Source organism: Pantoea sp. GbtcB22 (assembly GCF_019091025.1).
Classification (GTDB): Bacteria; Pseudomonadota; Gammaproteobacteria; order Enterobacterales; family Enterobacteriaceae; genus Pantoea; species Pantoea leporis.
Genome location: NZ_JAGXKB010000003.1, coordinates 513356 through 571026, shown reverse-complemented (window position 1 = coordinate 571026; position 57671 = coordinate 513356). Strand labels below are relative to the sequence as shown.

Genomic DNA, 57671 nt, shown 5'->3' with positions numbered 1-57671 from the left:
TTGTTCACATCGCGCTCAAACATCGATTCAGCGTGGTTGTTTGCCGCGGCATCAACCGCTTGTGGCAAGTCGATAATCACCGGTCCGTTGGCATCCTGCAGCACGTTGAATTCCGACAGATCGCCATGAACAATGCCGGCGCACAGCATGCGCACGATATTGCGGATCATGGTATCGAAATCCTTCAGGGCGTTCTCTTCGGTCAGGAACACATCGCTCAGGCGTGGCGCAACCAGACCTTCTGCGTCTGTGACCAGCTCCATCAACAAAACGCCGTCGATGCAAATGTAGGGCTGCGGGACGCGTACGCCAGCATTCGCCAGGCGGAATAACGCATCAACTTCCGCGCTTTGCCAGGTCTCTTCTTGCTGCTTGCGCCCGAATTTCGACCCTTTTTGCATCGCACGTGAATTACGGCTGTTGCGGACTTTGCGCCCTTCCTGATAATGCACAGCCTGCTTGAAACTTCGTTGTGTGGCGTCCTTGTACACTTTCGCACACTGGATTTTGCCGCCCGTTAACACGGTATAAACGTCAGCTTCTTTGCCGCTTCTTAGTCTTTGTAGTACTTCATCTACCAGGCCATCATCGACAAGAGGCTGGAGTCGGTTTGGGATTTTCATGCGAGTCGCCTTGAAAGAGTCCAGATACAAAAAAGCCCGTAAGGCTTGCGCCATACGGGCTCTTAGGACTTCATCGAATGACTCTGGTAATCATCGATGGAGAATTTTGGTGGAGCTGGCGGGAGTTGAACCCGCGTCCGAAATTACTACACCGTCGGCACTACATGCTTAGTCAGTCTTTACATTCGCTGGCCAGCTGCGGACAGACACGCCACTGACAAACTAGCCTGATTAGATTTAGTGCTTCAACCCCAGGCAAGGCATCCACACGATCTCTTTTGGGTTTGACCTCTCTTGATCCCCGTCTTAAGAGCGGAAGCTAGGGAGAGAGGGCTTCAAAGCAGGTTATTAAGCTGCTAAAGCGTAGTTTTCGTCGTTTGCGACTATTTTTTTGCGGCTTTTTACGAGGCAAACCGCCCCTCGGCATGCTCCTAAGGCTTCACAATCCCGTCGAGTCCAGAATCAGCCCCAAGAAATTTCAATACTACAGACAAGTGACGCTAAAATCCAGCGCTTAACGCTTTGAATTCTTCATAATGCGCGCTTTGTCCATCTTCCATTCGCGCTCTTTCACGTCGTCACGCTTGTCGTGCTCTTTCTTACCGCGCGCCACACCGATTTTCAGTTTGGCCCAGGCATTTTTCCAGTACATCGACAGCGCAACCACGGTAAAACCTTCGCGGTTGACGCGACCGTACAGCGAATCGAGTTCGCGTTGTTTCAGCAGCAGCTTGCGGCTTCGCGTGGGATCACACACCACATGCGTCGAAGCAACCGCCAGCGGCTGGAAAGTAGAGCCAAACAGGTAAGCTTCACCATCGCGCAACAGAATGTAGCTATCGCTGATGTTAGCCTTACCGGCACGGAGTGATTTGACTTCCCATCCTTGCAACGACATACCCGCCTCGAACTCTTCTTCAATGAAGTATTCATGACGTGCGCGTTTATTGAGGGCAATAGTGGCTGAACCGGGTTTGTTAACTTTTTTCTTTGTCATAGTGCGGCGTAGTCTACATCACTCAGTTTATGGGCGCATCCCCTGTCCTGCAGGGCGGTAAAAAACACTCCATTTTAGCACAGCAAGCAAAGCCGTGAATTTTTGTTTGGTGACTGAAAATGGTATTATTCAATGGTTTTGTGATGAACAGGAACCATTATGGCTCAGATTAGTCGTTCAGCGCTGGTCCCTTATAGCGCTGAACAGATGTACCGTCTTGTGAATGACGTGGATGCTTATCCTCAGTTTCTGCCGGGTTGCACCGGCAGTCGCGTGCTGGATAACAGCGGAGATCAAATGACCGCGGCCGTTGATGTCTCGAAAGCGGGCATCAGTAAAACTTTCACCACGCGCAACACGCTGATCAGCAACCAAAGCATATTGATGCAGTTGGTTGATGGCCCGTTTCGTAAATTGACCGGCGGCTGGCATTTCACTTCATTAGGTGATGATGCCTGCAAGGTTGAGTTGAACCTCGATTTTGAGTTCACCAATATGCTGGTAGAAATGGCGTTCGGCCGCATCTTTAAAGAGCTGGCAAATAGCATGGTGCAGGCGTTCAGTCAGCGCGCAAAAGAGGTTTATCGTGCCTGATATCAGCGTGGAAGTGGTTTACGCACTGCCAGACAAGCAGTATATGCGTGCCGTAACGCTTGAAGAAGGCGCAACCGTTGAACAAGCGATCAAGGCTTCGGGGTTGCTGTCACTGCGTAAAGATATTGACCTGAACTCGAATAAGGTTGGGATTTATAGCCGCCCGGTAAAATTGGGTGATGCCGTCCAGGATGGTGATCGCATTGAGATCTATCGTCCGCTGATTGCCGACCCGAAAGAGTTACGGCGTCAACGCGCAGAGCGGTCAGCTGAGAAGAAATAGTCGGAATGTAAAAACGAAAAAAGGCGCTTAAGCGCCTTTTTTATTGCCGTTCACTTAGCCTTCTTTGCCTGAGAGCTTCGGCTTATTGTCGATGTTAGTAAGTGTTCCGTTGCTGTCAAAGGTCAGCGTCAGCGTTTGCTGTTTCACACCTTCATGGCCTGGTTCCTGGCGGAACACGTAATACCAAACGTTGCTGCCAAACGGATCGCGCATCATCGGCGTACCGAGCGTGTAGGCAACCTGCTGCTGCGTCATGCCGTTGTGAATTTTCGACACATCGTTGGCGACCAGGTAATTCCCCTGATTGATATCCGGACGATACACAACGCGCTCAAGGGTGGAACATCCAGCGGTCATCATCAACATTACTACTGCCGCGGCAGTCAGCGTTTTACAGCGCATCTATACATTCCTTTTCTGGGGCCAAACGCCTTTCAGCAGGCTATTTTTTTGCCATCAAATTCTGAACTCTGCCTGCGGCAGGCTTTATTACTCAGACGACATAACTGCCGATGATAATAAACCTTTTCGCTATTTGAAACCTCTACAGAGCAAGCATATGACCACCAGCCGGGAAAAAAGTGCGGTATCAGGCGGCTAAAAGTTCTTTAGCGTTGGCCAGCGTGTTGCGCGTCACCTCGCTGCCGCCCAGCAAACGCGCCAACTCTTGCAGACGCGCGCGTTTATCCAGCGGCTGCATATGCGTTTCTGTCATCGCACCATCGGTCTCTTTGCTGACGTAAAAGTGCTGATGACCGCAGCCGGCAACCTGCGGCAGGTGCGTGACACACATAACCTGTGTTGACTCGCCCAGCTGACGCAGCATTTGACCGACAACAGCGGCGGTTGGGCCGCTGATGCCAACATCTACTTCATCGAAGATCATTGCCGGTGTTTCCATTTTCTGTGCGGTAATCACCTGAATCGCCAGAGCGATACGCGACAGCTCACCGCCGGAAGCCACTTTGCCCAGCGGCTGGAGCGGCTGGCCTGGATTCGTCGTAACGCGGAAATCAATGCGCGTTGCGCCATCTGCGGTGAGTTGATCGGCATTGAACTCCAGCACAATGGCAAACTGGCCGTGCGGCATTGCCAGCGTGCGCATGCTTTGCGTTATCAGCTGGCTCAATTCTTGAGCGGAATGCTCACGCAGTTGATGCAGATTTTCAGCGCTGGCTAACGCGGCTTTGTGGTGAGCGACAACTTCAGACTGCAAAGTTTCCTGATCGCTCTCTTGCTGCGAAAGCAGTTCCGCTTCATCCAGCAACTGCTGATAAAGCACCGGCAAGGTTTCAGGTGCGACATGGTGCTTACGTGCCAATGCAATCTGCCGTGACAGACGTTGCTCCAGCTCATGCAGGCGATTGGGATCGAGATCCAGGCGTTCGCAGTAGTGACGCAGTTCATCGCTGGCTTCACTGAGTTGAATTGCGGCTTCCTCCAGCAGATTGAACACGCCGCTGACTTTATTATCCAGCGTCACCAGTTCGCCCAGCATGTGACGAGCGCTATAAAGAAGGCTCTGCAGGTTGGTGTCATCCCCATCGGCGAGAATTTGCAGCGCTTGCTGGCTAGTGGACAGCAACTGGCCGCTGTTCGCCAGGCGTTTATACTCTTCATCAATCTGTTCAAATTCGCCCAACTGCGGGGCAAATTCATTGAGTTCTTTCAACTGATACTGCAGTAGCTCGCGACGGGATTCACGCTCTTGCGAAAGTTGCTGATGTTGTGCCAGCGCGCGGCAACTCTGATGCCAGCGCTGATAGTGCTGGCGCATTTCAGACAGCAAATCATCGTGGGCTGCATACGCATCCAGCAGATGTTTTTGGTGATCGGATTTGAGCAGCAACTGGTGAGCATGCTGGCCGTGAATCTGAATCAGCAACTGGCCCAGTTCACGCAACTGCGACAGCGGCACCGATGTGCCGTTGATAAAGCCACGCGAACGACCATCCGCGCTAATCACACGCCGCAGCAGACACTCATTGCCTTCATCCAGCTGATTCTCCACCAGCCAGCGTTGTGCGGAAGGCGAAGCTTTGAGCTGGAAGCGGGCGCAGATATCAGCGCGGCTGGCACCCTGACGCACCATATCTGCTTCAGCGCGGCCGCCCAGACACAGGCCCAGCGCATCGATGGCGATAGATTTACCTGCGCCGGTTTCACCCGTGATTGCCGTCATACCACGATGAAAGTCGATCTCCAGTTCACGAACGATAGCAAAGTTACTGATGGTCAGTTGTGCCAGCATAGAATCACCTGTATGTAAAAACAGATATGGTTTTACATACAGTATATCATGGTTTTTTATACAGTAAAGTAGTCAGCGCTGATTTTCAGAACAATTTTTTTGACCAGCCCAACTTTGAACTTAAAGTATTAAAATAGTTGTAATTTTTAGGATGGATAAGATTGAGATGATTGGCGCTACGGCGGATCAGGACATCTTCACCTTCCTGAATTGGCAAGGCAATCTGGCTGTCGCAACTGATCTCGAGATCGCTGCGCAGGGAAGAAAAACGCAGGCGGATGGTGCTGCTGCTGTTGATTACCAGCGGACGCGCAGAAAGCGTATGCGGGAACATGGGCACCAGCGTAATCGCATCCAGCGACGGCGTCAGAATAGGGCCGCCCGCCGAAAGCGAATAGGCGGTGGAGCCGGTCGGTGTGGAGATAATCAAACCATCGGAACGCTGTGAAAAGGCAAACACCTCATCAATATAGACTTCGAATTCAATCATATGCGCAACTTTACCGGGATGCAGCACCACTTCATTAATGGCGCTACCAATGCGCGGCGAGCACGCTTCTTTGCACACCTGCGCCTCCAGCAAGAAGCGGCTCTCGACGAAGTAATCGCCCTGCAGCACATCGTCCAGCTGCTGTTGCGCATTGTCCGGATCGAGATCGGTGAGAAAACCGAGGTTGCCACGGTTGATGCCAATCACTTTGATGTCATAGCGCGCCAGCACACGGGCAGCACCAAGCATGTTGCCATCGCCACCAACCACCACAGCTAAATCAGCGCGTTGACCAATATCCGCAAGGCTGCCGGTTTGGGCATTTTTCAAATCCAGTTCGCGCGCAATCTGCTGCTCGACGATCACCTCATAACCCTTTGCCGTTAGCCAGCGCCAGAGCATTTCATGGGTGGTTAACGCAGTAGGATGGCGCGGATGGCCGACAATCCCGATGCAGTTAAAGTGTTTGTTCATTTAGCGCGAGTTCCTTATAAGCCAAAACGGCCAGGCAATGTGATGGGTTTACTTGAAACCGTCAAACTGATCCCCATAATAAGCCAACCAGCGAGATGAATGTGCAAAACGCGGAGAAATTCATGAGTAGTAAAGAACAGAACACCCCAAACGAGCAAGTCTCAGACGAAATTCAACAGGATCAGCAGTACGTGGACGCAGAGACAACCGCTGAGGTGGATCCGCGTGATGAGCGTATCGCGCAACTGGAAGCCGAGTTAGCCGTGTCGCAAACCGGCGTGCGTGATGCACAGCTGCGTGCGCAGGCGGAGATCGAAAATATTCGTCGCCGTACTGAAATGGACGTGGAAAAAGCGCATAAATTTGCGCTGGAGAAATTTGCCAACGAGCTGCTGCCCGTGATCGATAGCCTGGAGCGCGCGCTGGAAGTGGCAGACAAAGAGAACGCTGAACTGGCTTCGATGATCGAAGGTATCGAGCTGACGCTGAAGTCGCTGCTGGGCGCGGTGCGTAAGTTTGGCGTGGAAGTGGTGGGCGAAACCAATGTGCCATTCAATCCAGAGATCCATCAGGCGATGTCGATGATGGAATCAGAAGATATGGCGCCAAATCACGTGCTGATGGTGATGCAGCGCGGTTACACCCTCAATGGTCGCCTGCTGCGTCCGGCGATGGTGGCAGTGACCAAAGCCAAAGGCTAATCTGTCGCTGTAATAACAACGGCCGCTTAATGCGGCCGTTTGTTTATTAAGGCAACACCGGCATCCAGTCAATGGGTGACTGGCCCGATTGGCTCAGCAGCGCATTCGCCTGCGAGAAGTGTTTACTGCCAAAAAAGCCACGATGCGCGGAGAGCGGAGAAGGGTGCGGCGCTTTCAATACATGATGACGCTGCGTATCAATGATGCTGCCTTTCTTCTGCGCATGCGAACCCCACAGCAAGAAAATTACCCCTTCGCGATGCTGATTGATGGCGCTGATGACGTTATCGGTAAAGGTTTCCCAGCCAAAGCGCGCGTGCGAATGCGCCTTACTGGCTTCCACCGTTAACACGGTGTTCAACAGCATCACGCCTTGTGTTGCCCAGCTTTCAAGAAAACCGTGTGTAGGACGCACAAAGCCGGGTACATCCTGCTCCAGCTCTTTGTACATATTTAGTAATGACGGCGGGATCGCCACGCCGGGCAGCACAGAGAATGCCAGACCATGCGCCTGATTCGGGCCGTGGTAGGGATCCTGCCCCAAAATCACCACTTTGATATCGCCCAGTTCGGTCAGCCGAAAGGCATTAAACACATCCTTCTGCGGCGGATACACCGTTACGCCGGCAGCGCGTTCATTGGCCACCGCTTTCAGCGTTTCCACGAAGTAAGGTTTCTCTTTCTCTTCAGCCAGCACGTCGTGCCAGGTCAGCTTCTCAGCCATCGTTGACTCCCTGCAAAATAGTGCGCTTAGCTTAACGTGTCGGACTCAACAGCAGAAGGGTAAAAATAATTTGAATATTTACGTAAAATTTTAATTAGCAAAGTTTTTATGAATCAATTTGTTAGGTTTTAAGCGTGTAATCGTGACTGGACGAAATTGATACAGGTCAAAACGGCGCATTTCCTGCAGTGATATACCACAGCATTCCAAAACCTTATGAACCTCGCTGCCCAGTTGCGACAGCGTAAAGCCCTGGAGACCAACTATGATTACCGGTATTCAAATTACTCAGGCAAATAATCCACAGCTGTTGAACTCATTCTGGCTGCTGGACGATGATAAAGCCGAAGCGCGCTGCCTGTGCGCCAAAGGGGATTTCGCAGAAGATCAGGTTGTTGCTATCAGCGATCTCGGCGAAATCGCTTACCGTGAAATTCCACTTGAGCAGAAACCGCAGGTGCGCATCGAAGGTGGTCAGCACCTGAACGTTAACGTGCTGCGCCGCGAAACGCTGGAAGATGCCGTCAATCATCCGGAAAAATATCCGCAGTTGACCATTCGCGTATCTGGCTATGCCGTGCGCTTTAACGCGCTGACGCCAGAGCAGCAGCGTGACGTGATTACACGTACATTCACCGAAAGCCTGTAATTGCAGCGCTGACGAAAAGACACACAGCAATACAAGCCGCGCCAATGTTGATTGGCGCGGCTTTTTTTATCTGGCGAGTTTAAAAGAACGGTTCTTCAGGGCGGATGATAGCGAGAGCGCGTTTTCGCTACGCTTAAAACAAAAAAATCGCCTCAAAAGAGGCGATTAATTACAGCGAGTGCTGTTTTATTCCGCACCAGACTTTGGTGCATCGCTACCGCTTGGCTTGCGGCGTTTACCCACATTTTTGGTGTCGCGATGACGTTGCTTGACGCGCGGTTTCTCTTGTTCTTTCTCTTTACGCTCTTGACGCTTCGCAAGTGCTTTTTTCGACGGTTTTCCCGTCACTTTAGCACTTGGCGCACGGCTTTCTGGACGCAGCTCATCAATCACACGCGCTTTTAACGGCTCGTTGATGTAACGGGTGATTTTGCCCAGCAGCACGTGATCGTGCGCTTCAACCAGCGAGATCGCGGTACCTTTACGGCCCGCACGCGCGGTGCGGCCGATGCGGTGCAGATAGGTATCTGCGGTGCGCGGCAAATCGTAGTTAATTACGTGCGAGATATCGTCGATGTCGATACCGCGCGCAGCAACGTCGGTGGCAATCATCACCTTCACGCGGCCATCATTCATACGCTTGATGGCTTCGTTACGGTTGACCTGCACCATTTCGCCTTCGAGGTAGCTGGTGCGGATGCCCGCTTCATGAAGCCAGGTAACCAGCTCATGCAGGCGCTCACGTTTGCGCACAAACACAATGACGCGCGTGGCATCTGGCTGTTTCAACAGGTGAATCAGCAGCTTGTTCTTATGCTCTAAATTATCGGCGCGGTAATACCATTGCTGGATTTTTTTGCGTTCGCTTTTGCTTGGGTCGGCCTCAATAAACACAGGCTCGTTGAGCAAACGCTCGGCGAAGTCTTTGATGTGATCACCTTCCAGCGTCGCCGAGAACAGCAGCGTCTGTTTGCGCCAGCGGGTTTCTGCGGCGATGGTTTCGATGTCCTGCGCAAAGCCCATATCGAGCATGCGGTCAGCTTCATCGAGAATCAGCGTTTCTACGGCGCGGCAGTCAAAGTTCTCTTCTTTGATGTACTGCAGCAAACGGCCGGTGGTCGCGACGACGATGTCCTGGTTTTCACTGAACACTTCGGCATGGTTCATATACGCCACGCCCCCGGTGATGGTGGCGATATCCAGATGCGTGTGTTTAGCCAGCTCGCGCGCGTGATCGGCAACCTGCATCGCCAGTTCGCGCGTTGGGGTGATGATCAGAATGCGTGGTGGGCCTGATTTCTTGCGCGGGAAATCGAGCAAATGCTGTAAAGCGGGCAGCAAAAACGCTGCAGTTTTCCCCGTCCCGGTTGGAGCCGAACCCAGAACGTCACGGCCTTCCAGCGCGGCAGGAATGGTCTCGGCCTGAATAACAGTAGGGCGAGTGAAGCCTTTTTCCTGCAAAGCTTGTAGCAGGCTTTCGTCGAGTTCGAGTTCGGAGAATGTGGTTACGGTCATGGTCTACCTCAGTTTGGGGCGCTGATTATAGACAGAACGAATATAATCTTCATCTGTTTGTGTAGGTATTACCGGCGCAGGTGAATTCCCATCGCCACCACGTTACACTTCCGGCAGTAAAAAATTCAATGGTAGTGAAGTATGTCTCAGGACCAGCCGCACGCGCGGCCGACGTTAAGAAAAGACGGTTTTACCTTTAAGCAATTTTTCGTGGCGCACGATCGCTGTGCGATGAAAGTCGGCACCGATGGCGTGTTAATCGGGGCCTGGGCGCCCGTAGCCGGCGCGCGTCGCATCCTCGATATTGGCTGCGGCAGTGGCTTGATTGCGCTGATGCTGGCGCAACGTACGCCCAATTCGGTAGAGATTGATGCCGTCGAACTGGAAGCCAGCGCAGCGCAGCAGGCGCAGGAAAATATGCAGGCTTCGCCGTGGGCGGATCGCATCCACGTCCACCATCAGGATATTGTCACCTGGAGCGAACAGTGTGAAAAACGCTTTTCGCTCATCGTCAGTAATCCGCCTTTTTTTGCGCCCGGTATGGCAACCGGCAGTGTCGCGCGCGATACCGCACGCAGCACCGCCACGCTCGACCATCTGACGCTGCTGCGTTGTGCCGCCCAGTTGATTGAAGAAGAAGGGCTATTTTGCGTGGTGCTGCCGGCTGAAGCTGGCGAAGCATTGATTTCACTGGCGCTGGCGGATGGCTGGCATTTGCGTTATCGCTACGATGTCGCCGCCTATGCGCAGCGCCCGCCCAATCGCGTGGTGTTAGGTTTTTCTCCCTCCGCCGGCGAAACCTTGCTGGAACGTCTCGCCATTCGTGATGAAGATAAAAGCTATTCAGCCGACTGGCTCAGCCTGGTGAAAGACTTTTACCTGTTCCGCTAGCTTCGGGCTGCAGGATGGTCGGTAACGCTTCATCCAGCAGATCGGGATTGTCGAGGGTAAAGTGTAACCCTCGGCTCTCCTTGCGCTCCAGCGCACAGCGCACCATCAGTTCGGCGACCTGCACCAGATTGCGCAGCTCAAGAAGATTGTTAGAGAGGCGGAAGTGCGCGTAGTACTCGTCAATCTCCTGTTGCAGCAAATTAATGCGCCGCAGTGCGCGCTCCAGACGCTTGGTAGTACGCACAATTCCCATGTAATCCCACATGAATAATCGCAGTTCATGCCAGTTATGCTGGATTACTACGCGCTCATCGGCATCATCAACGCGGCTTTCATCCCACGCGGGCAGATGTTCTACCGCCGCGATGTCCGGCAAGCGGGCGATCATATCTTCAGCAGCAGACCAACCGTAAACCAGGCACTCGAGCAGGGAGTTGGACGCCATGCGGTTTGCGCCATGTAAGCCGGTGTAACTCACTTCGCCAATCGCATACAGTCCGTCAACATCTGTACGGCCTTGCTGATCGACCATCACGCCGCCGCAAGTGTAATGCGCGGCTGGCACAATCGGAATCGGCTGTTTAGTGAGATCGAGGCCAAAGGTCAGCAATTTTTCGTAAATCATCGGGAAGTGCGCGCGCACAAAGCTTTCCGGCTGGTGGCTAATGTCGAGATACATGCAATCGACGCCCAGCCGTTTCATCTCATGGTCAATGGCGCGCGCCACAATATCGCGCGGTGCCAGCTCGGCACGCTCATCAAAGTCAGGCATAAAGCGAGTGCCGTCAGGACGCAACAGCCAGGCACCTTCACCGCGCAGCGCTTCAGTCAGCAGGAAGTTTTGCGCTTGTGGGTGGAATAAACAGGTGGGATGGAATTGATTAAATTCGAGGTTCGCTACGCGGCAACCGGCGCGCCACGCCATGGCAATGCCATCGCCAGAGGCCACGTCCGGATTGGTGGTGTACTGATAGACTTTTGCTGCGCCGCCGGTGGCTAACACCACGGCGCGCGCGCGGCAGGTTTCCACCTGTTCACGTTTACGGTTCCAGATCCACGCGCCAACTACGCGGCGCTTGCCGGGCAGGCCAAGCTTATCGGAAAGGATCAAATCCACCGCATTGGTGCGTTCAATAATTCGGATGTTAGGATGGCTCAGCGCCTGGCTTACCAGCGTGGTTTCCACCGCGCGGCCAGTGGCATCGGCGCTATGCAGAATGCGGCGATGGCTGTGCCCACCTTCGCGCGTGAGGTGGTAACGCGCTTCACCCTCAGCCTGCGGCTCTTTATCGAAGGCAACGCCGTTATCAATCAGCCACTGCACGCAGTGACGCGCGTTGCTGGCGATAAAGCTCACCGTATCGCGGTCGCACAAGCCGGCACCCGCAACCAGCGTGTCTTCAACGTGTGATTCGATGCTGTCCGTTTCATCAAACACCGCCGCAATCCCGCCCTGCGCATACAGCGTTGAGCCCTCATTCACCTGCGCTTTACTCAGCACGGTAACCTGATAATGCGGCGCTAAGCGCAGCGCTAACGATAAACCTGCCGCACCGCTGCCGACGATGAGGACATCACACTGATATTCCGGGAGAGAAGTCATGATGTTTAATTTACTAAACAAAAGGTGGCTTGAGCATAAGCCGTGATGGGGGTGCTGTGAAGTATTTTGAACCAACTGCGCGGAAAAATTATTCAGCGGGTAGAGATAGTAGCGTGAATTCAGTGAGTTAACTCTGAAATTGAGCACAATGTGTTTTTTATATCAAACACTCTGAAAATTCAGGGAATAAAGGTGAAAATGACGGCGTCATAAGGTACTCTGCCAGCGATTATCGGTGCCGCAAAAGACACCACCAGCGTGGCAAGTCGCTACACTGAAAGACAATCAACAACAATGATGTCGTGGTTCCGATACGGAAAATTCTGGTCGTAGTGAACTTCGGGCCAAAGGGCCACTCTAAGCGCATGCTTGCTCAGAACAATGAGATGTGCTGGCAGTTCACTTACGCATAAAAAAGTTTTGGGGAGATATTACCTCGGATGAGCGAGCAGTTAACGGATCAGGTTCTCGTTGAGCGGGTTCAGAAGGGAGATCAAAAGTCCTTTAATTTACTGGTGATTCGATACCAGCATAAAGTGGCGAGCCTGGTTTCACGCTATGTTCCGTCAGGCGATGTGCCTGATGTGGTTCAGGAATCTTTTATTAAAGCGTATCGCGCACTGGAATCGTTCCGTGGCGACAGCGCCTTTTATACATGGCTGTACCGCATCGCGGTAAACACAGCGAAAAATTATCTGGTTGCTCAGGGGCGACGTCCGCCATCCAGTGATGTGGATGCTATCGATGCGGAAAATTTCGAAAGTGCGGGTGCACTGAAAGAAATTTCGAACCCTGAGAACTTAATGTTGTCTGAAGAACTGAAACAAATCGTCTTTCGTACCATTGAGGCGCTTCCCGAAGATCTTCGTATGGCCATTACCCTCAGGGAATTGGATGGTCTGAGTTACGAAGAAATTGCCGTCATCATGGATTGTCCGGTCGGTACCGTACGTTCGCGTATCTTCCGTGCACGAGAGGCTATTGATAATAAAGTTCAACCGCTTATCCAACGTCAGTGATAACGGCTACTGGAAGGGTACCAAGGCATGCAGAAAGAAAAACTTTCCGCTTTAATGGATGGTGAAACTTTAGATAACGAGCTGTTGGCATCGTTGTCGAAGGATGCGGATCTTCAGCACAGCTGGGAAAGCTACCATCTCATTCGCGACACCTTACGCGGTGATATCGGAGAAGTGCTGCATTTTGATATCTCCGCACGTGTGGCGGCAGCCATCGAAAACGAGCCGGCACGCAAAGTCACTCCGCTGATCCCTGAAGCGCAGCCTGAACCGTCGCGCTACGAGAAGATGCCGTTCTGGCGTCGTGGTGGCAGTTGGGCGGCACAGCTGACGCAAGTTGGTGTGGCTGCGTGCGTCTCACTGGCGGTGATTGTCGGTGTTCAGCACTACAACAGTTCACCAACCGGCAGCGCGACTGAAGCGTCTGATTCACCGGCATTCAACACCTTGCCGATGATGGGTAAAGCGTCGCCGGTCAGCTTAGGCGTGCCTTCTGAAGCCTTCGACACCAACAGCTCTAATCAGCAGGTGCAGGAACAGCGTCGCCGCGTGAATGCCATGCTGCAGGATTATGAACTGCAACGTCGTCTGCATGCCGATCAGGTTCAGTTTGAGAAAAACGATCCGCAACAGGCTCAGGCTAATGTTCCCGGAAATCAGTCGTTAGGAACTCAGCAGCAGTAATGAAGCAGCTTTGGTGTGCCGTTAGCCTGCTGGCAGGCAGCCTGTTTTGCTCATCTATCGCCTCGGCGCAGACCTCTGCGTCCGGGGCGTTGTTGCAACAGATGGAGCAGGCAAGCCAGAACCTCAACTACGAATTTGCCTACATCAATGTCTCGCGTCTCGGCATTGAATCTCTGCGTTATCGTCACGCGGTTATCGACAATCGTATCTTCGCCCAACTGTTGCAGATGGACGGACCGCGCCGTGAAGTGATTCAGCGCGGAAACGACATCAGCTATTTCGAGCCGGGATTAGATCCCTTCTCGCTGCCGGGCAATCACATCATCGATGCGTTACCTGGTTTGATGTTTGCCGACTTCTCCCGTTTGGGTGAGGCCTACGATTTCATTCCGGTGGGCCGTTCGCGCATGGCTGATCAGATGTGCGAAGTGGTGCGCATCGTGTCACGTGATGGCACGCGTTACAGCTATGTCGTGTGGCTGGATGTGGACACTAAATTGCCGCTGCGTATCGATCTGCTTGATCGGGACGGTGAAACGCTGGAACAGTTCCGCGTCATCAGCTTTGCCGTCGACGAAGGCGTACGCAATCTGATGCAAGGGCTGGAGAAGGCCAACTTGCCGCCATCGCTGTCGTTACCGGCCGGTGACAAAGTGGAACTCAGCTGGCAGCCAAACTGGCTTCCGGCGGGCATGAAACTGATCTCACAAAGTCGCCGCGATATTCCGTCGATGAACAAAACTGTCGAATCGCGCCTGTATAGCGATGGCCTGTTTAGCTTCGCCATCAACGTTACGCCAGCAGATAAAAGCAGCAGCGTGCAGGCATTGCGCACTGGACGTCGCACGGTGCAGACAGAAGTGCGCAATAATAACGAAATCACGGTGGTGGGCGAGTTACCGCCAGCCACTGCCAAACGTATTGCGGACAGCATAGATTCGGGTTCACCAAAATGATGAAAGAATGGGCCACCGTGGTGGCGTGGAAAGAAGGCATTGCCACTCTGCACACGGAAGCGAAAACGTCTTGTAACAGCTGCTCGGCGCGTAAAGGCTGCGGCAGCCATGCGCTTAATCAGCTGGGGCCGAAAAATGCCCACGTGATGACTATCGCCAGTGCGGAGCCGTTACAACCCGGCCAGCGCATTGAGTTAGGCATTCGCGAAAGCAGCCTGCTGGGTTCTGCCTTGCTGGTTTACATGACGCCGCTGTTTGGCCTGTTTTTAGTGGCTGGCATCTTCCAGATGCTGTTCGCCAGCGATCTGGCTGCGGCCTGTGGCGCGCTGTTGGGCGGCATTGGCGGCTTTATCGTGGCGAAAGGGGTATCCAAACTCTTCGGCGATCGCCAGGCTTTCCAGCCGGTGATTCTCAGCGTTGCGTTACCGCCTGATGCGTTGCGCGTGGAAAGCGAAGCTTGATCCCCGTCCAGGCCGCGTTTGATGCGGCCTTTCCCAATCAGCTTAACCGCTGAAATCTGTTGCGATTCCCCACAGTTCCATTCTTTAACGCGCGGCGTTAACAGTGTAATATGCGTCGTCATTAATGAGGCCGACAGGGTTCCGGGTTAAGCTCACTTTCCTGAATGTGTTCGTGCTCAAGTTTCCCACTGATTTTCTACGTGAAGATATTCATATAAATGAAGCACATACGAAATTTCTCCATCATCGCTCACATTGACCACGGCAAATCAACGCTCTCTGACCGTTTGATTCAAATTTGTGGTGGCCTGAGCGATCGTGAGATGGCGGCGCAGGTTCTGGATTCCATGGATCTGGAACGCGAGCGCGGCATTACCATCAAAGCGCAGAGCGTGACGCTCGATTACAAAGCGCAGGACGGTGAAACTTACCAGCTCAATTTTATCGATACTCCTGGTCACGTTGACTTCTCCTATGAAGTTTCCCGCTCGCTGGCGGCGTGTGAAGGAGCATTGCTGGTGGTCGATGCAGGGCAGGGCGTTGAAGCTCAGACGCTGGCAAACTGCTACACCGCAATGGAAATGGATCTGGAAGTGGTACCGGTACTGAACAAAATCGACCTGCCTGCCGCCGATCCAGAACGCGTAGCGGAAGAGATTGAAGATATCGTCGGCATTGACGCCACCGATGCGGTGCGTTGCTCGGCGAAAACCGGCGTCGGCGTGCCCGACGTGCTGGAACGTCTGGTGCGTGACATCCCGCCGCCAGAAGGCGATCCGGAAGGCCCGCTGCAGGCGCTGATCATCGATTCCTGGTTCGATAACTACCTTGGCGTAGTATCGCTGATTCGTATTAAGAACGGCACGCTGCGTAAAGGCGACAAAGTTAAAGTCATGAGCTCCGGTCAAAGCTACAACGCTGACCGTCTCGGCATCTTCACGCCGAAGCGTGTTGATCGCAACGAGCTGAACTGCGGTGAAGTAGGCTGGCTGGTGTGTGCGATTAAAGACATCCTCGGCGCACCGGTGGGCGATACGCTAACCTTGCAGCGCAATCCGGCGGAGAAAGTGTTACCTGGCTTCAAGAAAGTGAAGCCACAGGTTTACGCCGGTCTGTTCCCAATCAGTTCTGACGACTATGAAGCGTTCCGTGATGCGCTGGGCAAATTGAGCCTGAACGATGCGTCACTGTTCTACGAGCCAGAGAGCTCAACGGCGCTGGGCTTCGGTTTCCGCATCGGCTTCCTTGGTCTGCTGCACATGGAGATCATTCAGGAACGTCTGGAGCGTGAATACGATCTGGATCTGATCACCACTGCACCAACCGTAGTGTATGAAGTGGAAACCACCGACGGTGAAACTATCTATGTTGATAGCCCGTCGAAGCTGCCACCGCTGAATAATATTGCCGAGCTGCGTGAGCCGATTGCTGAGTGTCACATGCTGCTGCCGCAGGAGTTCCTCGGCAACGTCATTACGCTGTGTATCGAAAAACGTGGCGTGCAAACCAACATGGTTTACCACGGCAAGCAGGTTGCGCTGACGTATGAGATTCCGATGGCGGAAGTGGTTCTCGACTTCTTCGACCGTCTGAAATCAACCTCGCGCGGTTATGCTTCGCTGGATTACAACTTCAAACGTTTCCAGACCTCTGACATGGTGCGTGTCGACGTGATGATTAACTCAGAACGTGTTGATGCGCTGGCGCTGATTACTCACCGTGATAACTCACAATATCGTGGCCGCGACCTGGTGGAGAAGATGAAAGATCTGATCCCACGTCAGCAGTTCGATATTGCGATTCAGGCGGCAATCGGCAACCACATTATCGCTCGCTCAACGGTAAAACAGCTGCGTAAAAACGTCCTGGCGAAATGCTATGGCGGTGACGTGAGCCGTAAGAAGAAACTGTTGCAGAAGCAGAAAGACGGTAAGAAGCGAATGAAGCAGGTCGGCAACGTTGAGCTGCCGCAGGAAGCATTCCTTGCCATTCTGCATGTCGGTAAAGACAGCAAATAAGGATTTTTAATGGCTAACATGTTCGCCCTGGTTTTAGTGATCGCAACGCTGATCACTGGCGTTATCTGGTGTATCGATCGCTTTAAATGGGCACCGGCGCGTCGTGCGAAGCAGGCTGCCGCGCAAGCGCAGGCCGGCAACGCACTCGACAGTAAAACGCTGGCGAAAGTAGCCGCGCAGCCGGGTTGGGTTGAAACCACCGCATCGGTGTTCCCGGTGCTGGCGGTGGTGTTGATCGTGCGTTCGTTTATTTTTGAGCCGTTCCAGATTCCCTCGGGCTCAATGATGCCAACGCTGCTGATTGGCGACTTCATCCTCGTGGAGAAGTTTGCTTACGGTATTAAAGATCCGATTACCCAAACCACACTGATACCAACTGGCCATCCGCAGCGCGGTGATGTCGCGGTATTCAAATACCCGAAAGATCCCAGCGTGGACTACATCAAGCGCGTGATTGGCTTGCCGGGCGATAAAGTGGTGTTTGATCCTTACAGCAAAACCCTGACCATCAATCCTGGTTGCAGCAGCGGCAGTTGCGACACGGCGCTGCCGGTGACTTACACTAACGTTGAGCCAAGCAACTTCATTCAAACCTTCAGCGGCTTTGATGGCAATGAAACCGGCAACGGCTTCTTCCAGGCGCCGCAGGGCGAAACCATGAAGGGCGGCCTGCGTCTCGGCACCCGCAAAGAGACATTGGGCAACGTAACGCACGATATCTTGCTGGTAAACGAAGCGCAAAGTCAGGCAAGCATGTATTATCAGCAGCCGGGCCAGCCGCAATCGACCTGGATTGTGCCGCAAGGGCAATATTTCATGATGGGTGATAACCGCGATAACAGCGCCGACAGCCGCTACTGGGGCTTTGTGCCCGAGAAGAATCTGGTCGGCAAAGCGGTGGCCATCTGGATGAGCTTCGAGAAACAAGAAGGACAGTGGCCGACCGGCGTGCGCTTTAGCCGCATTGGTGGAATTCACTAATTAGCTTTAAAAAAGGTTGGCCTCTCTTTCGGGAGGCCAGTGCACACGAAACAGAACAGGTTGGAACCTCAGCCCTGTTTCGTATGCAGTGATAGGCGCACAGAACAACTGGAATAGCATGAACCCCATCGTCATTAACAAGCTGCAGCGCAAACTGGGCTACACTTTTACTCATCCGGATTTATTGCAGCAGGCACTGACGCATCGTAGCGCCAGTAGCAAACACAATGAACGTCTTGAATTTCTTGGCGATTCTATTCTCAGCTACGTGATTGCCAATGCGCTCTATCACCGCTTCCCGCGTGTGGATGAAGGCGACATGAGCCGTATGCGTGCCACGCTGGTGCGCGGCAATACGCTGGCAGAGATGGCGCGAGAGTTCGACCTTGGCGAATGTTTACGCCTCGGTCCGGGAGAGCTGAAAAGCGGCGGTTTCCGTCGTGAATCGATCCTCGCGGATACCGTTGAAGCCTTAATTGGCGGCATCTTCCTCGATAGCAGCATTCAAACCGTCGAAAAGTTAATTCTCGACTGGTATCACTCACGACTGGAACAGATCAGTCCGGGCGATAAGCAAAAAGATCCGAAAACGCGCCTGCAGGAGTATTTGCAGGGACGTCATCTGCCGCTGCCGTCGTATTTGGTGGTGCAGGTGCGTGGCGAAGCCCACGATCAGGAATTCACCATTCACTGTCAGGTGAGTGGCATGGCAGAACCGGTGGTGGGCATTGGCTCCAGCCGCCGTAAAGCCGAGCAAGCAGCCGCCGAACAGGCGTTAATAAAGCTTGGCCTCGAATAAATAGTCACATTGCAGCGTCGAAAGCGGCGCTGCCCAAGTCAGGACTCGAATGAGCGAACTCGAAACATACAGCGGCTTTGTCGCGATTGTAGGCCGACCAAACGTCGGTAAATCCACTTTGCTGAACCAGTTGCTGGGGCAGAAAGTGTCGATCACGTCACGCAAGCCGCAAACCACGCGTCACCGTATTATGGGCATCCACACCGAAGGCGCTTATCAGGCGATCTACGTGGATACGCCAGGGCTGCACATGGAAGAGAAACGGGCGATCAACCGCCTGATGAACCGTGCCGCCAGCAGCTCCATTGGTGACGTTGAGCTGGTGATCTTTGTGGTTGAAGGCACGCGCTGGACACCAGACGACGAGATGGTGCTCAACAAGCTGCGTGATAACAAAGTTCCGGTGGTATTGGCGATCAATAAAGTCGACAACATCCAGGATAAGAGCATTCTGTTACCGCATCTGCAGTTCCTTAGCCAGCAGATGAACTTCCTTGAAATCGTCCCTATCTCAGCGGAAAGCGGCAAAAATGTCGACGCGATTGCGGCGATTGCGCGCAAATGCCTGCCAAAATCTGAGCATCATTTCCCGGAAGATTATGTCACCGACCGCTCGCAGCGCTTTATGGCGTCTGAGATCATCCGTGAAAAGTTAATGCGCTTCCTGGGTGCTGAACTGCCTTACTCCGTTACCGTCGAAATTGAGCAGTTTGTTTCGAACGATCGCGGCGGCTACGACATCAATGGCCTGATCCTTGTTGAGCGTGAAGGCCAGAAGAAAATGGTCATCGGCAATAAAGGCGCCAAGATCAAAACCATCGGCATTGAATCGCGTAAAGACATGGAAGAGATGTTTGAAGCGAAAGTGCATCTCGAACTGTGGGTTAAAGTGAAATCGGGCTGGGCGGACGATGAACGTGCGCTGCGCAGCTTAGGTTACTCTGACGAAGGTTAAGTAATGGAAGGCTGGCAACGCGCCTTTGTGCTGCATAGTCGCCCTTACAGCGAAACCAGCCTACTCCTCGATCTGTTCAGCGAAAGCGAAGGGCGCGTCCGCGTCCTTGCCAAAGGCGCCCGCTCGCGCCGCTCCCAACTAAAAGGTGCACTGCAACCCTTTACGCCACTGCTGGTGCGCTGGGGTGGACGCGGTGATGTCAAAACGCTGCGCAATGCCGAAGCCGTTTCGCTGGCATTGCCGCTCAGCGGCATTACGCTCTATTGCGGGCTCTACGTCAACGAGCTGCTGTCGCGCGTGCTGGAGCAGCAAATTCCCTTCTCTGATATGTTCTTTGATTACCTGAATTGCATCCAAACGCTGGCGGCAGGCAACGGCTCGCCTGAACCGGCGCTGCGCCGCTTTGAGCTGGCGCTGCTCGGGCATCTCGGTTACGGCGTGGATTTTCTGCACTGTGCCGGCAGCGGCGAAGAGGTGGCCGATGGCATGACCTACAGCTACCGCGAAGAGAAGGGTTTTATTGCCAGTTTGGTGGTCAATCAACGCAGCTTTACCGGCCGCCAGCTGCGTGCGTTGTGGGAGCGCGAATTTCCCGATGCTGATACTCTGCGCGCCGCTAAACGCTTTACGCGCATGGCGCTGAAGCCCTATCTTGGCGGCAAACCGCTGAAGAGTCAGGAACTGTTTCGCCAGTTTGTGCCAAAAAAGAAACCCGATGTGGCAAACGACTAGCGCTGGTCGTACCGCCTGATATATTCAGCGCGGTACACTGCAAACACACTGAACACATTTAAGGATTGTCATGGCTGAGTTGCTGTTAGGCGTCAACATTGACCACATTGCCACCGTACGTAACGCACGTGGTACAAACTATCCCGATCCGGTGCAGGCCGCGTTTGTTGCTGAGCAGGCCGGCGCTGACGGCATTACCGTGCATCTGCGTGAGGATCGCCGTCACATCACCGATCGCGATGTACGCATTTTGCGTGACACCATCCAGACGCGCATGAATCTGGAGATGGCGGTAACGGACGAGATGATCGACATTGCCTGCGAAATCAAGCCGCACTTCGTTTGTCTGGTGCCGGAAAAGCGTCAGGAAGTGACCACCGAAGGCGGGCTGGATGTGGCGGGTCAGCAGGATAAAATCAATGCTGCGGTGCGCCTGTTAAGCGACGCCGGCATTCTGGTGTCACTGTTTATCGATGCCGATCACCGCCAGATTGAAGCGGCGGTTGCCAGCGGCGCGCCTTATATCGAAATTCACACCGGTGCCTATGCCGAAGCGCCCGAAGGTCTCGCGCGCCAGGCTGAGCTGTCGCGCATCCGCAAAGCCGCGACTTTCGCCGCCAGTCTGGGCCTGAAAGTCAATGCCGGCCACGGTTTGACTTACCACAATGTGCAGCCGATTGCTGAATTGCCGGAAATGCACGAGCTGAATATTGGCCATGCGATTATTGGTCGCGCGCTGTTCAGCGGTTTGGCCGATGCGGTCAGCGAAATGAAGCAGCTGATGCGGGAAGCGCGTCGCTAATGGCGATTCTCGGGCTCGGCAGCGATATCGTAGAGATCGAGCGCATTGCTGGCGTCATTGAGCGCTCCGGCGACCGTCTGGCGCGTCGCGTATTAAGCGAAGCCGAGTGGCAGCAATATCAGGCGCACCAGCAACCGGTGCGCTTTCTGGCTAAGCGTTTTGCGGTGAAAGAGGCGGCAGCGAAAGCGTTTGGCACCGGCATTCGCGGTGGCCTGGCCTTCAATCAGTTCGAAGTGTACAACGATGCGCTGGGCAAACCGGGATTACGTTTCTTTGAGCAGGCCAGGGTGATCGCCAGCCAGCTCGGCGTGAAGCATGTGCATGTGACGTTAGCGGATGAACGCCATTACGCCTGCGCAACGGTGATTATCGAGAACTAAGGATGCAACACCACGAACTTCTCCCACAGCGCCTCGCGGCTTTCCGGGTGCTGTGGATCGGTAATGATGGTGTTATCAATCGGACAGACGCTTTGGCAGGTCGGCACATCATAATGGCCCACGCACTCGGTGCAGCGGTCGACATCAATTTCATAGATCGCGTCGCCTAAGCTGATTGCCTGGTTTGGGCATTCAGGTTCGCACATATCGCAATTGATGCATTTAGTGGTGATGAGCAAGGCCATAGCAGAAGTCCAATAACAGCAGGAAAGGCGCGGGTATTATACGCGCCTGATCTCATCAGACCAGCTTTTTCACCAACGCTTCGCTGTGGCGAATGTGGCTGGAGGCGCGTTCAGGATCGTTTTGTACCAGCGCCATAAACAGCAGATCGGTCAACGCCAGCTGCGCGCTGGTCGACGAGATCGCCGCACTGCGCGTGCTCTGCTCTTCCGCCACGGTGTAGAGGCAAACCGTGGCGCACTGCTGCAGAGCATTCGGCGTAAAGCCGGTAAAGGCCAGCACATCGGCACCGACCTGCGCCGCTTCCTGCGCCGCCAGATTGATTTCGCGACGTTCGCCAGTATAGGAAATCGCCAGCAGCACATCGCCCGGCGCCATCGCTTGCACGCTGGCGAGCAAAGCGTGCATATCCTGCTCCGCCACCGCATTGATGCCGATCTTCATCAGCTTCCACGAAAAATCTTTCGCCACTAAACCGGACGCGCCGATGCCAACCAGCAAAATCCGATTGGCATTTTTCAGCAGCTGCAAGGTTTGCAGCAGCTTCTCTTCGCTGTTGATGTCCAGCGTGGCGCGGATCGCCGAGATCTTTTCGGTCAGCAGCTTTTCGCCGACCACTTTCAGCGGATCGTCGCTGAGAATATGGTTATGCACGGTAATCGCATCGCGATCGGCCATCGATTCGCTCAGCGCCAGCTTCAGCGCTGGAAACCCTTTGTAGCCCAGCTTCTGGGCAAACTTCACCACGCTGGACTGGCTAACGCCCGATTCCTCAGCGAGTTTTTGTGAACTGAGATGCCGTGCACGATCCGGCTGCGACAGCAAAAAATCCGCCAGCCGGCGCTCATTTAGCGCCAGTCGAGGGTAGAGCTGACGAATGCGCAGCAATGAACTCATGGTTCGATCCTTAATTCCTTTATCCGCAAACAGCGCGTAAACGCGAAGAATAAACTATTCAAATGGCATTGTAGTCACTGGAATTAAAAATAGCAGCTTTCGCCCTGAACGCCGAAGCTGGCTACACTGTAGTGCAGAAACCACGAAGGATAGAGAAGGAGTGCTGTTTGACAAAGGGTACACAACGACGCGTGGTATTTTTCGATCTCGATGGCACGCTGCATCAGCAAGACATGTTTGGCACCTTTATGCGCTATCTGCTGCGACGTCAGCCGATCAATCTGCTGCTGGTGGTACCGCTGTTACCGGTGATTGGTCTTGGCATGCTGATCAAAGGGCGCGCCGCACGCTGGCCAATGAGTTTGTTACTGTGGGCGATTACCTTTGGCCACAGCGAAAAACGTCTGCGCCAGCGTGAGGCGGAATTCGCTGAGTGGTTCCGCCAGCGTGTTACTGCGTTTCCGGTGGTGCAGCAGCGACTCACCGACTATCTCAGTAGCAGCGATGCCGATGTCTGGCTGATTACCGGTTCGCCGCAGTCGCTGGTGGAGCAAGTCTATTTCGACTCGGCCTTCCTGCCGCGCGTACAGCTGATTGCCAGCCAGATGAAACCGGGCTGCGGCGGACGTTTGCTGTCGATGCGCTGCCTCGGCCATGAAAAGGTGGCGCAGCTGGAGGAGAAAATCGGCACGCCGCTGCAACTGTATAGCGGCTACAGCGACAGCAAACAGGACAACCCGCTGTTGTTCTTCTGTCAGCACCGCTGGCGCGTCACGCCGCGCGGTGAGCTGCAACAACTGGAATAACGCTTCGATTCCGGCAGCAGCATCGCTATAATGCGCCGCCTTTTACTGCCCGCAGGAGTTGCCCGGTGAACCCACAAACTGATGAATATTGGATGCGTTATGCGCTGGAACTGGCGAAGCGCGCGTGGGAGCAGGGCGAAGTGCCGGTTGGTGCGGTGCTGGTGCAGGGCGAAAAGGTGATTGGCGAGGGCTGGAACCGGCCGATTGGCCAGCACGATCCTACCGCACATGCCGAGATCATGGCGCTGCGTCAGGGCGGCAAAGTACTGGAAAACTATCGTCTGCTGGATACCACGCTGTATGTCACGCTGGAACCCTGCGTGATGTGCGCCGGTGCGATGGTGCACGGCCGCATCACGCGGCTGGTGTACGGCGCTAAAGATGAGAAAACCGGCGCGGCCGGTTCACTGCTGGATGTGATTGGTCATCCCGGCATGAATCATCAAATTCAGATTGATTGCGGTGTGCTGGCGGAAGAGTGTGCCGGGATGCTGAGTGACTTTTTCCGCATGCGTCGCGAACAGAAGAAGGCGCTGCGTCAGGCGCAGCGCACCGGTTAATTCATGGCAATTTTCGGTTCGACCGCCGGGTAACCGGCGCCTAACTCCGCTTCCAGTGCCGACTGCTGAGCTAAACGCTTCTCCTGTTCCTGCAAATATCCCACCAAACTGATCTGATATTTACGGATATTCTCCACGTAGTTATAAGCTTCGTGGCCGCGCGCGTAGCCGTAGGTGGTTTGCGTGTAATAGCGCTTCTGGCTCAACATCGGCAAACGCAGCTTCACATCGGCCCAGCTGTCGGGATTGCCGCCCTGTTTCGCCGTCAGCTTGCGTACGTCCAGCATGTGCGCGTAACCCATGTTATATGCCGCCAGCGCGAACCAGATACGTTCATCTTCAGGAATCGTTTCCGGGACTTTCTCCATCATGCGCTTGAGATATTCGCTGCCGCCGCGAATGCTCTGTTCGGGATCGAGGCGATCGTTAACGTCAAGGCTGTCGGCGGTATTACGCGTCAACATCATCATGCCGCGCACGCCGGTTGGCGATGTGGCCTGCGGATTCCAGTGCGACTCCTGATAAGATATTGCCGCCAGTAAACGCCAATCCATGCTGGCGGAATATTTCTCAAACAGCGGTTTGATATCCGGCAAAGTGTTATCAATGGCGCGCAGGAAGGTGCGGGTATCAACGTAATCGAAGGTGCCAACGTGGCCGAGATACTTCTCTTCCAGCCGCGCCATCGTGCCTTCCTCGCCCATTTGGCTGTAGAAGTCGAGCATCGCCGCACTCAGGCTGTCGTCTTCGTTACGCGGTAAATACCAGGTGACCGGCTCTTCGTCGGTCACATCAAACGCCACCGCCAGCTGCGGATGAATGCGCTGCAGCAGGCCGATGGTAACCGAATCGCCCACCGTGTAATCGAGTTTGCCGTCAGCAACTGCTTCAAGCAGCGCTTTCTGACCCTGATCGGTGGAGATCGCCCAGTCGAGATCGGGATAGCTGTCAGCTTTGGCGGAACGTAAAGTTGACAGATATGCCGAACCGGACTGCACAATCAGGCGGCCTTTGAGATCGCCGAGATTCTTAGGGCGAGGCTTATCAATGCGGTACACCAGCTGCTGCGACACCGAATAGTAGCTCGGGCCACTTTGGTAGTGCGCGAGGCGCTCGCTGTTGTAGATCAAGCCGGCGGCCAGCAAATCCGCTTTACCGTCATCGAGGTCGTCAAACAGATCGCCGAGATTAGGACGCACCTCAACTTCCAGTTTCACGCCAAGGTAATCGGCGAAGCGCTTCGCCAGCTCGTAATCCATACCGGCTGGTGCATTGTTAATGGTGTAGTAAGTCAGCGGAGAGTTAACGGTACTGATGCGCAGCACTCCGCGTGATTTGATCTGTGATAGCGCGTCTGTTCCGCCCCCGTACCACGGGATTGAAGGCCACAATGCTAGCGCAAGTAGCACGGTGATCAGACCGATAAACAGATAGTTTATTTTTAGGCGTTTCAAATAGTTGTCTCGTAATGGCTCACAGGCCTCTGTCTTTTAAAGGCAGTATTTATGTTGTTTTAACTCCCAGAGCGAGGGGCATTTTGCGCAACAAAAAGGGGCAGGGCAACTTTTATAGCAAGAATTGTGCAAAATTCAGCCAAACGCCAGGTGCCAGAATTTATGCGCAAACGGTTTCGTAACCCGAGCTGTTTCTCTATAATACCGCCCGTTTTCCCCTGTTGCGCCCAATGAAGCGTCGCCCGGCACTTCAAAGACGAGAGATCTTTAATGATGGAAATTCTGCGTGGTTCGCCCGCTCTGTCGGCATTTCGTGTAAACAAACTGCTGACCCGCTTTCAGGACGCTCACCTTCCGGTGAGTGATATTTACGCCGAGTACGTCCATTTTGCCGATGTTAGTGCACCGCTCAGCGCGGACGAGCAAGCCCGCCTGCAACGCCTGCTGAAATACGGTCCTTCTCTCGCCGAACATGCGCCACAAGGGCGTCTGTTGCTGGTAACGCCGCGTCCCGGCACCATCTCACCGTGGTCATCGAAAGCCACCGACATCGCCCATAACTGCGATCTGCCACAGGTCTTGCGTCTTGAGCGCGGTATGGCCTTCTATGTGCAGGCACCTGAGCTGACGGAAGCACAGTGGCAGCAGCTGGCGAGCCTGTTGCATGACCGCATGATGGAAACGGTGTTCGCTGATCTCAACGATGCGCAGCAGCTGTTTGCTCACCATCAGCCGCAGCCGCTGAAAAGCGTTGACGTGCTGGGCGCAGGCCGCAGCGCGCTGGAGCAGGCCAACACCACGCTGGGTCTGGCGCTGGCCGATGATGAGATCGACTACCTGCTTGATGCCTTTACTAAGCTGGGCCGCAATCCAAACGACATCGAGCTCTACATGTTTGCGCAGGCAAACTCCGAGCACTGTCGTCACAAGATCTTCAATGCCGACTGGATTATCGACGGCGAAAAGCAGCCGAAGTCGCTATTTAAAATGATCAAGAACACCTTTGAACACAATCCTGAGCACGTGCTGTCTGCCTATAAAGACAACGCTGCGGTAATGGAAGGTTCTGAGGTTGGCCGCTTCTACGCCGATGCGCAGAAGGGCGAATATGAGTTCCATCAGGAAGCCGCACATATCCTGATGAAGGTCGAAACCCATAACCACCCAACCGCCATTTCACCGTGGCCGGGTGCCGCGACCGGTTCTGGTGGCGAAATCCGTGATGAAGGCGCAACCGGACGTGGCGCGAAGCCAAAAGCCGGTCTGGTCGGTTTTTCGGTATCGAACCTGCGTATTCCAGGCTTTGAACAGCCGTGGGAAGAGGATTTCGGTAAGCCGGATCGCATCGTCACTGCGCTGGATATCATGACCGAAGGTCCATTGGGCGGCGCGGCGTTCAACAACGAATTTGGTCGTCCAGCCCTGAACGGCTACTTCCGTACCTACGAAGAGCGCGTCAACAGCCACAATGGCGTGGAGCTGCGCGGCTATCACAAGCCCATCATGCTGGCGGGCGGCATCGGTAACATCCGTGCCGATCACGTGCAGAAAGGCGAGATCGTGGTCGGCGCCAAGCTGATCGTGCTGGGTGGCCCGGCTATGAACATCGGTCTGGGCGGCGGCGCGGCATCGTCAATGGCATCAGGCCAATCGGATGCCGATCTCGACTTTGCGTCAGTACAGCGCGACAACCCAGAGATGGAACGTCGTTGCCAGGAAGTGATCGACCGCTGCTGGCAGCTGGGCGAAGCCAACCCGATTCTGTTCATCCACGACGTCGGCGCGGGCGGTCTTTCGAACGCCATGCCAGAGCTGGTGAGCGACGGTAATCGTGGCGGTAACTTCAACCTGCGCGACATCCTCAGCGATGAGCCAGGCATGAGTCCGCTGGAAGTATGGTGTAACGAGTCGCAGGAACGTTATGTGCTGGCGGTCGCGCCGGAGAAACTGGCGCTGTTTGACGAGCTGTGTCAGCGTGAACGCGCGCCATATGCGGTCATCGGTGAAGCCACCGAAGAGCTGCATCTGAACCTCGCCGACAGCCATTTCGGCAATAAGCCAATCGACATGCCGCTCGACGTGCTGCTGGGCAAAACGCCGAAGATGACGCGTGATGTTGCCAGCCAGCAGGCCAACGGCGAAGCGCTGCAGCGTGACGGGATTAGCGTAGCGGATGCGGTGAATCGCGTGCTGCACCTGCCGACCGTGGCGGAAAAAACCTTCCTGATCACCATTGGTGACCGCAGCGTAACCGGCATGGTGGCGCGCGATCAGATGGTAGGACCGTGGCAGATTCCGGTCGCGAACTGCGCCGTCACCACCGCCAGCCTCGATAGCTATCACGGTGAAGCCTTCTCGCTTGGTGAACGTGCACCCGTCGCATTGCTCGACTTCGCGGCTTCAGGTCGCCTCGCCGTCGGTGAAGCGCTGACCAACATCGCCGCAACCTCCATTGGTTCGCTACAGCGCGTTAAGCTCTCTGCGAACTGGATGGCCGCCGCCGGTCATCCAGGCGAAGACGCGGGCTTGTACGCGGCGGTTAAAGCGGTCGGCGAAGAGTTGTGTCCCGCGCTGGGTATCACCATTCCGGTAGGCAAAGACTCAATGTCGATGAAAACCCGCTGGCAGCAAGGTACTGAGCAGCGCGAAATGACCTCGCCGCTGTCGCTGGTGATCACCGCCTTTGCGCGCGTGGAAGATGTGCGTCGCACCGTGACGCCGCAGTTGCAGGCGGATCAAGACAACCTGCTGCTGCTGGTGGATCTCGGCAACGGCGCGAACACCCTTGGCGCGACTGCGCTGTCGCAGGTTTATCGTCAGCTGGGCGATAAGCCTGCCGACGTGCGTGATGCTACGCAGCTGGCGGGCTTCTTCAACGCCATTCAGGCGCTGGTGGCCGAGCAGAAACTGCTGGCTTACCACGACCGTTCTGACGGCGGCCTGCTGGTCACGCTGGCGGAGATGGCCTTCACCGGTCACTGCGGTATCGAAGCCGATATTGCCGCGTTGGGCAGCGATGCGTTAGCCGCATTGTTCACCGAAGAGCTGGGCGCGGTGCTGCAGATTAACGCAGCGGATCGTGCAGCCGTCGAGAAGGTGTTCGCTGACCACGATCTGAGCGCTAACCTGCACGTGATTGGTAAAGCCCTGCCAGGCGATCGCTTCGTGATCCGCTCTGGCGACAGCGCGGTGTACAGCGAAAGCCGTAGCACGCTGCGTACCTGGTGGGCAGAAACCACCTGGCAGATGCAGCGTCTGCGTGATAACCCAGCCTGTGCCGATCAGGAGCATGAAGCGAAGAAAGACGATAACGACCCAGGTCTGAACGTCCATCTGACCTTCAAGCCAGAAGAAGATGTTGCGGCACCGATGATTGCGACGGGCGCACGTCCGCGTGTGGCAGTGCTGCGTGAGCAGGGCGTTAACTCACACGTAGAGATGGCCGCCGCCTTCCATCGTGCGGGCTTTACTGCAGTTGACGTGCATATGAGCGATCTGCTGGCGGGCCGTCGCGGTCTGGAAGAGTTCCAGGCGCTGGTCGCCTGCGGTGGCTTCTCGTACGGTGACGTGCTGGGCGCGGGTGAAGGCTGGGCGAAATCCATCCTGTTCAACGGTCGCGTGCGTGATGAGTTCGAAAACTTCTTCCATCGTCCACAAACGCTGGCACTTGGCGTGTGTAACGGTTGTCAGATGATGTCGAACCTGCGCGAGCTGATTCCGGGAAGCGAGCTGTGGCCACGCTTTGTGCGCAACCAGTCCGAGCGTTTCGAAGCGCGTTTCAGCCTGGTTGAAGTAGCGGCGAGCCCATCGCTGCTGCTGGATGGCATGGTCGGATCGCATATGCCAATCGCGGTATCGCACGGTGAAGGTTTTGTCGAAGTGCGTGACGGCGCGCATCTGGCACAGCTGGAGAGCAAAGGTTTGGTGGCGCTGCGCTTCGTCGATAACTTCGGCAAAGTGACAGAAAGCTATCCGGCTAACCCGAACGGATCGCCTAACGGCATCACTGCGGTAACCAACGAGAGCGGACGCGTCACCATTATGATGCCGCACCCAGAGCGTGTGTTCCGTACCGTGAGCAACTCCTGGCATCCGGCAGAGTGGGGCGAAGACAGCCCGTGGATGCGTATCTTCCGCAACGCGCGTAAGCAGTTGGGATAAGCAAAACAAAGGCCGCTAAATAGCGGCCTTTTTTATTCTGCGCGTTTTGCAGGTCCACCATTCATGGCGACCTTACTGAAATCCGCATAATCTCTAAACTGTCGGAAAATAACGACAATCCCGCCAATACGTTGTCGTCAAAAGGTGACATTTAACTCATTGATTTATATAGCCAGTAAATTACCACGACAAACACGTTGCTAATCAGCGACACTTTTCACAGACCGTCCGGTCCGCTTTTCTCTGGGAGAGTGCTTCGTCTCTGGCATTCCTCTGATAATAAACGCTATTTATTTATTGGCACGATACTTGCTATACTCCTTGCGTGGCTCATTCACCTGTTTATGATTGCCCCGCTTCAGCGGCTGAGCTCATAAAAACCGAATGACGCACCAAACGGAGCCTGTCGTCCACCTCACCGATAATCGTTTGCTTTGCAACGTTATCAAACATCGGGCGCAACGTTGAGTTAGGCTCCACCTATTTTGCAAGCGATGCTGCGGCGTCGCTCTCACGGCAGGCCAAAAGGCCTGCCGTTTTCATATCTGGCCTTTCTTCCGTTTTGATACTTCGCTAGCATGCCTGCAGCTCACATTTAAGGAAGCGCGGTTGTGATGAAATGGCGTCTGTTTCCCCGATCCCTGCGGCAGTTAGTGTTAATGGCTTTCCTGCTGGTACTGCTACCGTTACTGGTGCTGGCGTGGCAAGCGTGGGAAAGTCTTTCGGCGTTAAGCAACCAGGCGGCGGATACCAACCGCAATACCTTTACCGATGTGCGTCGCAGCGAAGCGATGGCGCGTACCGCGCTGGAGCTGGAGCGCAGCTACCGCCAATATTGCGTGCTCGGCGATGCGTCGCTGGCGAAGCTGTATCAAACGCAGTGGACGCGCTACGGCCAAATGCTCAGCAGTCACGCTGCCAGTTTGCCCGATCTGCCTTCCTTCAAAGTGCTGCAAACCACCTTGCCTTCGCTGCAGCAACTGCAGTGCGATAACGGCAATCCTGAGGCGCAAGCCGCCAGCGCGCTGGAGCGTTTTTCCGATACCAACACGCAAATGGTGCAGGCAACGCGTGAAGTGGTATTTTCGCGCGGCTTACAGCTGCAGCGTGAAATCGCCGATCGCGGTCAGTTTTTTGGCTGGCAGGCGCTGATTCTGTTCCTGATTAGCCTGGTGCTGGTTTTGCTGTTCACGGGGATGATCATCGGTCCGGTGAAGCGGGTTGAACGCATGATCAATCGATTGGGCGAAGGTAAGGCGCTGGGCGATAGCGGCAGTTTCCGTGGTCCGCGTGAGATCCGTTCGTTGGGGCAGCGCATCGTCTGGCTGAGTGAGCGGTTAAGCTGGCTGGAAGAGCAGCGCCACGAATTTTTGCGCCACCTGTCGCATGAGCTGAAAACGCCGCTTGCCAGTCTGCGTGAAGGCACAGAACTGCTGGCCGATCAGGTCGCTGGACCACTGAATGCCGAGCAGCAGGAAGTGGTGGCGATTCTCGATACCAGCAGCCGTCATTTACAGCGGCTGATTGAGCAGTTGCTCGATTACAACCGCAAGCTGGCCGATGGACCGATGGCGCTGAAGCCCGTGGCGCTAAATGAGATCATTGATTCGGTGGTAAAAGTGCACTCGTTGCCAGCCAATGCACGTGAAATGACCACCCACGTTGATCTGCAAGTGCATCATTGTCTGGCTGAAGCGACGCTGCTGCAGCGGGTGATCGATAACCTCTATTCGAACGCCGTGAACTACGGCAGCGAATCCGGTAACATCTGGCTGCAGAGCCAGCAGAAGGGCAACCAGGTATGGATTGAGGTGGCAAACACCGGCACACCGATTCCGGCTGAAGAGCAGGCGATGATTTTTGAGCCCTTTTATCAGGGCAGCCAACAGCGCAAAGGGCCGGTCAAAGGCAGCGGGCTGGGCTTAAGCATCGCCAAAGATTGTCTGCGCAGGATGCACGGCGATCTGCAGTTGGTAACGCGCAAGGATGCGGATGTCTGTTTTCGTATCATTCTGACGACCAGCGCCGGGAATGCCTGATTAATGAAATTAACCCTATTCAAACTTGTGGCCAGTGCAGTGCTGGTTTTCGGCCTCAGCGCCTGCCAGGCACCGTCACAAGATCGTACGCAGCATAATGGCGTTAGCGTCCCTGAACCGGAGGTACGCCTGCCGGATTATCTGGCGACCGATTGCCAAAACGTGTGGCAAATCGAAACGCCAGCCGCCGCAGGCAATCCGCTCTATTGGCAGCGCGCCATGGATTGCGCCGAGCGCTTATCGCCGGCCGAAGCGCGTGCAGAAGCGCGTCGTTGGCCGGTGCAAGGCTGGGCGCGCGCCTTCAAGCAGGGCATCTTGCTCGCGAACGGTAACGTCACGCCAGTTGAGCGCCGTGATTTCGTCACTACCTTAGACGGTTACAGCGCGGCTTATCCGGCATCGGTGCGTCCGCTGCTCCAGCTGTGGCGCAGCAATCAGGCGGCCCAACTGGAGCTGAGCGAAGCGCGCGGACGCTACGCCGCTTTGCAGCAGAGTAATGACGCGGAGATGGATAACCTGCGCCAGCAGCAAACCAAAATGCGTCAGTCGCTGGCCGATACCCAACGCAAGTTAGAGCGTTTAACCGACATTGAACGCCAGCTGTCGTCGCGTAAAGCGCCTGATAGCAGCGACACATCGCACGGCGGCAGCGATGTGCAAAGTGAGGATCAGTAACCATGAAACAAGCCGCACGTTTATTGCTGGTGGATGATGATCCGGGCTTATTGAAACTGCTCGGCATGCGTCTGAGCAGCGAAGGCTATCAGGTGGCGACGGCCGCCAGCGGGCCGGAAGCCCTGCGCCATCTGCAGAAAGAGAAGGTCGATTTGGTGATCAGCGACCTGCGCATGGACGAAATGGATGGTCTGGCGCTGTTCGGCGAAGTGCAAAAACGTCATGCGGGCTTGCCGGTGATCATTCTCACCGCGCACGGTTCGATCCCGGAAGCGGTATCCGCCACGCAACAAGGCGTGTTCAGCTTTCTGACCAAACCGGTCGATCGTGACGCTTTGTATAAAGCGATAGATGAAGCGCTGGCCCAGCGCGCACCGATCAGCGATGACGGCTGGCGCGAAGCGATTGTGACGCGCAATCCGCAAATGCTGCGGTTGCTGGAGCAGTCGCACATGGTGGCGCAATCTGACGTCAGCGTATTGATTAACGGTCAAAGCGGCACCGGTAAAGAGGTGCTGGCGCAGGCGATACACGCCGCCAGCCCGCGCGCCACCAAGCCGTTCATCGCCATCAACTGCGGTGCGCTGCCGGAACAACTTTTAGAATCTGAACTGTTTGGTCATGCTAAAGGCGCCTTTACCGGCGCGGTCAGCGCGCGTGAAGGTCTGTTCCAGGCAGCTGAAGGCGGCACGCTGTTTCTTGATGAGATTGGCGACATGCCACAGGCGCTGCAGGTGAAACTGCTGCGTGTGCTGCAGGAGCGCAAAGTGCGGCCGTTAGGCAGCAACCGCGATCTGGATATCAACGTGCGGATTATTTCCGCGACGCATCGCGATTTGCCCAAAGCGATGGAGAAGAAGAGTTTCCGCGAAGATCTTTACTATCGTCTTAACGTGGTGAATCTGAAAATTCCCGCGCTGCACGAGCGCGCTGAAGATATCCCGCTGCTGGCGAATCATCTGCTGCGCCAATCCGCCGATCGCCATAAACCTTTCGTGCGTAGCTTTTCGGTTGATGCGATGAAGCGGCTGGTCAGCGCCGCCTGGCCGGGCAATGTACGTCAGCTGGTCAACGTGATTGAACAGTGCGTCGCCTTGAGTACCGCGCCGGTCATCGGTGATGCCCTGGTTGAACAGGCGCTGGCGGGGGAAAATACCGCGCTGCCGACTTTCGTCGAAGCACGAAATCAGTTTGAGCTGAACTATCTGCGTAAACTGCTGCAGATGACCAAAGGAAATGTCACTAACGCTGCGCGTCTGGCTGGACGTAACCGCACTGAATTCTATAAGCTGCTGTCGCGCCATGAATTGGACGCCAGCGAATTTAAAGAGTAGCTTGCTGCGGCAGCGTCAGGAACAATTATACTAACGGTATCCGTCCATCATGGAGGGAGTAAAAAAGGATCTGTCATGAAAAAGATCGATGCAATTATCAAACCATTCAAACTCGATGATGTACGTGAAGCCTTAGCGGAAGTGGGCATCACCGGGATGACCGTCAGTGAAGTGAAAGGCTTTGGTCGCCAGAAAGGTCACACTGAGCTGTATCGCGGCGCTGAGTACATGGTCGATTTTCTGCCAAAAGTGAAAATCGAAATGGTGGTAGGTGACGATATCGTCGATACCTGCGTAGAAACCATTATGAAAACCGCGCAGACCGGCAAAATCGGCGACGGCAAAATCTTCGTCTTTGACGTGGCGCGCGTAGTGCGTATCCGTACCGGTGAAGAGGACGAAGAGGCGATTTAAGCTCCTTCGCGCATTGCCTGTAAAAGCCTGCCTTGCGCAGGCTTTTTTGTTTTACAGCACCTTGTGCGGGCCAAATACTTCGTAGTGGATGCGATCGGCATTGATGCCGGCATCGACCAGTTGACGTGCGACAAACTGCATAAACGGCAGCGGACCACAGATCCAGAACTGGCGATCGGACTGGTTCAGCGCGGAGGACACGCTCGCCAGATCCATCAAGCCCTGCGCGTCGTAACGTCCGGCATCGGCACTTTCCGGCTGACGATACCAAACGTGGCTGGTGAAGTTTGGCAGGCGTGCGCCGAAGGATTTCACCTCTTCAGCAAACGCATGCTGCGAACCGGCTTCCGCGGCGTGCAGCCAGTTAACCGCCGCCGGATGTTGCTGCTGCGCCAGAGTAGCCAGCATCGCCAGCATTGGAGTTTGGCCGACGCCAGCAGAGATCAGCGTAATCGGCGTAGCGGCTTCAGCCTGCAGGAAGAAATCACCGGCTGGTGCCGCGCATTGCACGATATCGCCCACCTGCGCACGATCATGCAGCCAGCCCGACACGCTGCCCAGCGCTTCGCGTTTAACCGCGATGCGATAAAATTGCCCATTTGGCTGGTGCGTCAGCGAATACTGGCGATGCTGAATATTTTCACAGCCTGCCGGTTGTAGGCTGATGGCCAGATACTGCCCTGGCAGAAAGGTTGCCACCGGCTTACCGTCGTTTGGCACTAGTTCAAAACTCTTGATCACCGAACTCTCCTGATTGATAGCGCGAATACGAAAATCACGCGCACCGCGCCAGCCGCCGGTTTTCTCTTCGGAGGCCGAATAGATGGCTTCTTCACGCTGGATAAACACATCGGCCAGCACGCCGTACGCTTTGCCCCATGCGGTCAGCACTTCTTCACCCGGATGCAGCAGCTCATCAATCGTCGCCAGCAGGTTTTCACCCACAATCGCATACTGCTCGGGCTGAATGTTCAGGCTGGCATGCTTCTGCGCGATTTTCTCCACCGCCGGCAACAGCACGGCCAAATTTTCCAGGTTGCTGCCGTAAGCCACAATGGCGTTGAACAACGCTTCCCGCTGATTGCCGCTGCGCTGATTGTTCATGTTGAACACGTTTTTCAGTTCAGGATGTTGCGTCAGTAAACGTTGGTAGAAATGGCCGGTCAGCTGCGGTCCAACCTGGGCAATGGCGGGCAAGGTCGATTTGATGGTAGCGATGGTTTGCGCGTCGAGCATGGTGAAATCCTCAGAGTGAATTTAAACATGTATTTTAAATGCATCTTATGAGTAATCGAAGCGCCTGTAAATCCCTTGTTGTGATTAAGGATTAAGCAAGAAAGGTGCGGGCTGACGCGCAAAGCTGAAATTCTTTCGCCATGAAAGTGAGCAAATTTCGTGATTTTCTGGCTTGCAAAAAAGCGTAAAAAACCCGTTCCAGCGCCATGCCAATCGTTTGCGCAAAAAGAGGGGATTGACGCTACCGTCACCTGTCAAAACCGTTTACACTGTTCGCCTTCGCCCCCTAGCCGGGGCCTAAACTGCCGTTAAAAAGTTAGCTGAGTCAGGAGAGTCCGGATGTTAAAGCGTGATATGAACATTGCCGATTATGATGCCGCGTTGTGGCAGGCTATGGAGCAAGAGAAAGTGCGTCAGGAAGAGCACATTGAACTGATTGCTTCTGAAAACTACACCAGCCCACGCGTAATGCAGGCCCAAGGTTCACAGCTCACCAACAAATATGCCGAAGGCTATCCGGGCAAACGCTATTACGGCGGATGTGAATACGTCGATATCGTTGAGCAACTGGCGATCGATCGCGCTAAAGAGCTGTTCGGCGCAGATTTCGCTAACGTACAGCCGCACTCCGGTTCTCAGGCCAACTTCGCGGTTTACACCGCGCTGCTGCAGCCGGGCGATACCATTCTGGGTATGAACCTGGCGCACGGTGGTCACCTGACGCACGGTTCCCCGGTAAACCTGTCGGGTAAGCTGTACAACGTTATCCCTTACGGCATCGATGAAACCGGCAAAATCAACTACGAAGAACTGGCTGAGCTGGCACAAACCCACAAGCCAAAAATGATCGTCGGCGGCTTCTCTGCTTACTCTGGCGTGTGCGATTGGGCCAAAATGCGTGAAATCGCAGACAGCGTTGGCGCCTACCTGTTCGTCGATATGGCACACGTTGCGGGCCTGATCGCCGCAGACGTCTATCCGAACCCAGTTCCTCATGCCCACATCGTGACTTCAACCACCCATAAAACCCTGGCGGGTCCGCGCGGCGGCCTGATCCTGGCGAAAAACGGTGACGAAGAGCTGTATAAAAAACTGAACTCCGCGGTGTTCCCGGGTGGTCAGGGCGGTCCTCTGATGCACGTGATCGCCGGTAAAGCGGTGGCGTTCAAAGAAGCGATGGAGCCAGAGTTCAAGACTTATCAGCAGCAGGTGGCTAAGAACGCGAAAGCGATGGTGGAAGTTCTGCTGGAGCGCGGTTACAACATCGTTTCCGGTGGTACACACAACCACTTGTTCCTGATCGATCTGGTCAGCAAAAACCTGACCGGTAAAGAAGCCGATGCCGCTCTGGGCCGCGCCAACATTACCGTGAACAAAAACAGCGTACCTAACGATCCGAAGAGCCCGTTCGTGACCTCTGGCGTGCGTATCGGTACCCCAGCGGTGACGCGTCGTGGCTTCAAAGAAGCTGATGTTCGCGAGCTGGCTGGCTGGATCGCTGACGTGCTGGATAACATCAACGACGAAGCGACCATCGAACGTACCAAACAGAAAGTGCTGGAAATCTGCAGCCGTCTGCCGGTGTACGCGTAAGCGTTACGCTTCTCGATGCAGTGCAAAAAAGGATGGTGCAAGCCATCCTTTTTTATTGCCGTCGCAGCAGTGCTCTGACAAAGTAGCGCCCACTCGTGCTGCTCAGCAGCATTTTTGCTGGAGGGAATATGGCAATCGGCTCCGCCAAATGGCTCGGTTTGGGCTACTTCACTTACTTCTTCTGTTACGGCATTTACCTTCCTTTCTGGAGCGTGTGGCTCAAAGGCACCGGACTTGATGCAGAAAAAATCGGTCTGCTGCTGGGGTGCGGCATGGTGGCGCGCTTTGTCGGCAGTTTGCTGATTGCCTCGCAGGTAAAAAATCCCTCACAGCTGGTCACTGCGCTGCGCCTGCTGGCGCTGATGACGTGCCTGTTCGCTATCGGTTATTGGCTGGGACAACAGTGGATGTGGCTGCTGTTCGTGATGATCGGCTTCAACCTGTTTTTCTCACCGCTGGTGCCGCTGAGTGATGCGCTGGCCGCCACCTGGACGCAGCAAATTGGTCTGACATATGGCCCGGTTCGTTTGTGGGGCTCGCTGGCGTTTGTCATCAGCTCTGCCTTAACCGGCATGCTTGTCACGGCGTTCTCATCGCAGGCGATTCTGGTGCTGCTGTCACTGGGCGCGATCGGCATGTTAGGTGGGATGATGTTAACGCCAGCGACGAAGCCGCAGGGCAGTGAACGTCAGACGTCAACCGATGGTGGCTGGCAGGCATGGCGTGATTTGCTGCGCGAAAATGCGGTGTGGCGTTTCATGTTATGCGTGACATTGTTGCAGGGCGCGCATGCGGCTTACTACAGCTTCAGCGCGATCTGGTGGCAGGAGAGCGGTTATTCCGCGTCGATTATTGGCTACTTGTGGTCGCTGGGCGTGGTGGCTGAAATCATCATTTTTGCTCTCAGCAGCCGACTGTTCCGCCGCTGGAGTGCGCGCGATCTGCTGCTGTTATCAGGCGTGTGCGCCATTATCCGCTGGACAATGCTGGGATCCAGCACCGCGTTGCCGTTGCTGATCGTGGCGCAAATTCTGCACTGCGGCAGCTTTACCGTCTGCCATTTAGCTGCGATGCGGTTTATTGCCGCGCGCAAAGGCGCGGAAGTGATTCGTCTGCAATCGCTCTATTCGGCGCTGGCCATGGGCGGCGGTATTGCGGTGATGACTATGATTTGCGGCGTGTTGTTTACGCATCTGCAAGGACATCTGTTCTGGGTGATGGCGTTAGTGGCGCTGCCGGCGCTGTTCCTGCGTCCGCGCGCCGCTTAACTCTCCAGCAACTGGAGAATACGCTGCTGCTGATGACGACTCAGCGGCAGCTCCGCCTGGATTAGCGGCGGTGAAAACAGCGGCAATGAAATGGCATACGGCGTGATCACCAGCGCGATATCGCGCGGCGCGCCTTCACGCTGAAAATGCACGACGTCCTGATAGCTGATGTTGATCGGTAGCAGCGTCATTTCCCGCAGCTGCTGCTCCAGCAACTGCTCCAGCGCCGCATCCGCGCCCGTCAGCAATAGCACCTGCTTTTCCTGCAATGCACTCTCCTGCATCAGCCAGGCACCAAATAACACCGCCACCAGACTTATCTCTTCAGCACTAAAGCGCGTGGCAAAGTTACGGCTGAAATGCTCAAGTGCGCGTTCCGTGGTACGCAGCAGACGCGGGTAGAGCCGTGCGACATCCAGCGCCACGCTGTTATCGATGCCGATGGCAAAATGACTGCGATCCAGCGCCTGCGCCAGATGCGTAAAGAGTTGCTGAGTGAGTTCGGCGCGATTTCTGAAGGTGGTTTGTGCCAACTGCTCAAAGCGCGCAATCAGCGCTTCCACGGACTGCATCAGTTTTACCGCCTGCGGATGCTCCAGCTGCGTAGCGGTTGGCGCGTGAATAAGGCTAAATAGCAGCGTCCAGAAGTCGGTCTCGCTTACATCCGGCGCTAAGTGGCAGCGCTTCTGCCAGTGATGGATGACGTCGTCGGCGGCAGCTCGTTCGACTTTTTCCGCCAGCCACGCGCGCTGTCCGTCATTGAACAAGGCGTTTTGGCGCTGGCACAGCGCATACTTCATGAAGATTTGCAGAAACAGGCGGTCGCGCGGGCTGAAGTCGCGCGCCAGACGCAGGCTGCAGTGCTGAATCAGCGCCTGCAGGTTAGTTTCATCCCACAACGCTTTCTCGATTTTCAGGACTTTCAGGCGCTGACGCAGCACCGGGGCAAAATGCTCGCAGACAAAATCCTGCGACAAACGCAGCGCGCGTCGCAGCCAATGGATCAGGCACAGCCGCCTGTCCAGTTCCGTCCCGTGTATGCGAAAGCTGCCATCGACCATCTGGTGTAGCTCCAGTTGATGGTAACGCTGTATCTCCTCTCCCACATCCGCGATATCCTGTCGGGCGACAACAGGCGCCACGCCATTTAACTGGCAGAGCTTTTCAAGCGTCAACGCGGGAGCGGGCAGAAATAGCAGCAGTAACAGATGACAACGACGCTGGGAACGGCTGAAGAGTGGTGCAGAGGAGGGTGCAGAACTCATCAATGGTTTATCCGCAGGTCACTTTTGAGCTAAGAATAGCTAACTCCACGCGGTAACCTTGCACTTTGTCGTGACTTTTGTTCAGAGCTTTAGGGCGGGTCACAATTTTTCTGGGCCACTCTACACTTCACTTTAAAATTGTTACTTTATAACACATGAAAATTGCACTCATTACGTTTACGCTGTTGTTCAGCACCGCAGCCTGGTCACATCCGCATAGCTTTATTGACATGAAAACCGAGTTCATCAGTGACAACCAACATCTTAGCGGCATGAAAATGGTGTGGACCATGGATGAGATAACCTCCGCCGATCTGTTATACGACGCAGGTAAAGCCAAGCCCGGTGATGTGGTGTGGAAAAAGCTGGCGGCGCAGGTGATGGCAAATGTGCTCGGTCAGCACTATTTCACCGAAGTGTGGCAGGACAGAAATCGGGTCAAGTTTCTCAATCTGCCGAAAGAGTACAACTTATCGCGCAACGGCAACAAAGCGGTGCTGGAGTTTATCGTGCCGTTTGGCGAGCCGCAGTTATTGAGCGCGAAGCAGTATCGCATTCAGACTTTTGATCCCAGCTACTTTGTTGATATGTATTACGATAATCCACAGGCATTAACCATGGACGACACCGTTAAATCGCATTGCCAGATCGATCTGCATACGCCGAAACCGGATGACTCGCTGAAGCAATATGCGCTGTCGCTGGATAAAGCCGATGCGCCGCCAGAGGATATGGATCTTGGCCAGCAATTCGCCCAAACGGTGACACTGACATGTCACTGATTTCGCTTCCCTCCCGTTCACGTCGTTTATGGCCGCTGTGGCTGATGGCGGCGTTATTGCTGCTGGCGGGCGTGCTGCTGTGGCAGCACTGGTCGCAGATTTTGCTGCAAAGCGTGCTGTGGCAAAAAATCCTCAATCGCGAAATGACGCAGCTTTTGCAGCAGGTGGCTGAACAACCGCAGCAGGCGGGCGTGACGCTGATGCTGTTCAGCCTCGCTTACGGCGTGCTGCATGCGCTGGGGCCGGGACACGGCAAAGTGGTGATCACTACCTTTCTTGCCACCCATCCGGCAAAGTTGAAAACCAGCATGAAGCTAACGTTGCTGGCTGCTTTGCTGCAGGGCGGCGTGGCGATTGGTTTGGTAACGCTGATGCTGGTGGTACTGCAAACCTCGTCGCGTCAGATGCATCTCGGCAGTTACTGGCTAGAGAAGGGCAGTTATCTGTTAGTCGTCGCGCTGGGTATTTGGGTCGGTTGGCGTGCATTGCGATCGCTGCGTCAGCAATGGCGTCCTCAGCCAAAGTTGCAGATCCACGCTATTCGCCCAGCGCATCAGCACGATGAACACTGCGGCTGCGGACATGCGCATCTGCCCAGCGCTGCGCAGATGGATCAGGCAGTTAGCGCTAAAACGCAGGCGCTGGTGGTGTTTTCCATGGGGCTGCGGCCCTGTTCCGGCGCCATCATGATGCTGCTGTTTGCCAAAGTGATTGGTGTGTATGCGTGGGGCGTCGCCTCTGCCGTGGCGATGGCGTTGGGCACTGCTGTGACGGTTTCGGCGCTCGGCTTGTTAGTGCAGCGCTCCCGTCTGCTGGCTCAGCGCTTAGGGCAGGCCGGCGGTACTCATCCTGCGACCAGGCTGCTGGTGCCGCTGCTCGCCATGTTAGGTAGCGTGCTGTTAATCGTTGCGGGCGTTGCATTATGGCAAAGTGCCTCGCCGGGCATCGGCGGTGGAATTCGTCCTTTCTGACATTAAGGATATTTGGGTAGTGTAAATATTCCACTGTTGCAAGTATTCTCCCCCTCAACAGTTAATTAAATATCTCCGCTTAGCGCGCTGGTGAAAATAGATTTCTCTGTCTAAGCTCAATTACACCAGTCAATATCCTGGTGGATTAGCAATTATAAAATTTCAGCGAAATATTCTGCGAGGAGAAAACGATGCCTGAAACTCGGATTAATAATGGCAGCGTAGATACGGTGCACGACGTGCATGGCGGCCTACCATTAAAACGTATTTCATGGAGCGCAGTATTTGCCGGCGTTATCGCTGCGCTAATCATTCATATTTTATTGGGGATATTGGGTACAGCGATTGGTGCAACAACCATCGATCCACAACAGGAACAAAATCCGCTGCAGCATCTGGGAACCGGCGCGTTAATCTGGACCGGCGTGAGTATGCTGATTGCCATGGGCGTAGGTAGCTACGTTGCGGGGCGTCTGGCGCAGCGCGAAGGGGCGATGCATGGTTTGTTGATGTTTGGTGTTAGCACCATTTTGACATTATGGCTCGCGATTACCCTGGCGACTGGCGTTATTGGCGGTGCGTTTAATATTTTAGGCGCCGGCGTAAATGCCGTGGGTAATGGAATTTCCGCAGCGGCGCCATCACTAACCAATATGGCAAAAGAGAAGCTGCAGGAAAGTAATATCAATTTAGATGATTTAAAAAACGAATTACAAACTACGCTGCGTCAAACCGGCAAGACAGAATTACAACCTGAGAATCTGCAAAAGGATGTAAATAACGAAGCCAATAACGCGCAAAATCAAGCAGAGCAAACGGCACAAAATCCACAGAATGCTGATAATGATCTGGCTAATTGGTTGAAAGGCGTTATGAATCGTCACTCAGATACATTGCAAGCTGCCGATCGTGATGCGCTGAAAAATATTATCAAAGCGCGCACCGGTAAAAGCGATCAAGAGGTTGAGCAGATTGTAACTCAAACCGAGGAGAGCTATAAAAAAGCCGTGCAACAGTATCAGGAGTTGAAACAGCAGGCGGAGCAAAAAGCCCGTGAAGTGGCTGAGCAAGCGGCGGCGGCAACGGCGAAAGCGAGCTGGTTCACCTTCTTTATGCTGGTGATTGAAGCAGTACTGGCAGCATTGCTGGGGCGCGTGGGTCGCAGGACGCAGCCGCGTCAGGTATTAAGCCACGAACGTCGGTAACAAAAAAAAGGCGGCTGATTCAGCCGCCTTCTCGCATTTAGCGCTTCAGCGCTTCACTTAACTCTTCACGCATCGATGCCAGCATTGCTTTCACTACGCGTGGGTTACCCGCAACGATGTTACCTGACATCACGTAACCGTGGTTGCCGGTAAAGTCAGTCACCAGGCCGCCCGCTTCACGCACCAGCAGTTCGCCCGCCGCAAAATCCCACGGCTTCAGGCCAATCTCAAAGAAACCATCAACGCGACCTGCAGCGATGTAAGCCAGATCCAGCGCCGCCGAACCGGTGCGACGGAAATCAGCGCACTGGGTGAACAGTTTGCCAACGATGTTGATGTAAGGGGTTGCGTGCTGCTTCAACTTGAACGGGAAGCCGGTCGCCAGGATGGTGCCATCCAGATCGCGCGCCGTGCTGCCGCGCAGGCGATAGCCATTCAGCTGAGCGCCCTGACCGCGTACGGCGGTAAAGAGTTCGTTGCGCATTGGATCGTAAACCACAGCCACTTCGGTGCGGCCTTTGATGCGCACAGCGATAGAAACTGAGAAGTGTGGTAAACGTTTGATGAAGTTGGTGGTGCCATCCAGCGGATCGATTACCCATTGAATGTCTTGATCTTCGCCCGCCAGCTCACCGCTTTCTTCGGTGATGATGGTGTGTTTCGGGTACGATTTACGAATTACTTCGATAATCAGACGTTCTGCGTCACGGTCAACATTGGTAACGAAGTCGTTGCTGCCTTTCTGGCTGGCTTCGACAGCGTCCGGGGTTTCATAATTCTTGGCAATTAAATTTCCGGCCTTGCGCGCGGCGCGCACGGCTATGTTGAGCATCGGATGCATCGGTATCTCTCGCTGGATGTTAAAGAACGGGGAAAACGGCGCGGAGTATATCAGCGTGTTCAGCAAATGTCCTCTTTTTATGTTAGGATGCGCGCCATCATTTCCCTGACCGCTTCTAATTATGCTGCAGAATATCCGAATCGTACTGGTAGAAACGTCGCACACCGGCAACATGGGCTCCGTCGCACGCGCGATGAAAACCATGGGCTTAACCAACCTTTATCTGGTCAATCCGCTGGTGAAACCAGATTCACAGGCCATTTCCCTCGCCGCCGGTGCCAGCGATGTCATTGGTAATGCGCGCATTGTCGATACCATGGATGAAGCCATTGCCGGTTGTAGTTTGGTGGTTGGCACCAGCGCACGTTCACGTTCACTGCCGTGGCCCATGTTGGATTCACGCGAGTGCGGCATTAAAAGCGTGGAAGAGGGCCAGCAGGCGCCGGTGGCGTTGGTGTTTGGCCGCGAGCGCGTGGGCCTGACTAACGAAGAGTTGCAGAAATGTCACTATCACGTCGCGATTCAGGCGAACCCGGAATACAGCTCACTGAATCTGGCGATGGCGGTGCAGATCATCGCTTACGAAGTGCGCATGGCCTGGCTGGACGCGCAGGAAAAAGCCGCGCCGACGGAAGAGCCTGTCGAATCACCGTATCCGCTGGTTGACGATTTGGAGCGCTTCTATCAGCACATCGAACAGATGATGCTGAACAGCGGCTTTATCCGTGAAGGCACGCCAAGCCAGGTGATGAGCAAGCTGCGTCGTTTATATACACGTGCGCGCCCCGAACGCGACGAACTGAACATCCTGCGCGGCATGATGGCATCGTTCGAAAAGCGCAAAGGTAATGTGGATAATAGTTGAGTAAAACAGTTGGTTAAATAGTTGAGCAATTTACTTGGTTAAATAGTTGACCGTTTTACTCAGGAATGTCAGACTGGCGTCAATTCTTCAGATAACCCGCCGATAACCGGACGGACGCTTACGAGGTTGTATGCTATGAGACTGACATCCAAAGGACGTTATGCCGTAACCGCTATGCTGGACGTTGCACTGCACTCCAATGAGGGCCCGGTGCCGCTAGCTGACATTTCTGAGCGTCAGGGCATCTCATTGTCCTATCTGGAGCAGTTATTCTCACGTCTGCGTAAGCACGGCTTAGTGGCCAGCGTTCGTGGTCCAGGTGGCGGTTATCTGTTAGGCAAAGATTCAAGCGCGATTGCTGTGGGCGCGGTTATTACCGCCGTTGACGAATCTGTCGATGCCACTAAATGCCAGGGCAAAGAGGGCTGCCAGGGCGGCGAGCGTTGCCTGACCCACGTTTTGTGGCGTGATCTGAGTGAGCGCATCAGCGACTTCCTCAACAACATCACGTTGGCGGAACTGGTGAATAATCAGGAAATCCTCGAAGTGGCCGATCGTCAGAATACCGTCGACAATCGTCGTTTCCAGCAGCATCGTGTGCAAGAAACCATCAACGTTAATCTGCGCGCTTAATCAGTTCTCCTTCGGCCTTTCCTGTTCATACGGGCGAGGCCGAATGTGCTATAAAGACGTATGATTTTTTATACGGAGTTTTAGCGCAATGAAATTACCGATTTACCTGGATTACGCAGCCACTACGCCTGCGGATCCGCGTGTTGCCACCAAAATGATGCAGTTCCTCACAATGGATGGCACTTTCGGTAACCCCGCGTCCCGTTCCCACCGTTTTGGCTGGCAGGCTGAAGAAGCTGTTGATGTGGCTCGCAATCAAATTGCTGAGCTGGTCAATGCCGACCCCCGTGAAATCGTTTTTACCTCCGGCGCGACCGAAGCGGACAACCTTGCGATCAAAGGTGCCGCGCAATTCCATCAGGCGCGCGGCAAACACATTATTACCAGCCAAACCGAACACAAAGCGGTGCTAGACAGTTGCCAGCAACTGGCGCACGAAGGCTTTGATGTCACCTTCTTAAAGCCGGGCAGCGACGGTATCGTTACGCCGCAGATGCTCGAATCTGCACTGCGTGACGACACGGTGCTGGTATCGCTGATGCACGTCAATAATGAAACCGGTGTGATTCAGGACATCGCCGCACTCGGCGCGCTGTGCCGTGCGCGTGACATCCTGTTTCACGTTGATGCCACGCAAAGCGTCGGCAAATTGCCGATTGACGTCACTGAACTGCCGGTGGATTTGATGTCGTTCTCAGCGCACAAGCTGTATGGACCGAAAGGCATCGGCGCGCTGTGGGTGCGTCGTAAACCGCGTCTGCAAATTGATGCACAGATGCACGGTGGCGGTCACGAGCGCGGCATGCGTTCGGGCACGTTGCCGGTGCATCAGATTGTCGGCATGGGCGAAGCCTACCGTATTGCGCGTGAAGAGATGGGCAGCGAAATGGCGCGTCTGGCCGAGCTGCGCCAGCGTCTGTGGCGCGGTATTAGTCAATTGGGTAACGTGAACCTCAACGGTTCGCTGGAGCAGGGCGCTCCGAACATCCTCAATATTAGTTTTGCCCACGTCGATGGCGAATCGCTGATTATGGCGCTGAAAGATTTGGCGCTGTCATCCGGTTCCGCCTGTACCTCGGCCAGTCTCGAACCTTCCTATGTGCTGCGCGCGATGGGCGTTGAGCAGGAGCTGGCACACAGCTCGCTGCGTTTTTCGCTCGGACGCTTCACCAGCGCAGAGGAAATTGAGTACGCTATCGAGCTGGTCAACAAAGCGGTAACACGTCTGCGGGCACTTTCGCCTGCGGCAAACGCCCGCTAATTCATGCACCCCTTGCGCCGGTTCTGGCGCAAGGTGACACCTAACGCAAACGGAGCCACGCGATGACAACACAACCGATGATAATTACGCTCAGCTCCCAGGCCGCCGATGCGCGCTGGGGTGACAAAGCGCTGCTGAGCAGCAACGAAAGTGGCATGACCGTTCACCTGACTGGCGCAGACGCGCTGATGAGCATCCAGCGCGCGGGGCGCAAGCTGGACGGCCAGGGCATTCGTCACGTCTCGCTGCAGGGCGAAGGCTGGGATGTGGAAAAGTGCTGGGCGTTCTGGCAAGGCTACCGCAGCCCGAAAGGCAAACGTCAGGTCGAGTGGCCGGAATTCAATGAAGACGATCAGGCTGAATTTGCACGTCGTCTGAAGATTGTTGACTGGGTGCGCGACACCATCAACCTGCCGGCGGAAGATCTTAGCCCGGAACAGCTGGCGCACAACGCGGTTGATCTGATCAACGAAGTGGGCGGCAAAGCAGTCAGCTATCGCATCACCAAAGGTGACGATTTGCGTGTTCAGGGTTACGCCGGTATCCACACCGTGGGCCGCGGCTCCACGCGCGCACCGGTGTTGCTGGCGCTGGATTTCAATCCAACTGGCGATGAAGATGCGCCGGTTTACGCCTGTCTGGTCGGTAAAGGCATCACCTTTGATACCGGCGGTTACAGCCTGAAGCAGAGCGCTTTCATGGACTCAATGAAGTCCGACATGGGCGGCGCGGCAACGCTGACTGGCGCGCTGGCGCTGGCGATTTCGCGCGGTCTGAATAAGCGCGTGAAACTGTATCTATGCTGCGCAGACAACATGGTCAGCGGCAACGCCTTCCGTCTGGGCGACATCATTCGCTATCGCAACGGTAAAACCGTGGAAGTGATGAACACCGATGCGGAAGGTCGTCTGGTATTGGCCGATGGCCTGATCGATGCCAGCGAGCAAAATCCTGAACTGCTGATCGATGCGGCAACGCTGACCGGCGCGGCGAAAACCGCGCTGGGTAACGATTATCACGCGCTGTTTACCTTTGACGATGTGCTGGCGGAATCGCTGCTTGGCAGCGCAACCGGCGAAAACGAAGCTTTCTGGCGTCTGCCGCTGGCCGAGTTCCATCGCAGCCATCTGCCTTCAAACTTTGCCGATCTGAATAACATCGCCAGCCCGTCACATGCGGCGGGTGCCAGCAGTGCGGCGGCGTTCCTATCGCATTTCGTCAGCAAATATCAGCAAGGCTGGCTGCACATTGACTGCTCCGCGACGTACCGCAAAAGCGCGGTGGATCAGTGGTCCGCGGGTGCGACCGGTTTGGGTGTGCGCACCGTCGCCAATCTGTTACTGAAATAATCCTCATCACGGCAGGCGCAAGCTTGCCGTCTTTTTTGGAATACGATAAATGAGTAACCGTCTTGAAGAGGTGCTGAAGCTGGCGGCTACTGAGCCTGCGCACCGTCCGGAATTTTTCCAGCTGCTGCTGGAAGCCGATGTATGGGTGCCAGGCGAAAGTCCCGCCGAACAGTTTGATGCGACTTCGCCGGTCGAATTACAGCATTGGGAAAAAGAGGGTGGCGGCAGCGTGATCCCGTTCTTCACCTCGGAAGAGGCGATGGGCGAGGCCATCAAAGATGAACAGCCTTACCTGCGCATGCCGGTGCGCACGCTGTTTGAGATCACGCAAGGCGAAACGCTGTTCCTCAATCCGAAACTGCCTGCGGGTAAAGAGTTTTCGCCGGGTGAAATCGCCCATTTGATTGGCGAAGAGGGCAGTGCGCTGAGCCAGCAAACCGTGCTGGAAGGTGGTCATGCGTTGCTGTTGTCCGAAGTGGCCGAGCCGCCAGCGCAGATGATTGATTCGTTAACGCAACTGTTTGCCAAGTACAAACAGGTACGCCGTGCTTACATCGCCAGCATTCGTGAAAGCGCTAGCGAAGCACCGAACCTGCTGATTGGTATCGAAGCTGATAGCGATATCGATGAGATTATTCAGGCGGCGGGCGGTGTAGCGACGGATACGCTTGCGGATGATGCGCCCATTGATATCTGTGAAGTGGTTAATGAAGATCGTGGCGTGAGCCACTTCTTTACTGCCCACATCACGCCGTTCTATGAACGTCGCTGGGGCAGTTTCCTGCGCGATTTTAAGGGCAGTCAGCGGATTATATAATGCGCGGTCGCCATTGATGGCGACCTGCTATCACTTCTCGATCGGTAAATCGTCGCGGCTGCCCCATTCGCCCCACGAACCGTCGTACAGCGTCACATCCCGCACACCCAGCGAGGTGAGCGCCAGAATCACCACCACCGCCGTGACACCCGAACCGCAGCTGGCAATCACCGGCTGATCCAGTTTTACCCCTGCCTGAGCAAACAGATCGCGCAGTTCCGCTGCCGGTTTCAATTCACCATTTACCACTAAACTGTTCCACGGCACGTTCAGGCTGTTGGGAATATGCCCGCGCAACAAGCCCGGACGCGGTTCATCCACTTCGGCGTTAAAACGGTTCGCCGCACGGGCATCGACAATCTGCGCACCGCCTTCGTGGCTGATCAGCAGCACATCGGTCAGACGTTTCACCTGTGCGCCATCATAAGTCGCTTCGAATTCACCTTCCGGCAAACTAACCGGGCCGGTTGCGACATCGAAACCGGCTGCCTTCCAGCCCTGTAATCCTCCGGCCAGAATCGACACGTTTTCGCAGCCAAAGGCGCGCAGCATCCACCACGCACGCGGAGCCGAAAACAGGTTGCCTTCGTCATACACCACCAGATGTTTGTCCTGGCTGACGCCCAATTCGCGCATTGCCACCGCAAAGGATTCGGCGCGGGGCATCATGTGTGGATAAGCACTGGTGTGATCGGACAAGGCTTCAATATTGAAGAACGGCGCATTCGGCAGATGACCAGCCAGATATTCAGCCTGCACATCACGTACGGCTTCCTGGCCAGGCGGTAACATGCGGGCATCAAGCACCTGCAATGTTTCCTCGGTGTAATGTTCTTTCAACCAATCAGCGGACACAAACATGGCTGTCATAGCAACCTCTTCTCAGCAAACGGGAAACGACCAGTCTCCGGGAATGTGAACGCTATCTCAAGGGTGTGATTGCTAAAGTTGGCGGGTTGATGTGAAATTGCGCGGAATGACGTTTTCTTAACTTCTGGGACTGGTGAGGGAATTACCATGGCAAAACGTTTTAACCGGCTGCTGCTCAGCGCGCTGTTCGGTGCTGGATTACTGGGCGGCGGGACCTTGACGATACACGCGGAGGAAGCGGCAACCGCAACAGCAACGCAGAAATCGCTGTCGGTTATCGATCTCTCCGAGCTGCAACTCGACGGCGCCGCCGCGCTGGTGTTGACCTTCAACACGCCGCTTGAAGCGAAGCAGGATTTCGCTGCGCGCGTGCAGATTATCGATGAGAAAAGCGGCAAGGTTGATGGCGGCTGGGAGCTGGCGCCAAACGGTAAAGCGTTGCGTTTTCGTCATCCTGAACCGTCGCGCAAGTTGACGGTTAATGTCGATGCCGGTCTCAAAGCAGCAGATGGCAGCACCTTATCGAAATCTTTTAGCCAATCGCTCACCACGCGCGATATCCAGCCGATGGTGGGTTTTGCCAGTCGCGGATCGCTACTGCCGCTGCGTTTGACGCAGGGATTGCCGGTGCTGGCGCTGAATGTGAATAACGTCGACGTCGATTTCTTCCGCGTGAAAAACGCCTCGCTGGCCGATTTTCTGGCGCAGTGGAATTACGGCAACAATATGTCGTACTGGGAATCACGCGAGCTGCTGAAAAATGCCGATCTGGTTTACGGCGCCCGCTTCGATCTTAATCCGGCACGCAACACGCGCGAGAAAATGCAGCTGCCGCTGGGCGATGTCGATGCGCTGAAGCAGCCGGGCGTTTATCTGGCGGTGATGAAACAGGCCGGAACCTACAACTACACGCAACCGGCGACGCTGTTTACGTTGAGCGACATCGGTTTGTCGCTGCACCAATTCCCTGAACAGCTGGAACTGTTTGCCCAAAGCCTGACCAATGGCGCGCCACTTGATGACGTTAGCGTGCAGCTGCTGGATGAGAAAGGCAAACAACTCGCCAGTGGCACCAGCGACAGCTACGGTCATTTGCGTTTACCGGCGAATGCTAAAGGCAAGCTGCTGCTGGCGACACAAAAGGACCAAACTTCGCTGATCGATCTTAATCGTCCGGCGCTGGATCTGGCGGAGTTCCCGATTGATGGACCGCAAGGCTACGACAAACAGTTGTTCGTATTTGGTCCGCGCGATCTCTATCGTCCGGGTGAAACGGTGATCGTCAACGCGCTGCTGCGTGATGCTGATGGCAAACCGTTGCCGCCGCAGCCGGTGAAAGCCGACGTGGTGCAGCCGAATGGCGAAGTGTCGCAGACCTTTGTCTGGCAGCCGGAGAACGGCATCTATCAACATCGCTTCGCGATACCGGCTTCCGCAATGACCGGCGAATGGACGCTGCGTATCAACAGTGGCGACAACCAGCCGCGCAGTTGGACGTTCCACGTCGAAGATTTCCTGCCGGAGCGCATGGCGCTGGATTTGACCAACAGCGCGCAGCCGGTGGCGCCGGATGAGGACGTCACCTTTGTTGTTGAAGGCCGCTATCTGTACGGCGCGCCGGCTGCGGGTAACGAGCTGCAAGGGCAGCTGTTGCTGCGTCCCGCGCGTGAAGCGGTGGCCGCGCTGCCCGGCTATCAATTTGGCGACATCACTGAAGAGCTGAAACGTTCGCTCGATGATGTGGATGAGAAGCTGGATGAGAGCGGCAAGCTGCAGCTTAACGTTGAGAGCAGCTGGAAAGAGATCCATTCACCGCTCAATCTGATTCTGCAAGCCAGCCTGCTGGAAACCGGCGGCCGTCCGGTGACGCGCCGCGCGACTCAGGCGATTTGGCCGGCAGCGGCGCTGCCCGGCATCCGTCCGCTGTTTAGCAGTGAATCGGTATATGACTATCGCAGCGATCGTTATCACGATGAGCCGACCGTGGCAGAAAACAGCCTCGCGGAATTCGACGTGGTCTACGCCAATCCGCAGGGCGAAAAACTGGCGGCGTCAGATCTTGATGTGCGCCTGATCCACGAACGCCGCGACTATTACTGGAGCTTCTCTGACAGCGAAGGCTGGCAATCGCGCTTCGATCAAAAGGATCTGCAGGAGGATCAGCAGCGCATCTCTATTGCGGCGGGCGGCAGCCAGAAAGTGAGTTTCCCGGTGGAGTGGGGCACCTATCGCCTGGAAGTGCATGCCGGCGACAACATCATTAGCAGCGTACGCTTCCAGGCCGGATATGGGTGGCAGGACAATACCAACGGCACCGGCGCGCTGCGTCCGGATCAGGTCAAACTGAAAATTGATAAAACCGCCTATCAGGCGGGCGACATCGCACACGTACAGGTGGAGTCGCCTGCTGCCGGCAAAGGCTATCTGATGGTGGAATCCAGCAGCGGCACGCTGTGGTGGCAACCGCTGGAGGTTCCGGCGGGCGGCGCAACCATTGATGTACCGATTAGGGACAGCTGGAAGCGACACGATCTTTATCTCAGCGCCATCGTGGTGCGCGACGGCGACAAGGCCAGCGGCGTCACGCCGAAGCGCGCGGTGGGGTTACTGCATCTGCCGATGGCGACCGAAGCGCGCCGCCTCAGCTTAGCGCTCGACGCGCCGGATAAAATCCGTCCTGAGCAGACGCTAAAAGTGCAGGTCAAAGCCAGCCGTGAAGGTGGCGCATTACCGAAGCAGGTTCAGGTATTACTCTCGGCGGTGGACAGCGGTGTGCTTAACATCACTGACTACAAAACCCCGAATCCGTGGGAAGCGTTCTTTGGCCGCAAGCGCTATAACGCCGATCAATACGATGTGTTTGGTCAACTGATTGAAGGCGGTGGCAAACTGGCCGCGCTGCGCTTTGGTGGTGACGCCGACGATGCGGATGCGCTGTCGCGCGGCGGCAAAAAACCGGTCACCGACGTGCAGATCGTGGCGCAGCAGTTGCAGCCCGTAACGCTGGATGGCAATGGCGAAGGCATGCTGGAACTGCCGATTCCGGCGTTTAATGGCGAATTGCGTTTGATGGCGCAGGTGTGGAGTGACGACAGCTTCGGGTCGGCCGATCGTAAGCTGGTGGTTGCCGCGCCATTGATCAGTGAACTGGCGACGCCGCGCTTCCTGGCCAACGGCGATCAATCTACGCTGGCGCTGGATCTCACTAACCTCACCGATCAACCGCAAACGCTGAAAATCAACGTCAGCGCCAGCGGCCAGATCGTCCTGAACGGCAAAATCCCTGCCAGCGTGCAGCTGGCGCAAGGCGCGCGCACCACCTTGCAAATTCCAGTCAAAGCGCTGGGCGGCTTCGGTGAAGGCGAGGTACAGGTCAGGGTTTCCGGCATGAGTTTGCCGGGTGAAACGCTGGCAGCGAGCGAGCGTAAATGGAAAATTGGTGTGCGACCGGCGTATCCGGCACAAACGCTGAGTTTCGATAACGTGATGCAAACCGGCCAGAACTGGCAGGTGATGGCCAGCGCCTTCAATGGCTTGCAGCAGGATACCTTGAGCGGACAGCTGTCGCTCAGTAACCGTCCACCGCTGAATATCGCCAGCTATATCCGTTCGCTGTATGCCTATCCTTATGGTTGCCTTGAACAGACCGCCAGCGGTATTTGGCCGTCGGTGTTCACCAATCATGCGCAGCTGACGGCGATGGGCATCAAAACCAGTAACGATGAAGCGCGTCGCGCCTCAATTGATACCGGCATCGCGCGTCTTGCCGGCATGCAGCGCGGCAACGGCAGCTTTGGTTTGTGGAGCAAGGAGAGTCAGGAAGAGTTCTGGCTGACGGCTTACGTCACCGATTTCCTGCTGCGCGCCAGCGAAGCCGGGTACAGCGTGCCGGATGGCGTGATTACCCGTGCCGACGAACGTCTGCTGCGCTACCTGCAGGATCCCGCGCAGATCGAAACCAGCTGGAGCAGCGATGCCGATGGCTTGCGTTTCAGCGTGCAGGCTTATGCCGGATTGGTGCTGGCGCGTCAGCAGCAGGCGCCGCTCGGTGCGTTGCGTGCGCTGTATGAAAAGCGCGATCGGGCTAAATCGAGCCTGGCGATGGTGCAACTTGGCGTGGCGTTGAAGCTGATGGGCGATCAACAGCGCGCGCAACTGGCGCTGGCGCAGGGCATTGGCCTGGAACGTAAACCCAACAGCTGGCTCGGCGATTACGGCAGCCCGGTGCGAGATCGCGCGCTGATTCTGTCGCTGCTGACAGAAAACCAGCTGCTGCCGGAGATGCAAGGTCCGTTGTTGATCGAGCTAGCAAAAGCCGTGCACGGACAGCGCTGGTTCTCGACCCAGGAAAACAACGCGTTGTTCCTCGCCGCTCGCACCTTACAGCAGCACAAAGGCGAAAGCTGGCAGGCGACCCTGCAGGGTAAAGCGGAACCGCTCAGCAGTGATCAGCCGCTCAATATTGCCATGACGGAAGATCAGCTGCGTCAGGGCGTGTCGGTGAAAAGCGACAACGCATCGCCGCTTTACGGCACGCTGAATGTGGTGGGGTATCCGCGCACCGCACCGTCGCCGATGAGCAACGTGCTGCAGATCAGTCGTGAGTACTTCACGCTGGAGGGTAAGCCGGCGGATCTCACCAACCTGAAAAGTGGCGAGCTGCTGGTGGTGCGGCTTAACGTCGCGGCCAGCGAGCGCGTCAGTGATGCGCTGGTGGTGGATCTGCTGCCTGCCGGACTGGAGCTGGAAAACCAGAACCTGAGCGACAGCAGCGCCAGTTTAGGCGACAGTGCCGATGCGCTGAAAGAGAGCATGATGGATATGCAACAAGCCAACATCAAGCACATCGAATTCCGTGACGACCGCTTCGTCGCCGCGCTGGCGCTCGATGGCTACACGCCGGGCACGCTGCTGTATCTGGCGCGAGCGGTGACGCCGGGCAGCTATCGCCTGCCGCCGCCGCAGGTGGAATCGATGTATGTGCCGGAATGGCGCGCGATTGGCAGCACGCCGGAAAAACTCAATGTGCGTTAAGCATTGATGTCTGGAAGTAAGCGACTAAAGCGGTGGCGCTGGCTGCCGCTTTTTTTACTGCTGCTGCTGGCCGCGCTGTGGCTACTGGATCGCCTTACACCGCTACCGCTGCATGAGTTACAGCCGGCGCGCGTGGTGGTGGCCGAAGACGGTACGCCGCTGTGGCGCTTTGCTGACCCGCAAGGCATTTGGCGCTATCCGGTGACGCTGGAGGATGTCTCGCCTGCCTATATCGAGGCGCTGCTGACCTACGAAGATCGCTGGTTCTGGCATCATCCCGGCATCAATCCGATGGCGATTGTGCGTGCCGTCGGGCAGAACGTGCTGCATCACGGCGTGGTCTCCGGCGGTAGCACGCTCACCATGCAGGTGGCGCGACTTATCGATCCGCAACCGCGCACTCTGCGCGGCAAAGTGGTGCAGGCGTGGCGCGCGCTGCAGCTCGAATATCATCTCTCAAAACGCGACATCCTCACGCTGTATCTCAATCGCGCCCCTTTTGGCGGCACGGTGGAGGGCGTTGGCGCGGCGAGCTGGATGTGGCTGGGGAAACCGCCGTCCCAGCTCACCCAAGGTGAAGCGGCGCTGCTGGCGGTGTTGCCACAGGCACCAAGCCGCCTGCGTCCGGACCGCTGGCCTCAGCGCGCCGAAGCAGCACGCAATAAAGTGCTGGATCGCCTCGCGCAATATCACGTCTGGTCAGCGCAGGTTGTCGCCGATATCAAACAAGAAGCGGTGTGGCTGCCGCCGCGCCAAATGCCGCAACGTGCACCGCTGCTGGCCCGACGCCTATTGTCGCTGTCACCCGATACCAAAATCACCTCAACCATTGATGTGTCGCTGCAGCGCGAACTGGAGAATCTGGCGACGTCGCTGAAAAACAACTTACCGCCGCGCACCTCGCTGGCGCTGCTGGTGGTGGATCACCAAAACATGAAAGTGCGCGGCTATGTCGGATCGGTGGATTTCAATGACGACAGCCGTTTTGGTCACGTCGATATGATCTCGAGCGTGCGATCGCCAGGATCGGTGCTGAAGCCTTTTGTCTATGGCATGGCGCTGGATGATGGGCTGATTCATGGCGAATCACTGCTGCAGGATGTGCCGCGCCGCTTCGGTGACTATCGTCCCGGCAACTTTGACTCGGGCTTTCACGGACCGGTGAGCGCCAGCGCTGCGCTGGAGCGATCGCTCAATCTCCCGGCGGTGCAGTTGCTGGATGCGCTGGGGCCCAAAAGCGTCGCCGCGCGCTTGCGTAACGTGGGATTGAATCTGCGCTTTCCCGCTGGCGCAGAGCCCAATCTGTCGCTAGTGCTGGGCGGCACCGGCGCGCGCATGGATGAGATTGTGGCGGCCTACAGCGCCTTTGCCCGTCACGGCAATGCGGCGCAGTTGCGCTGGCTGACGACACAGCCGCTGCAGGAGAGGCCGCTGTTGTCGCCGGGCGCAGCATGGATTGTGCGGCGCATTCTGGCTGGCGCGGCGCAACCTCCGGCCAGCGGCGCGGTGCCGGAGATCGCGCCTTTGGCGTGGAAAACCGGGACCAGCTACGGCTATCGCGATGCATGGACGATTGGCATCACGTCGCGCTATCTGATTGGCGTGTGGGTTGGGCGGCCGGATGCCACGCCGGTCGCCGGGCAATTTGGTTTTGCCTCGGCGGTGCCGGTGATGAATCAGGTCAATAATGTGCTGGCGGGACACATGCCGGTGAGCGGTGCGCCGCGCGATCCGCGTCCGCTTGCGGTCAGCGCCATGAGCATTTGCTGGCCTGGCGGTCAGCCGTTGCCTCCCGGCGACGAGAACTGTCGCCAGCGTCGTCAGAGTTGGGTGTTGAATCAAACTGTGCCACCGACGCTGCTGGCGCCGGGGCAGGAAGGCGTCAATGGCTTGCGTCAGCGCTACTGGCAGAACAGCCGGGGATGGCGTGTGGCGGCCGATTGCCCGGATGCACAAAGTAGGGAGCGCCTGATGTGGCCGCTGCCGCTTGAACCCTGGCTGCCGGTTGCTGAACGCCGTGCGCAGCGCTTGCCGCCGATCGATCCCGCTTGTCCGCCGCGCAATCAGGGCAATGCGCCACCGATGGTGATTACTGGTGTGATCAACGGCCAGCGCGTACAGCCGCTGCCGGGTAAAGTAGTGCTGGTGATGCCGGTTGCGGTGCAGGGCGGGCAAGGTGAGCAGCGCTGGTGGTTCTTAAACGGAGAGCCGCTTGAGCGGGACGCGAGTAATAAGAGTGCGGCGCTGGTGCTGGATGAGCCGGGCAGTTATCAATTGGTGGTGATGGATGAAGCGGGGCAACTCTCATCGGTGTCATTTATCCGCGGTTAAGTGCATGGATATGGCATACTTTTTGCCTGCGCGCCCCGACAAAAATCAATTATTTTCAATAATTCCGCAAATCGCTAATAGGCAACGCGCTGCGATATCCCTATAATCGGCGCGTTTTCTTACCGGGAGGAGCTCCCGGATTCTTCAGGATGCTAACTAGAGGTCAACATGGCAATCGAACGTACTTTCTCAATCGTGAAACCAAACGCCGTCGCTAAGAACGTGATTGGTGCAATTTATAACCGTTTTGAAAGCGCGGGCTTCAAAATCGTTGGCGCAAAAATGCTGCACCTGACTAAAGAGCAGGCTGAAGGCTTCTACGCTGAGCACAACGGCCGTCCATTCTTTGATGGTCTGGTTGAATTCATGACTTCTGGTCCGGTTGTGGTTTCTGTACTGGAAGGCGAAAACGCCGTTCAGCGTCACCGCGATCTGATGGGTGCAACTAACCCAGACAACGCGCTGGCAGGGACTCTGCGTGCGGATTACGCGGACAGCTTCACCGAGAACGCGACCCACGGTTCTGACTCTGCTGAATCTGCAGCACGCGAAATCGCCTACTTCTTCGCAGAAAACGAAGTCTGCCCACGCACTCGCTAAGTGCGTTGATGGCCTGAGCGGACACCCGTCTTTACAGCTGTTCAACCTCTGTTAAACGGTTCCCCTGGCATCATGCAGCAGATGTAGTACAATTATGCGCCCTTGTTGAGCCAGCCTCAGCGAGGGCGCTGTTTTTTTCCTACTATTAACCAGAGCCGTAACGTGTAACAACGAGGCCAGAGAACATTATGTCCGAACAGATTGTGACGCCGTCGTCCGCTTCCCCCGTGGTTGTTTCCCCAAAAAACGAAAAAATTAACCTGCTGGATCTTAACCGTCAGCAGATGCGCGAATTCTTTCTTGAGATGGGCGAAAAGCCGTTCCGTGCCGATCAGGTCATGAAGTGGATGTACCACTACTGCTGCGATGATTTCGAGCAGATGACCGACATCAACAAAGTGCTGCGCGGTAAGCTGATGCAGCGCGCTGAAATCCGTGCGCCGGAAGTGGCGGAAGAGATGCGTTCCACCGATGGCACCATTAAATGGGCGATTCGCGTGGGCGACCAGCTGGTTGAAACCGTCTACATCCCGGAAGCGGATCGCGCAACCCTGTGTGTCTCCTCGCAGGTAGGCTGCGCGCTGG

The 57671-nt window shown here is 55.6% G+C and carries 52 protein-coding genes and 1 other RNA gene (2 of these 53 running past the window's edge); 37 read left to right on the top strand and 16 right to left on the bottom strand.

From position 1 onward, the window contains the following. The 3 genes from KVT28_RS14205 to smpB all read right to left on the bottom strand — a co-directional run. Positions 1-623, bottom strand: partial view of a PA4780 family RIO1-like protein kinase gene (locus KVT28_RS14205; protein WP_101763447.1) — the 5' portion only. Its footprint begins 232 nt before the window's first position; 623 of the gene's 855 nt are visible here — the first part of the coding sequence; it begins with the start codon at positions 621-623; its stop codon lies off the left edge, out of view. 107 nt (positions 624-730) lie between these two features. Next, positions 731-1093: a transfer-messenger RNA gene (gene ssrA, locus KVT28_RS14200) on the bottom strand. Positions 1094-1137: 44 nt separating this feature from the next. Then, positions 1138-1620: an SsrA-binding protein SmpB gene (gene smpB / locus KVT28_RS14195; protein ID WP_007886141.1), complete on the bottom strand. Its 483-nt coding sequence runs from the start codon at positions 1618-1620 to the stop codon at positions 1138-1140. 159 nt (positions 1621-1779) lie between these two features. Here smpB and KVT28_RS14190 point away from each other — a divergent pair, with 159 nt between their 5' ends. Then, entirely contained in the window at positions 1780-2214 is a 435-nt protein-coding gene (locus KVT28_RS14190; RefSeq protein WP_008101549.1) for a type II toxin-antitoxin system RatA family toxin, read from the top strand. Next, positions 2207-2497: an RnfH family protein gene (locus tag KVT28_RS14185; protein WP_110868282.1), complete on the top strand. Its 291-nt coding sequence runs from the start codon at positions 2207-2209 to the stop codon at positions 2495-2497. The genes KVT28_RS14190 and KVT28_RS14185 overlap by 8 nt, the downstream gene beginning before the upstream one ends. Positions 2498-2551: 54 nt before the next feature. Here the strand turns inward: KVT28_RS14185 and bamE are convergent, their stop codons facing one another. The 3 genes from bamE to nadK form a co-directional block, all read right to left on the bottom strand. Continuing rightward, entirely contained in the window at positions 2552-2899 is a 348-nt protein-coding gene (gene bamE / locus KVT28_RS14180; protein WP_101763449.1) for an outer membrane protein assembly factor BamE, read from the bottom strand. A gap of 187 nt (positions 2900-3086) precedes the next feature. Then, entirely contained in the window at positions 3087-4748 is a 1662-nt protein-coding gene (gene recN / locus KVT28_RS14175) for a DNA repair protein RecN (RefSeq protein ID WP_217548991.1), read from the bottom strand. Between the two features lie 85 nt (positions 4749-4833). Further along, complete coding sequence (gene nadK, locus KVT28_RS14170; RefSeq protein WP_061718023.1) at positions 4834-5712, bottom strand: NAD(+) kinase; 879 nt, start codon at positions 5710-5712, stop codon at positions 4834-4836. Between the two features lie 122 nt (positions 5713-5834). Between nadK and grpE the strand changes: the two genes are divergently transcribed. Further along, positions 5835-6413 (top strand): nucleotide exchange factor GrpE, encoded by a 579-nt coding sequence (grpE, locus tag KVT28_RS14165; RefSeq protein WP_217548989.1) that lies wholly within the window; start codon positions 5835-5837, stop codon positions 6411-6413. Positions 6414-6459: 46 nt separating this feature from the next. Here the strand turns inward: grpE and ung are convergent, their stop codons facing one another. Then, positions 6460-7137, bottom strand: a complete 678-nt coding sequence (ung, locus tag KVT28_RS14160) for a uracil-DNA glycosylase (protein WP_192232974.1) — start codon at positions 7135-7137, stop codon at positions 6460-6462. Between the two features lie 265 nt (positions 7138-7402). Here ung and grcA point away from each other — a divergent pair, with 265 nt between their 5' ends. Then, positions 7403-7786 carry an autonomous glycyl radical cofactor GrcA gene (gene grcA / locus KVT28_RS14155; protein ID WP_008101535.1) on the top strand — a complete coding sequence of 128 codons (384 nt, stop codon included), beginning with the start codon at positions 7403-7405 and terminating at the stop codon, positions 7784-7786. Between the two features lie 186 nt (positions 7787-7972). On the opposite strand, the gene srmB is transcribed toward grcA, so the two are convergent. After that, positions 7973-9301 (bottom strand): ATP-dependent RNA helicase SrmB, encoded by a 1329-nt coding sequence (gene srmB / locus KVT28_RS14150; RefSeq protein ID WP_101763453.1) that lies wholly within the window; start codon positions 9299-9301, stop codon positions 7973-7975. Between the two features lie 141 nt (positions 9302-9442). Here srmB and KVT28_RS14145 point away from each other — a divergent pair, with 141 nt between their 5' ends. Then, the gene (locus KVT28_RS14145) at positions 9443-10192 is read left to right on the top strand and encodes a tRNA1(Val) (adenine(37)-N6)-methyltransferase (protein ID WP_101763454.1); all 750 of its coding nucleotides are present in this window, start codon (positions 9443-9445) and stop codon (positions 10190-10192) included. Here KVT28_RS14145 and nadB read toward each other — a convergent pair. Further along, on the bottom strand, positions 10158-11795 hold the full coding sequence (gene nadB / locus KVT28_RS14140) for an L-aspartate oxidase (protein WP_101763455.1): 1638 nt from the start codon (positions 11793-11795) through the stop codon (positions 10158-10160). The two genes, KVT28_RS14145 and nadB, sit on opposite strands and share 35 nt — an antisense overlap. Positions 11796-12235: 440 nt before the next feature. Here nadB and rpoE point away from each other — a divergent pair, with 440 nt between their 5' ends. The 11 genes from rpoE to acpS all read left to right on the top strand — a co-directional run bounded on the left by rpoE (position 12236) and on the right by acpS (position 21582). After that, positions 12236-12814 carry an RNA polymerase sigma factor RpoE gene (rpoE, locus tag KVT28_RS14135; RefSeq protein WP_007886161.1) on the top strand — a complete coding sequence of 193 codons (579 nt, stop codon included), beginning with the start codon at positions 12236-12238 and terminating at the stop codon, positions 12812-12814. Positions 12815-12841: 27 nt separating this feature from the next. Next, positions 12842-13498 carry an anti-sigma-E factor RseA gene (rseA, locus tag KVT28_RS14130; protein WP_137386303.1) on the top strand — a complete coding sequence of 219 codons (657 nt, stop codon included), beginning with the start codon at positions 12842-12844 and terminating at the stop codon, positions 13496-13498. Beyond that, positions 13498-14454, top strand: a complete 957-nt coding sequence (rseB, locus tag KVT28_RS14125; protein WP_110868278.1) for a sigma-E factor regulatory protein RseB — start codon at positions 13498-13500, stop codon at positions 14452-14454. Before rseA ends, rseB begins: the two co-directional genes overlap by 1 nt. Then, positions 14451-14915, top strand: coding sequence for a SoxR-reducing system protein RseC (rseC, locus tag KVT28_RS14120; RefSeq protein WP_217548987.1), 465 nt, complete (start codon positions 14451-14453; stop codon positions 14913-14915). The genes rseB and rseC overlap by 4 nt, the downstream gene beginning before the upstream one ends. Positions 14916-15133: 218 nt before the next feature. Next, the gene (lepA, locus tag KVT28_RS14115; RefSeq protein WP_101763458.1) at positions 15134-16933 is read left to right on the top strand and encodes a translation elongation factor 4; all 1800 of its coding nucleotides are present in this window, start codon (positions 15134-15136) and stop codon (positions 16931-16933) included. Between the two features lie 9 nt (positions 16934-16942). Then, positions 16943-17914 carry a signal peptidase I gene (lepB, locus tag KVT28_RS14110; RefSeq protein ID WP_101763459.1) on the top strand — a complete coding sequence of 324 codons (972 nt, stop codon included), beginning with the start codon at positions 16943-16945 and terminating at the stop codon, positions 17912-17914. A 118-nt stretch (positions 17915-18032) separates the two neighbouring features. Further along, positions 18033-18713 (top strand): ribonuclease III, encoded by a 681-nt coding sequence (gene rnc, locus KVT28_RS14105; protein ID WP_036620136.1) that lies wholly within the window; start codon positions 18033-18035, stop codon positions 18711-18713. Positions 18714-18762: 49 nt separating this feature from the next. Next, positions 18763-19668: a GTPase Era gene (era, locus tag KVT28_RS14100; RefSeq protein WP_008101512.1), complete on the top strand. Its 906-nt coding sequence runs from the start codon at positions 18763-18765 to the stop codon at positions 19666-19668. 3 nt (positions 19669-19671) lie between these two features. After that, positions 19672-20400, top strand: coding sequence for a DNA repair protein RecO (recO, locus tag KVT28_RS14095; RefSeq protein WP_008101510.1), 729 nt, complete (start codon positions 19672-19674; stop codon positions 20398-20400). Positions 20401-20470: 70 nt separating this feature from the next. Further along, a complete protein-coding gene (pdxJ, locus tag KVT28_RS14090) occupies positions 20471-21202 on the top strand; it encodes a pyridoxine 5'-phosphate synthase (RefSeq protein WP_007886179.1) in 732 nt (243 codons plus the stop codon). Beyond that, complete coding sequence (gene acpS, locus KVT28_RS14085; RefSeq protein ID WP_101763460.1) at positions 21202-21582, top strand: holo-ACP synthase; 381 nt, start codon at positions 21202-21204, stop codon at positions 21580-21582. Before pdxJ ends, acpS begins: the two co-directional genes overlap by 1 nt. Here acpS and KVT28_RS14080 read toward each other — a convergent pair. After that, positions 21579-21827 carry a YfhL family 4Fe-4S dicluster ferredoxin gene (locus KVT28_RS14080; RefSeq protein ID WP_101763461.1) on the bottom strand — a complete coding sequence of 83 codons (249 nt, stop codon included), beginning with the start codon at positions 21825-21827 and terminating at the stop codon, positions 21579-21581. The two genes, acpS and KVT28_RS14080, sit on opposite strands and share 4 nt — an antisense overlap. A gap of 55 nt (positions 21828-21882) precedes the next feature. Continuing rightward, positions 21883-22722, bottom strand: coding sequence for a MurR/RpiR family transcriptional regulator (locus KVT28_RS14075; protein WP_101763462.1), 840 nt, complete (start codon positions 22720-22722; stop codon positions 21883-21885). Between the two features lie 167 nt (positions 22723-22889). On the opposite strand from KVT28_RS14075, the gene yfhb reads away from it, so the two are divergent. Then, positions 22890-23528 (top strand): phosphatidylglycerophosphatase C, encoded by a 639-nt coding sequence (yfhb, locus tag KVT28_RS14070; RefSeq protein ID WP_101763463.1) that lies wholly within the window; start codon positions 22890-22892, stop codon positions 23526-23528. A gap of 65 nt (positions 23529-23593) precedes the next feature. Continuing rightward, the gene (gene tadA / locus KVT28_RS14065) at positions 23594-24088 is read left to right on the top strand and encodes a tRNA adenosine(34) deaminase TadA (protein ID WP_101763464.1); all 495 of its coding nucleotides are present in this window, start codon (positions 23594-23596) and stop codon (positions 24086-24088) included. Here the strand turns inward: tadA and mltF are convergent. Continuing rightward, a complete protein-coding gene (gene mltF / locus KVT28_RS14060; RefSeq protein WP_110868275.1) occupies positions 24085-25542 on the bottom strand; it encodes a membrane-bound lytic murein transglycosylase MltF in 1458 nt (485 codons plus the stop codon). The genes tadA and mltF overlap by 4 nt on opposite strands. A gap of 270 nt (positions 25543-25812) precedes the next feature. Between mltF and purL the strand changes: the two genes are divergently transcribed. The 5 genes from purL (at position 25813) to glnB (ending at position 34165) form a co-directional block, all read left to right on the top strand. Beyond that, entirely contained in the window at positions 25813-29703 is a 3891-nt protein-coding gene (purL, locus tag KVT28_RS14055; protein WP_101763466.1) for a phosphoribosylformylglycinamidine synthase, read from the top strand. Positions 29704-30314: 611 nt separating this feature from the next. Further along, positions 30315-31742 carry a HAMP domain-containing sensor histidine kinase gene (locus KVT28_RS14050; protein ID WP_101763467.1) on the top strand — a complete coding sequence of 476 codons (1428 nt, stop codon included), beginning with the start codon at positions 30315-30317 and terminating at the stop codon, positions 31740-31742. Positions 31743-31745: 3 nt separating this feature from the next. Next, positions 31746-32417, top strand: a complete 672-nt coding sequence (gene qseG, locus KVT28_RS14045) for a two-component system QseEF-associated lipoprotein QseG (RefSeq protein ID WP_101763468.1) — start codon at positions 31746-31748, stop codon at positions 32415-32417. A gap of 2 nt (positions 32418-32419) precedes the next feature. Then, positions 32420-33751: a two-component system response regulator GlrR gene (gene glrR / locus KVT28_RS14040; protein WP_101763469.1), complete on the top strand. Its 1332-nt coding sequence runs from the start codon at positions 32420-32422 to the stop codon at positions 33749-33751. A 75-nt stretch (positions 33752-33826) separates the two neighbouring features. Then, the gene (gene glnB / locus KVT28_RS14035) at positions 33827-34165 is read left to right on the top strand and encodes a nitrogen regulatory protein P-II (RefSeq protein ID WP_007886217.1); all 339 of its coding nucleotides are present in this window, start codon (positions 33827-33829) and stop codon (positions 34163-34165) included. Positions 34166-34216: 51 nt separating this feature from the next. Here the strand turns inward: glnB and hmpA are convergent, their stop codons facing one another. Then, complete coding sequence (gene hmpA, locus KVT28_RS14030; protein ID WP_217548985.1) at positions 34217-35401, bottom strand: NO-inducible flavohemoprotein; 1185 nt, start codon at positions 35399-35401, stop codon at positions 34217-34219. A 339-nt stretch (positions 35402-35740) separates the two neighbouring features. On the opposite strand from hmpA, the gene glyA reads away from it, so the two are divergent. After that, entirely contained in the window at positions 35741-36994 is a 1254-nt protein-coding gene (glyA, locus tag KVT28_RS14025; RefSeq protein WP_101763471.1) for a serine hydroxymethyltransferase, read from the top strand. A 128-nt stretch (positions 36995-37122) separates the two neighbouring features. Continuing rightward, on the top strand, positions 37123-38262 hold the full coding sequence (locus KVT28_RS14020) for a 3-phenylpropionate MFS transporter (protein WP_110868271.1): 1140 nt from the start codon (positions 37123-37125) through the stop codon (positions 38260-38262). Here the strand turns inward: KVT28_RS14020 and csiE are convergent. Then, positions 38259-39527, bottom strand: a complete 1269-nt coding sequence (gene csiE / locus KVT28_RS14015) for a stationary phase inducible protein CsiE (RefSeq protein WP_110868270.1) — start codon at positions 39525-39527, stop codon at positions 38259-38261. The two genes, KVT28_RS14020 and csiE, sit on opposite strands and share 4 nt — an antisense overlap. A gap of 155 nt (positions 39528-39682) precedes the next feature. Here csiE and KVT28_RS14010 point away from each other — a divergent pair, with 155 nt between their 5' ends. The 3 genes from KVT28_RS14010 to KVT28_RS14000 all read left to right on the top strand — a co-directional run bounded on the left by KVT28_RS14010 (position 39683) and on the right by KVT28_RS14000 (position 42485). Beyond that, complete coding sequence (locus KVT28_RS14010; RefSeq protein WP_137386294.1) at positions 39683-40309, top strand: DUF1007 family protein; 627 nt, start codon at positions 39683-39685, stop codon at positions 40307-40309. Beyond that, entirely contained in the window at positions 40300-41280 is a 981-nt protein-coding gene (locus KVT28_RS14005) for a nickel/cobalt transporter (protein ID WP_101763475.1), read from the top strand. Before KVT28_RS14010 ends, KVT28_RS14005 begins: the two co-directional genes overlap by 10 nt. A gap of 191 nt (positions 41281-41471) precedes the next feature. Then, positions 41472-42485 carry a hypothetical protein gene (locus tag KVT28_RS14000; protein WP_101763476.1) on the top strand — a complete coding sequence of 338 codons (1014 nt, stop codon included), beginning with the start codon at positions 41472-41474 and terminating at the stop codon, positions 42483-42485. A gap of 37 nt (positions 42486-42522) precedes the next feature. On the opposite strand, the gene suhB is transcribed toward KVT28_RS14000, so the two are convergent. Continuing rightward, positions 42523-43326 carry an inositol-1-monophosphatase gene (suhB, locus tag KVT28_RS13995; RefSeq protein ID WP_217548983.1) on the bottom strand — a complete coding sequence of 268 codons (804 nt, stop codon included), beginning with the start codon at positions 43324-43326 and terminating at the stop codon, positions 42523-42525. A 121-nt stretch (positions 43327-43447) separates the two neighbouring features. On the opposite strand from suhB, the gene trmJ reads away from it, so the two are divergent. The 5 genes from trmJ (at position 43448) to sseB (ending at position 48251) form a co-directional block, all read left to right on the top strand. Continuing rightward, complete coding sequence (gene trmJ, locus KVT28_RS13990; RefSeq protein WP_110868266.1) at positions 43448-44191, top strand: tRNA (cytosine(32)/uridine(32)-2'-O)-methyltransferase TrmJ; 744 nt, start codon at positions 43448-43450, stop codon at positions 44189-44191. A 135-nt stretch (positions 44192-44326) separates the two neighbouring features. Continuing rightward, positions 44327-44824 carry a Fe-S cluster assembly transcriptional regulator IscR gene (gene iscR / locus KVT28_RS13985; protein ID WP_008108287.1) on the top strand — a complete coding sequence of 166 codons (498 nt, stop codon included), beginning with the start codon at positions 44327-44329 and terminating at the stop codon, positions 44822-44824. An 88-nt stretch (positions 44825-44912) separates the two neighbouring features. Next, the gene (locus KVT28_RS13980) at positions 44913-46085 is read left to right on the top strand and encodes an IscS subfamily cysteine desulfurase (protein ID WP_101763479.1); all 1173 of its coding nucleotides are present in this window, start codon (positions 44913-44915) and stop codon (positions 46083-46085) included. A gap of 62 nt (positions 46086-46147) precedes the next feature. Continuing rightward, entirely contained in the window at positions 46148-47434 is a 1287-nt protein-coding gene (gene pepB / locus KVT28_RS13975; RefSeq protein WP_101763480.1) for an aminopeptidase PepB, read from the top strand. 49 nt (positions 47435-47483) lie between these two features. Beyond that, a complete protein-coding gene (gene sseB / locus KVT28_RS13970; RefSeq protein WP_101763481.1) occupies positions 47484-48251 on the top strand; it encodes an enhanced serine sensitivity protein SseB in 768 nt (255 codons plus the stop codon). Between the two features lie 30 nt (positions 48252-48281). Here the strand turns inward: sseB and sseA are convergent, their stop codons facing one another. Next, positions 48282-49121 (bottom strand): 3-mercaptopyruvate sulfurtransferase, encoded by an 840-nt coding sequence (gene sseA / locus KVT28_RS13965; protein WP_101763482.1) that lies wholly within the window; start codon positions 49119-49121, stop codon positions 48282-48284. A 147-nt stretch (positions 49122-49268) separates the two neighbouring features. On the opposite strand from sseA, the gene KVT28_RS13960 reads away from it, so the two are divergent. From KVT28_RS13960 to KVT28_RS13945, 4 genes are all read left to right on the top strand, one after another. Beyond that, positions 49269-54155: an alpha-2-macroglobulin gene (locus KVT28_RS13960; RefSeq protein ID WP_217548981.1), complete on the top strand. Its 4887-nt coding sequence runs from the start codon at positions 49269-49271 to the stop codon at positions 54153-54155. A gap of 6 nt (positions 54156-54161) precedes the next feature. Continuing rightward, the gene (pbpC, locus tag KVT28_RS13955) at positions 54162-56486 is read left to right on the top strand and encodes a peptidoglycan glycosyltransferase PbpC (RefSeq protein WP_217548980.1); all 2325 of its coding nucleotides are present in this window, start codon (positions 54162-54164) and stop codon (positions 56484-56486) included. A gap of 168 nt (positions 56487-56654) precedes the next feature. Further along, a complete protein-coding gene (gene ndk / locus KVT28_RS13950; protein WP_084936146.1) occupies positions 56655-57086 on the top strand; it encodes a nucleoside-diphosphate kinase in 432 nt (143 codons plus the stop codon). 188 nt (positions 57087-57274) lie between these two features. After that, positions 57275-57671, top strand: the 5' end (the start) of a protein-coding gene (locus tag KVT28_RS13945; protein ID WP_007884898.1) for a bifunctional tRNA (adenosine(37)-C2)-methyltransferase TrmG/ribosomal RNA large subunit methyltransferase RlmN. It continues 773 nt past the right edge of the window; the window shows 397 of its 1170 coding nt (coding positions 1-397); it begins with the start codon at positions 57275-57277; the stop codon falls past the right edge of the window.

Coding starts and splice junctions, on each gene's coding strand:
- KVT28_RS14000 (WP_101763476.1), top strand. CDS start 41,472: ATGCCTGAAACTCGGATTAATAATGGCAGCGTAGATACGGTGCACGAC.
- recN (WP_217548991.1), bottom strand. CDS start 4,748: ATGCTGGCACAACTGACCATCAGTAACTTTGCTATCGTTCGTGAACTG.
- pepB (WP_101763480.1), top strand. CDS start 46,148: ATGACAACACAACCGATGATAATTACGCTCAGCTCCCAGGCCGCCGAT.
- KVT28_RS14005 (WP_101763475.1), top strand. CDS start 40,300: ATGTCACTGATTTCGCTTCCCTCCCGTTCACGTCGTTTATGGCCGCTG.
- rnc (WP_036620136.1), top strand. CDS start 18,033: ATGAACCCCATCGTCATTAACAAGCTGCAGCGCAAACTGGGCTACACT.
- glrR (WP_101763469.1), top strand. CDS start 32,420: ATGAAACAAGCCGCACGTTTATTGCTGGTGGATGATGATCCGGGCTTA.
- rseA (WP_137386303.1), top strand. CDS start 12,842: ATGCAGAAAGAAAAACTTTCCGCTTTAATGGATGGTGAAACTTTAGAT.
- grcA (WP_008101535.1), top strand. CDS start 7,403: ATGATTACCGGTATTCAAATTACTCAGGCAAATAATCCACAGCTGTTG.
- trmJ (WP_110868266.1), top strand. CDS start 43,448: ATGCTGCAGAATATCCGAATCGTACTGGTAGAAACGTCGCACACCGGC.
- csiE (WP_110868270.1), bottom strand. CDS start 39,527: ATGAGTTCTGCACCCTCCTCTGCACCACTCTTCAGCCGTTCCCAGCGT.
- nadK (WP_061718023.1), bottom strand. CDS start 5,712: ATGAACAAACACTTTAACTGCATCGGGATTGTCGGCCATCCGCGCCAT.
- era (WP_008101512.1), top strand. CDS start 18,763: ATGAGCGAACTCGAAACATACAGCGGCTTTGTCGCGATTGTAGGCCGA.
- KVT28_RS14020 (WP_110868271.1), top strand. CDS start 37,123: ATGGCAATCGGCTCCGCCAAATGGCTCGGTTTGGGCTACTTCACTTAC.
- grpE (WP_217548989.1), top strand. CDS start 5,835: ATGAGTAGTAAAGAACAGAACACCCCAAACGAGCAAGTCTCAGACGAA.
- smpB (WP_007886141.1), bottom strand. CDS start 1,620: ATGACAAAGAAAAAAGTTAACAAACCCGGTTCAGCCACTATTGCCCTC.
- sseB (WP_101763481.1), top strand. CDS start 47,484: ATGAGTAACCGTCTTGAAGAGGTGCTGAAGCTGGCGGCTACTGAGCCT.
- KVT28_RS13960 (WP_217548981.1), top strand. CDS start 49,269: ATGGCAAAACGTTTTAACCGGCTGCTGCTCAGCGCGCTGTTCGGTGCT.
- nadB (WP_101763455.1), bottom strand. CDS start 11,795: ATGACTTCTCTCCCGGAATATCAGTGTGATGTCCTCATCGTCGGCAGC.
- suhB (WP_217548983.1), bottom strand. CDS start 43,326: ATGCATCCGATGCTCAACATAGCCGTGCGCGCCGCGCGCAAGGCCGGA.
- bamE (WP_101763449.1), bottom strand. CDS start 2,899: ATGCGCTGTAAAACGCTGACTGCCGCGGCAGTAGTAATGTTGATGATG.
- lepB (WP_101763459.1), top strand. CDS start 16,943: ATGGCTAACATGTTCGCCCTGGTTTTAGTGATCGCAACGCTGATCACT.
- KVT28_RS14010 (WP_137386294.1), top strand. CDS start 39,683: ATGAAAATTGCACTCATTACGTTTACGCTGTTGTTCAGCACCGCAGCC.
- ndk (WP_084936146.1), top strand. CDS start 56,655: ATGGCAATCGAACGTACTTTCTCAATCGTGAAACCAAACGCCGTCGCT.
- KVT28_RS14075 (WP_101763462.1), bottom strand. CDS start 22,722: ATGAGTTCATTGCTGCGCATTCGTCAGCTCTACCCTCGACTGGCGCTA.
- rpoE (WP_007886161.1), top strand. CDS start 12,236: ATGAGCGAGCAGTTAACGGATCAGGTTCTCGTTGAGCGGGTTCAGAAG.
- KVT28_RS14190 (WP_008101549.1), top strand. CDS start 1,780: ATGGCTCAGATTAGTCGTTCAGCGCTGGTCCCTTATAGCGCTGAACAG.
- qseG (WP_101763468.1), top strand. CDS start 31,746: ATGAAATTAACCCTATTCAAACTTGTGGCCAGTGCAGTGCTGGTTTTC.
- srmB (WP_101763453.1), bottom strand. CDS start 9,301: ATGACCGTAACCACATTCTCCGAACTCGAACTCGACGAAAGCCTGCTA.
- rseB (WP_110868278.1), top strand. CDS start 13,498: ATGAAGCAGCTTTGGTGTGCCGTTAGCCTGCTGGCAGGCAGCCTGTTT.
- purL (WP_101763466.1), top strand. CDS start 25,813: ATGATGGAAATTCTGCGTGGTTCGCCCGCTCTGTCGGCATTTCGTGTA.
- KVT28_RS14145 (WP_101763454.1), top strand. CDS start 9,443: ATGTCTCAGGACCAGCCGCACGCGCGGCCGACGTTAAGAAAAGACGGT.
- KVT28_RS14080 (WP_101763461.1), bottom strand. CDS start 21,827: ATGGCCTTGCTCATCACCACTAAATGCATCAATTGCGATATGTGCGAA.
- lepA (WP_101763458.1), top strand. CDS start 15,134: ATGAAGCACATACGAAATTTCTCCATCATCGCTCACATTGACCACGGC.
- hmpA (WP_217548985.1), bottom strand. CDS start 35,401: ATGCTCGACGCGCAAACCATCGCTACCATCAAATCGACCTTGCCCGCC.
- rseC (WP_217548987.1), top strand. CDS start 14,451: ATGATGAAAGAATGGGCCACCGTGGTGGCGTGGAAAGAAGGCATTGCC.
- KVT28_RS13980 (WP_101763479.1), top strand. CDS start 44,913: ATGAAATTACCGATTTACCTGGATTACGCAGCCACTACGCCTGCGGAT.
- glyA (WP_101763471.1), top strand. CDS start 35,741: ATGTTAAAGCGTGATATGAACATTGCCGATTATGATGCCGCGTTGTGG.
- iscR (WP_008108287.1), top strand. CDS start 44,327: ATGAGACTGACATCCAAAGGACGTTATGCCGTAACCGCTATGCTGGAC.
- sseA (WP_101763482.1), bottom strand. CDS start 49,121: ATGACAGCCATGTTTGTGTCCGCTGATTGGTTGAAAGAACATTACACC.
- ung (WP_192232974.1), bottom strand. CDS start 7,137: ATGGCTGAGAAGCTGACCTGGCACGACGTGCTGGCTGAAGAGAAAGAG.
- recO (WP_008101510.1), top strand. CDS start 19,672: ATGGAAGGCTGGCAACGCGCCTTTGTGCTGCATAGTCGCCCTTACAGC.
- pbpC (WP_217548980.1), top strand. CDS start 54,162: ATGTCTGGAAGTAAGCGACTAAAGCGGTGGCGCTGGCTGCCGCTTTTT.
- acpS (WP_101763460.1), top strand. CDS start 21,202: ATGGCGATTCTCGGGCTCGGCAGCGATATCGTAGAGATCGAGCGCATT.
- pdxJ (WP_007886179.1), top strand. CDS start 20,471: ATGGCTGAGTTGCTGTTAGGCGTCAACATTGACCACATTGCCACCGTA.
- glnB (WP_007886217.1), top strand. CDS start 33,827: ATGAAAAAGATCGATGCAATTATCAAACCATTCAAACTCGATGATGTA.